This is a genomic window from Streptomyces sp. NPDC015144, assembly GCF_043079735.1.
Classification (GTDB): domain Bacteria; phylum Actinomycetota; class Actinomycetes; order Streptomycetales; family Streptomycetaceae; genus Streptomyces.
Genome location: NZ_JBIBUU010000005.1, coordinates 28321 through 83974 on the forward strand (window position 1 = coordinate 28321; position 55654 = coordinate 83974).

General features: G+C 72.2%; 58 protein-coding genes (1 of these 58 cut by a window edge). 39 read left to right on the plus strand and 19 right to left on the minus strand.

Annotated elements, in window-relative coordinates:
- The first annotated feature begins 177 nt into the window (after positions 1–177).
- From map to truA, 8 genes are all read left to right on the plus strand, one after another.
- Positions 178–1014 carry a type I methionyl aminopeptidase gene (gene map, locus ACF08W_RS10905; protein ID WP_392279078.1) on the plus strand — a complete coding sequence of 279 codons (837 nt, stop codon included), beginning with the start codon at positions 178–180 and terminating at the stop codon, positions 1012–1014.
- 196 nt (positions 1015–1210) lie between these two features.
- Entirely contained in the window at positions 1211–1432 is a 222-nt protein-coding gene (gene infA / locus ACF08W_RS10910) for a translation initiation factor IF-1 (RefSeq protein WP_003956442.1), read from the plus strand.
- A gap of 60 nt (positions 1433–1492) precedes the next feature.
- Positions 1493–1606: a 50S ribosomal protein L36 gene (gene rpmJ, locus ACF08W_RS10915; RefSeq protein ID WP_003956441.1), complete on the plus strand. Its 114-nt coding sequence runs from the start codon at positions 1493–1495 to the stop codon at positions 1604–1606.
- Between the two features lie 194 nt (positions 1607–1800).
- A complete protein-coding gene (gene rpsM, locus ACF08W_RS10920) occupies positions 1801–2181 on the plus strand; it encodes a 30S ribosomal protein S13 (protein ID WP_148838713.1) in 381 nt (126 codons plus the stop codon).
- 104 nt (positions 2182–2285) lie between these two features.
- Positions 2286–2690 (plus strand): 30S ribosomal protein S11, encoded by a 405-nt coding sequence (gene rpsK, locus ACF08W_RS10925; protein WP_003956432.1) that lies wholly within the window; start codon positions 2286–2288, stop codon positions 2688–2690.
- A 139-nt stretch (positions 2691–2829) separates the two neighbouring features.
- Positions 2830–3852 (plus strand): DNA-directed RNA polymerase subunit alpha, encoded by a 1023-nt coding sequence (locus ACF08W_RS10930; protein WP_024755423.1) that lies wholly within the window; start codon positions 2830–2832, stop codon positions 3850–3852.
- A 120-nt stretch (positions 3853–3972) separates the two neighbouring features.
- A complete protein-coding gene (rplQ, locus tag ACF08W_RS10935) occupies positions 3973–4473 on the plus strand; it encodes a 50S ribosomal protein L17 (RefSeq protein WP_352281028.1) in 501 nt (166 codons plus the stop codon).
- Positions 4474–4588: 115 nt separating this feature from the next.
- Positions 4589–5443 carry a tRNA pseudouridine(38-40) synthase TruA gene (truA, locus tag ACF08W_RS10940; RefSeq protein ID WP_392279079.1) on the plus strand — a complete coding sequence of 285 codons (855 nt, stop codon included), beginning with the start codon at positions 4589–4591 and terminating at the stop codon, positions 5441–5443.
- A gap of 25 nt (positions 5444–5468) precedes the next feature.
- Here truA and ACF08W_RS10945 read toward each other — a convergent pair whose 3' ends face one another.
- A complete protein-coding gene (locus ACF08W_RS10945) occupies positions 5469–6329 on the minus strand; it encodes a hypothetical protein (RefSeq protein ID WP_392279080.1) in 861 nt (286 codons plus the stop codon).
- A 229-nt stretch (positions 6330–6558) separates the two neighbouring features.
- Between ACF08W_RS10945 and ACF08W_RS10950 the strand changes: the two genes are divergently transcribed.
- From ACF08W_RS10950 to glmM, 4 genes are all read left to right on the plus strand, one after another.
- Positions 6559–8178, plus strand: a complete 1620-nt coding sequence (locus tag ACF08W_RS10950; RefSeq protein WP_392279081.1) for an ABC-F family ATP-binding cassette domain-containing protein — start codon at positions 6559–6561, stop codon at positions 8176–8178.
- 231 nt (positions 8179–8409) lie between these two features.
- Positions 8410–8853 (plus strand): 50S ribosomal protein L13, encoded by a 444-nt coding sequence (gene rplM / locus ACF08W_RS10955; protein ID WP_352281036.1) that lies wholly within the window; start codon positions 8410–8412, stop codon positions 8851–8853.
- Between the two features lie 44 nt (positions 8854–8897).
- Positions 8898–9425: a 30S ribosomal protein S9 gene (gene rpsI, locus ACF08W_RS10960; RefSeq protein WP_352281038.1), complete on the plus strand. Its 528-nt coding sequence runs from the start codon at positions 8898–8900 to the stop codon at positions 9423–9425.
- A gap of 246 nt (positions 9426–9671) precedes the next feature.
- Positions 9672–11030, plus strand: coding sequence for a phosphoglucosamine mutase (glmM, locus tag ACF08W_RS10965; RefSeq protein ID WP_385208267.1), 1359 nt, complete (start codon positions 9672–9674; stop codon positions 11028–11030).
- A gap of 43 nt (positions 11031–11073) precedes the next feature.
- On the opposite strand, the gene coaA is transcribed toward glmM, so the two are convergent.
- The 4 genes from coaA to ACF08W_RS10985 all read right to left on the minus strand — a co-directional run bounded on the left by coaA (position 11074) and on the right by ACF08W_RS10985 (position 14448).
- Positions 11074–12069 (minus strand): type I pantothenate kinase, encoded by a 996-nt coding sequence (gene coaA / locus ACF08W_RS10970; protein ID WP_385208271.1) that lies wholly within the window; start codon positions 12067–12069, stop codon positions 11074–11076.
- A 74-nt stretch (positions 12070–12143) separates the two neighbouring features.
- Complete coding sequence (locus ACF08W_RS10975) at positions 12144–12611, minus strand: hypothetical protein (RefSeq protein ID WP_392279082.1); 468 nt, start codon at positions 12609–12611, stop codon at positions 12144–12146.
- Positions 12612–12877: 266 nt separating this feature from the next.
- Positions 12878–13861 carry a CU044_5270 family protein gene (locus ACF08W_RS10980; protein WP_392279083.1) on the minus strand — a complete coding sequence of 328 codons (984 nt, stop codon included), beginning with the start codon at positions 13859–13861 and terminating at the stop codon, positions 12878–12880.
- Positions 13849–14448, minus strand: a complete 600-nt coding sequence (locus tag ACF08W_RS10985; protein WP_385208281.1) for an RNA polymerase sigma factor — start codon at positions 14446–14448, stop codon at positions 13849–13851. The genes ACF08W_RS10980 and ACF08W_RS10985 overlap by 13 nt, the downstream gene beginning before the upstream one ends.
- A 151-nt stretch (positions 14449–14599) precedes the next feature.
- On the opposite strand from ACF08W_RS10985, the gene glmS reads away from it, so the two are divergent.
- The 8 genes from glmS (at position 14600) to ACF08W_RS11025 (ending at position 22170) form a co-directional block, all read left to right on the plus strand.
- On the plus strand, positions 14600–16447 hold the full coding sequence (gene glmS, locus ACF08W_RS10990) for a glutamine--fructose-6-phosphate transaminase (isomerizing) (protein WP_392279084.1): 1848 nt from the start codon (positions 14600–14602) through the stop codon (positions 16445–16447).
- 46 nt (positions 16448–16493) lie between these two features.
- Entirely contained in the window at positions 16494–16862 is a 369-nt protein-coding gene (locus tag ACF08W_RS10995) for a holo-ACP synthase (RefSeq protein WP_352281050.1), read from the plus strand.
- Between the two features lie 4 nt (positions 16863–16866).
- Positions 16867–18324: an NAD(P)H-hydrate dehydratase gene (locus ACF08W_RS11000; RefSeq protein ID WP_352281051.1), complete on the plus strand. Its 1458-nt coding sequence runs from the start codon at positions 16867–16869 to the stop codon at positions 18322–18324.
- A gap of 41 nt (positions 18325–18365) precedes the next feature.
- Positions 18366–18752, plus strand: coding sequence for a DUF488 family protein (locus ACF08W_RS11005; protein WP_352281053.1), 387 nt, complete (start codon positions 18366–18368; stop codon positions 18750–18752).
- A 37-nt stretch (positions 18753–18789) separates the two neighbouring features.
- Positions 18790–19935, plus strand: coding sequence for an alanine racemase (alr, locus tag ACF08W_RS11010; protein WP_352281055.1), 1146 nt, complete (start codon positions 18790–18792; stop codon positions 19933–19935).
- Positions 19936–20054: 119 nt separating this feature from the next.
- Positions 20055–21308, plus strand: coding sequence for an alpha/beta fold hydrolase (locus ACF08W_RS11015; RefSeq protein WP_392279085.1), 1254 nt, complete (start codon positions 20055–20057; stop codon positions 21306–21308).
- Complete coding sequence (gene tsaE, locus ACF08W_RS11020) at positions 21268–21807, plus strand: tRNA (adenosine(37)-N6)-threonylcarbamoyltransferase complex ATPase subunit type 1 TsaE (RefSeq protein WP_385208291.1); 540 nt, start codon at positions 21268–21270, stop codon at positions 21805–21807. The genes ACF08W_RS11015 and tsaE overlap by 41 nt, the downstream gene beginning before the upstream one ends.
- Before the next feature lie 138 nt (positions 21808–21945).
- On the plus strand, positions 21946–22170 hold the full coding sequence (locus tag ACF08W_RS11025) for a hypothetical protein (RefSeq protein ID WP_385208294.1): 225 nt from the start codon (positions 21946–21948) through the stop codon (positions 22168–22170).
- Positions 22171–22249: 79 nt separating this feature from the next.
- Here ACF08W_RS11025 and ACF08W_RS11030 read toward each other — a convergent pair whose 3' ends face one another.
- A complete protein-coding gene (locus ACF08W_RS11030) occupies positions 22250–22816 on the minus strand; it encodes a L,D-transpeptidase (protein ID WP_385208297.1) in 567 nt (188 codons plus the stop codon).
- A gap of 151 nt (positions 22817–22967) precedes the next feature.
- On the opposite strand from ACF08W_RS11030, the gene tsaB reads away from it, so the two are divergent.
- From tsaB to ACF08W_RS11070, 8 genes are all read left to right on the plus strand, one after another.
- Positions 22968–23630, plus strand: coding sequence for a tRNA (adenosine(37)-N6)-threonylcarbamoyltransferase complex dimerization subunit type 1 TsaB (gene tsaB / locus ACF08W_RS11035; RefSeq protein ID WP_385208300.1), 663 nt, complete (start codon positions 22968–22970; stop codon positions 23628–23630).
- The gene (rimI, locus tag ACF08W_RS11040; protein WP_352273614.1) at positions 23627–24118 is read left to right on the plus strand and encodes a ribosomal protein S18-alanine N-acetyltransferase; all 492 of its coding nucleotides are present in this window, start codon (positions 23627–23629) and stop codon (positions 24116–24118) included. The genes tsaB and rimI overlap by 4 nt, the downstream gene beginning before the upstream one ends.
- The gene (tsaD, locus tag ACF08W_RS11045) at positions 24118–25224 is read left to right on the plus strand and encodes a tRNA (adenosine(37)-N6)-threonylcarbamoyltransferase complex transferase subunit TsaD (protein WP_385208304.1); all 1107 of its coding nucleotides are present in this window, start codon (positions 24118–24120) and stop codon (positions 25222–25224) included. Before rimI ends, tsaD begins: the two co-directional genes overlap by 1 nt.
- A complete protein-coding gene (locus ACF08W_RS11050; RefSeq protein ID WP_385208307.1) occupies positions 25221–25499 on the plus strand; it encodes a hypothetical protein in 279 nt (92 codons plus the stop codon). Before tsaD ends, ACF08W_RS11050 begins: the two co-directional genes overlap by 4 nt.
- 164 nt (positions 25500–25663) lie before the next feature.
- Positions 25664–26032, plus strand: coding sequence for a YciI family protein (locus tag ACF08W_RS11055; protein ID WP_392279086.1), 369 nt, complete (start codon positions 25664–25666; stop codon positions 26030–26032).
- Positions 26033–26080: 48 nt separating this feature from the next.
- Positions 26081–27340 carry an RNA polymerase sigma factor gene (locus ACF08W_RS11060; protein WP_392279087.1) on the plus strand — a complete coding sequence of 420 codons (1260 nt, stop codon included), beginning with the start codon at positions 26081–26083 and terminating at the stop codon, positions 27338–27340.
- 96 nt (positions 27341–27436) lie between these two features.
- Positions 27437–28102 (plus strand): hypothetical protein, encoded by a 666-nt coding sequence (locus ACF08W_RS11065; protein WP_392279230.1) that lies wholly within the window; start codon positions 27437–27439, stop codon positions 28100–28102.
- A gap of 50 nt (positions 28103–28152) precedes the next feature.
- Complete coding sequence (locus ACF08W_RS11070; protein ID WP_352273608.1) at positions 28153–28518, plus strand: hypothetical protein; 366 nt, start codon at positions 28153–28155, stop codon at positions 28516–28518.
- Positions 28519–28542: 24 nt separating this feature from the next.
- On the opposite strand, the gene ACF08W_RS11075 is transcribed toward ACF08W_RS11070, so the two are convergent.
- Positions 28543–29796: a methyltransferase domain-containing protein gene (locus tag ACF08W_RS11075; RefSeq protein WP_392279088.1), complete on the minus strand. Its 1254-nt coding sequence runs from the start codon at positions 29794–29796 to the stop codon at positions 28543–28545.
- A gap of 82 nt (positions 29797–29878) precedes the next feature.
- Between ACF08W_RS11075 and ACF08W_RS11080 the strand changes: the two genes are divergently transcribed.
- Positions 29879–30904, plus strand: a complete 1026-nt coding sequence (locus tag ACF08W_RS11080; RefSeq protein ID WP_392279089.1) for a polysaccharide deacetylase family protein — start codon at positions 29879–29881, stop codon at positions 30902–30904.
- A gap of 21 nt (positions 30905–30925) precedes the next feature.
- On the opposite strand, the gene ACF08W_RS11085 is transcribed toward ACF08W_RS11080, so the two are convergent.
- Positions 30926–31408: a DUF6234 family protein gene (locus tag ACF08W_RS11085; protein WP_392279090.1), complete on the minus strand. Its 483-nt coding sequence runs from the start codon at positions 31406–31408 to the stop codon at positions 30926–30928.
- A 327-nt stretch (positions 31409–31735) separates the two neighbouring features.
- Here ACF08W_RS11085 and groES point away from each other — a divergent pair, with 327 nt between their 5' ends.
- Complete coding sequence (gene groES / locus ACF08W_RS11090) at positions 31736–32044, plus strand: co-chaperone GroES (protein WP_148838741.1); 309 nt, start codon at positions 31736–31738, stop codon at positions 32042–32044.
- Between the two features lie 92 nt (positions 32045–32136).
- A complete protein-coding gene (gene groL, locus ACF08W_RS11095; protein ID WP_352273604.1) occupies positions 32137–33762 on the plus strand; it encodes a chaperonin GroEL in 1626 nt (541 codons plus the stop codon).
- 102 nt (positions 33763–33864) lie between these two features.
- Here the strand turns inward: groL and ACF08W_RS11100 are convergent, their stop codons facing one another.
- The 5 genes from ACF08W_RS11100 to ACF08W_RS11120 all read right to left on the minus strand — a co-directional run bounded on the left by ACF08W_RS11100 (position 33865) and on the right by ACF08W_RS11120 (position 39292).
- On the minus strand, positions 33865–34893 hold the full coding sequence (locus ACF08W_RS11100) for a hydroxyacid dehydrogenase (RefSeq protein ID WP_392279091.1): 1029 nt from the start codon (positions 34891–34893) through the stop codon (positions 33865–33867).
- 35 nt (positions 34894–34928) lie between these two features.
- Positions 34929–35783 carry a carbohydrate ABC transporter permease gene (locus ACF08W_RS11105; RefSeq protein WP_352273602.1) on the minus strand — a complete coding sequence of 285 codons (855 nt, stop codon included), beginning with the start codon at positions 35781–35783 and terminating at the stop codon, positions 34929–34931.
- A complete protein-coding gene (locus tag ACF08W_RS11110; RefSeq protein ID WP_352273601.1) occupies positions 35780–36673 on the minus strand; it encodes a sugar ABC transporter permease in 894 nt (297 codons plus the stop codon). The genes ACF08W_RS11105 and ACF08W_RS11110 overlap by 4 nt, the downstream gene beginning before the upstream one ends.
- On the minus strand, positions 36673–38001 hold the full coding sequence (locus ACF08W_RS11115; protein ID WP_385208335.1) for an ABC transporter substrate-binding protein: 1329 nt from the start codon (positions 37999–38001) through the stop codon (positions 36673–36675). Before ACF08W_RS11115 ends, ACF08W_RS11110 begins: the two co-directional genes overlap by 1 nt.
- Before the next feature lie 187 nt (positions 38002–38188).
- Complete coding sequence (locus tag ACF08W_RS11120) at positions 38189–39292, minus strand: substrate-binding domain-containing protein (RefSeq protein ID WP_392279092.1); 1104 nt, start codon at positions 39290–39292, stop codon at positions 38189–38191.
- Positions 39293–39540: 248 nt separating this feature from the next.
- Here ACF08W_RS11120 and ACF08W_RS11125 point away from each other — a divergent pair, with 248 nt between their 5' ends.
- A complete protein-coding gene (locus ACF08W_RS11125; protein ID WP_392279093.1) occupies positions 39541–41070 on the plus strand; it encodes a right-handed parallel beta-helix repeat-containing protein in 1530 nt (509 codons plus the stop codon).
- A 117-nt stretch (positions 41071–41187) separates the two neighbouring features.
- Here the strand turns inward: ACF08W_RS11125 and ACF08W_RS11130 are convergent, their stop codons facing one another.
- Complete coding sequence (locus ACF08W_RS11130) at positions 41188–41961, minus strand: SDR family oxidoreductase (protein WP_352273597.1); 774 nt, start codon at positions 41959–41961, stop codon at positions 41188–41190.
- A 92-nt stretch (positions 41962–42053) separates the two neighbouring features.
- Positions 42054–42752, minus strand: coding sequence for an MOSC domain-containing protein (locus tag ACF08W_RS11135; RefSeq protein ID WP_392279094.1), 699 nt, complete (start codon positions 42750–42752; stop codon positions 42054–42056).
- An 82-nt stretch (positions 42753–42834) separates the two neighbouring features.
- Between ACF08W_RS11135 and ACF08W_RS11140 the strand changes: the two genes are divergently transcribed.
- Positions 42835–43725 (plus strand): LysR family transcriptional regulator, encoded by an 891-nt coding sequence (locus ACF08W_RS11140; protein ID WP_392279095.1) that lies wholly within the window; start codon positions 42835–42837, stop codon positions 43723–43725.
- Between the two features lie 93 nt (positions 43726–43818).
- Here the strand turns inward: ACF08W_RS11140 and ACF08W_RS11145 are convergent, their stop codons facing one another.
- The gene (locus tag ACF08W_RS11145; protein WP_352273594.1) at positions 43819–44154 is read right to left on the minus strand and encodes a WhiB family transcriptional regulator; all 336 of its coding nucleotides are present in this window, start codon (positions 44152–44154) and stop codon (positions 43819–43821) included.
- A gap of 411 nt (positions 44155–44565) precedes the next feature.
- On the opposite strand from ACF08W_RS11145, the gene ACF08W_RS11150 reads away from it, so the two are divergent.
- From ACF08W_RS11150 to ACF08W_RS11165, 4 genes are all read left to right on the plus strand, one after another.
- Positions 44566–45177 carry a response regulator transcription factor gene (locus tag ACF08W_RS11150; RefSeq protein ID WP_003948568.1) on the plus strand — a complete coding sequence of 204 codons (612 nt, stop codon included), beginning with the start codon at positions 44566–44568 and terminating at the stop codon, positions 45175–45177.
- A gap of 297 nt (positions 45178–45474) precedes the next feature.
- Positions 45475–46050 (plus strand): sigma-70 family RNA polymerase sigma factor, encoded by a 576-nt coding sequence (locus ACF08W_RS11155; protein WP_072486721.1) that lies wholly within the window; start codon positions 45475–45477, stop codon positions 46048–46050.
- A 172-nt stretch (positions 46051–46222) separates the two neighbouring features.
- Positions 46223–47725: an IMP dehydrogenase gene (gene guaB, locus ACF08W_RS11160; protein ID WP_352273593.1), complete on the plus strand. Its 1503-nt coding sequence runs from the start codon at positions 46223–46225 to the stop codon at positions 47723–47725.
- Between the two features lie 106 nt (positions 47726–47831).
- A complete protein-coding gene (locus ACF08W_RS11165; RefSeq protein WP_352273592.1) occupies positions 47832–48956 on the plus strand; it encodes a GuaB3 family IMP dehydrogenase-related protein in 1125 nt (374 codons plus the stop codon).
- A gap of 72 nt (positions 48957–49028) precedes the next feature.
- Here ACF08W_RS11165 and ACF08W_RS11170 read toward each other — a convergent pair whose 3' ends face one another.
- Together ACF08W_RS11170 and ACF08W_RS11175 are read right to left on the minus strand one after the other, a co-directional pair.
- Entirely contained in the window at positions 49029–49616 is a 588-nt protein-coding gene (locus ACF08W_RS11170) for a hypothetical protein (protein WP_392279096.1), read from the minus strand.
- Between the two features lie 104 nt (positions 49617–49720).
- Positions 49721–50983 carry a nucleotide sugar dehydrogenase gene (locus ACF08W_RS11175; RefSeq protein ID WP_352273590.1) on the minus strand — a complete coding sequence of 421 codons (1263 nt, stop codon included), beginning with the start codon at positions 50981–50983 and terminating at the stop codon, positions 49721–49723.
- Between the two features lie 256 nt (positions 50984–51239).
- On the opposite strand from ACF08W_RS11175, the gene ACF08W_RS11180 reads away from it, so the two are divergent.
- Positions 51240–52946, plus strand: coding sequence for a glycerol-3-phosphate dehydrogenase/oxidase (locus ACF08W_RS11180; RefSeq protein ID WP_352273589.1), 1707 nt, complete (start codon positions 51240–51242; stop codon positions 52944–52946).
- Here ACF08W_RS11180 and ACF08W_RS11185 read toward each other — a convergent pair.
- Positions 52943–54061, minus strand: a complete 1119-nt coding sequence (locus ACF08W_RS11185; protein ID WP_392279097.1) for a serine hydrolase domain-containing protein — start codon at positions 54059–54061, stop codon at positions 52943–52945. The genes ACF08W_RS11180 and ACF08W_RS11185 overlap by 4 nt on opposite strands.
- Positions 54062–54181: 120 nt before the next feature.
- Between ACF08W_RS11185 and ACF08W_RS11190 the strand changes: the two genes are divergently transcribed.
- Positions 54182–55654, plus strand: partial view of a serine/threonine-protein kinase gene (locus tag ACF08W_RS11190; protein ID WP_392279098.1) — the 5' portion only. The gene runs 489 nt beyond the window's last position; only the first 1473 of its 1962 coding nucleotides appear in the window; the start codon lies at positions 54182–54184; the stop codon falls past the right edge of the window.

The window sequence follows — 55654 nt, forward strand, 5'->3', positions numbered from 1 at the left end:
GGTTGGGTGGCTTTTAGGGCGGGTAAGCAGCCCCCCCCCCCCCCCCCCGCGGGCCGGGGGGGGGGGGCGCCCCCCGCCCCCCGCCCCCGACTGCGTGCGCCGTATCGTGGAACGGGTACGCCGCAGACATCCCCGTTCGACATGGATCGACGGGCCGACGCAGAGAGGCGCCGCGTAATGGTGCAGATCAAGACCCCCGAGCAGATCGCCAAGATGCGTGAGGCGGGGCTGGTGGTCGCTGCCATTCACGCGGCCACCCGCGAGGCGGCGGTGCCCGGCGCCACCACGCACGACCTCGACCAGGTCGCCCGCAAGGTGATCGCCGACCACGGCGCGAAGTCGAACTTCCTCGGCTACGGCGGCTTCCCCGCGACGATCTGCACCTCGGTCAACGAGGTCGTCGTCCACGGGATCCCGGACGAGAAGACCGTCCTCAAGGACGGCGACATCATCTCCATCGACGCCGGCGCGATCGTCGACGGCTGGCACGGCGACGCCGCGTACACCGCCTTCGTGGGCACCGGACACGCTCCGGAGCTGATCGAGCTCTCCCGGGTGACCGAGGAGTCGATGTGGGCCGGGATCGCCGCGATGAAGGTCAACAACCGCCTCGTCGACATCTCGAAGGCGATCGAGTCCTACATCCGCCGCCAGCCCCGCCCCGCCACCGGCAAGTACGGGATCATCGAGGACTACGGCGGCCACGGCATCGGCACCGAGATGCACATGGACCCGCACCTGCTGAACTACGTCGCCCGCAAGCGCGGCAAGGGCATCAAGCTGGTCCCGGGCGTCTGCCTCGCCATCGAGCCGATGGTCTCGCTCGGCACGGCGCGGACCGAGGTCCTCCAGGACGACTGGACCGTGATCACGACCGACGGCACCTGGTCCTCCCACTGGGAGCACTCGATCGCCCTCACCGAGCAGGGCCCCCTGGTCCTCACCGCCCCCGACTGCGGCCGCGCGAAGCTGGCCCAGTACGGGATCGAGGCGGCGCCGGACCCGCTGGGCTGACCGGCGCGGCGGAACCCGGTACAGCGGGCCGAAGCCGGGGCTTTACCGAGGTCTAAGGATCTCTCCGGCTGGGCAAACTTGACGGATTCGTCTTTTGGGGTCCGCTGACGTAGACTGACTCGTCGGCTGTCGTGCATCGGTATGTCCGCATGCGATGCCGAGAGTCGATCAAGGTAGCCGATTCGAAAGGCGAAGCGTGGCCAAGAAGCAAGGTGCCATCGAAATCGAGGGCACCGTGATCGAGTCCCTCCCGAACGCCATGTTCAAGGTGGAACTCCAGAACGGTCACAAGGTCCTCGCGCACATCAGCGGCAAGATGCGGATGCACTACATCCGAATCCTTCCGGATGACCGGGTCGTCGTGGAGCTCTCTCCGTACGACCTGACGCGTGGCCGGATCGTCTACCGCTACAAGTAGATCTTGCCTCTGCCTCGCATTCGCGAGGCGACGGCACTGACCCGGAGAACCTGACATCCCATGAAGGTCAAGCCGAGCGTCAAGAAGATCTGCGACAAGTGCAAGGTGATCCGCCGTCACGGTCGGGTCATGGTCATCTGCGACAACCTGCGCCACAAGCAGCGCCAGGGCTGACGCACGACCACCTGCATCTCGCAGTACTTCGCGCGACGCACGTAATACGTACATACGCAGAGTCCGTCCACGCTTCGGCTGACGACACCTCCGGCGGGGGCCGGGGACCTGGGCGTACCACCTCTCCTCCCGAGAGGTCGGCGATCAGGAGCGGCACTGTGGAAGACCCCCGAACGAACAACTGGAGCCATTGAATGGCACGCGTTTCAGGTGTTGACATCCCGCGCGAAAAGCGCGTGGAGGTCGCCCTCACCTACGTCTTCGGCATCGGGCGCACCCGGTCCAAGGAGATCCTCGCCGCCACCGACGTGAACCCGAACACCCGCGTTCGCGACCTGGCCGAAGAGGACCTGGTCAAGATCCGCGAGTACGTGGACGCCAACCTCCGTACCGAGGGTGACCTCCGCCGCGAGATCCAGGCCGACATCCGCCGCAAGGTCGAGATCGGCTGCTACCAGGGTCTGCGTCACCGCCGCGGTCTGCCGGTTCACGGCCAGCGCACCAGCACGAACGCTCGTACCCGCAAGGGCCCGCGTCGCGCGATCGCCGGTAAGAAGAAGCCGGGCAAGAAGTAGTCCTCAGCGGACGCACTGCGGTCGTCCGGTCACCGGGCATCCGCAGCAACCAGCGGTCTTCGCTGTAGGACCGATCACCTCCCCTCTCCATCTGGAGTCAAGACATGCCCCCCAAGGGTCGTCAGGGCGCAGCCAAGAAGGTGCGTCGCAAGGAAAAGAAGAACGTCGCTCACGGCCACGCGCACATCAAGAGCACGTTCAACAACACCATCGTCTCGATCACGGACCCCTCGGGCAACGTGATCTCCTGGGCCTCCGCCGGCCACGTCGGCTTCAAGGGCTCGCGCAAGTCCACCCCCTTCGCCGCGCAGATGGCCGCCGAGTCGGCCGCCCGCCGCGCGCAGGAGCACGGCATGCGCAAGGTCGACGTCTTCGTGAAGGGTCCGGGCTCCGGCCGCGAGACCGCGATCCGTTCGCTCCAGGCCACCGGCCTGGAGGTCGGTTCGATCCAGGACGTCACCCCGACGCCGCACAACGGCTGCCGTCCGCCGAAGCGCCGTCGCGTCTGATCCGTCACGGCCGGTGACGGCCGTGCGTCCATGACGCGGATGCGGGCGGTATGTCCCTTCCGGGGGCATGCCGCCCGTATCCTTGTTTCATCTGTCGGGCATCAAATAGTGGGTGCCCACGACTGAAGAGGATCTCCTCATGCTTATCGCTCAGCGTCCTTCGCTGACCGAAGAGGTCGTCGACGAGTTCCGCTCCCGGTTCGTCATCGAGCCGCTGGAGCCGGGCTTCGGCTACACCCTCGGCAACTCCCTGCGCCGCACGCTCCTCTCCTCGATCCCCGGTGCCGCTGTCACCAGCATCCGGATCGACGGTGTCCTGCACGAGTTCACCACCGTGCCGGGCGTCAAGGAGGACGTGACCGACCTCATCCTCAACATCAAGCAGCTGGTCGTCTCCTCGGAGCACGACGAGCCGGTCGTGATGTACCTGCGCAAGCAGGGCCCCGGCCTGGTCACCGCCGCGGACATCGCGCCGCCGGCCGGTGTCGAGGTGCACAACCCGGACCTGGTCCTCGCCACGCTCAACGGCAAGGGCAAGCTGGAGATGGAGCTGACCGTCGAGCGCGGTCGCGGCTACGTCTCCGCCGTCCAGAACAAGCAGGCGGGCCAGGAGATCGGCCGTATTCCGGTCGACTCCATCTACTCGCCGGTGCTCAAGGTCACCTACAAGGTCGAGGCGACCCGTGTCGAGCAGCGCACCGACTTCGACAAGCTGATCGTCGACGTCGAGACCAAGCAGGCCATGCGTCCCCGTGACGCCATGGCGTCGGCCGGCAAGACCCTGGTCGAGCTGTTCGGCCTGGCGCGCGAGCTCAACATCGACGCCGAGGGCATCGACATGGGCCCGTCGCCGACGGACGCCGCGCTCGCCGCCGATCTGGCGCTGCCGATCGAGGAGCTGGAGCTCACGGTCCGCTCGTACAACTGCCTCAAGCGCGAGGGCATCCACTCCGTGGGTGAGCTCGTGGCCCGTTCCGAGGCCGACCTGCTCGACATCCGCAACTTCGGTGCGAAGTCGATCGACGAGGTCAAGGCGAAGCTGGCCGGTATGGGCCTGGCGCTGAAGGACTCGCCTCCCGGCTTCGACCCGACCGCCGCCGCCGACGCCTTCGGCGCCGACGACGACGCGGACGCCGGTTTCGTGGAGACCGAGCAGTACTGATCCACCTCCCCGGCCGGGCCTTCCGCCCGGCCGGGGCCATGGTCTTCCGCGCGGCGTCCGCCGCGCGGGAACTGACACCGGTACCTGACACGGCCGGTGCAGCACACAAGGAGAAACACCATGCCGAAGCCCGCCAAGGGTGCCCGTCTGGGCGGCAGCGCCGCGCACGAGAAGCTTCTTCTCAACAACCTCGCGAAGTCGCTGTTCGAGCACGGCCGCATCACCACGACCGAGGCCAAGGCCCGTCGCCTGCGTCCGGTCGCCGAGCGTTTCATCACCAAGGCGAAGAAGGGCGACATCCACAACCGTCGCCTGGTGCTGCAGTCGATCACGGACAAGGGCGTCGTCCACACGCTCTTCACCGAGATCGCCCCGCGGTACGAGAACCGCCCCGGTGGCTACACCCGTATCACCAAGATCGGCAACCGTCGTGGCGACAACGCCCCGATGGCGGTCATCGAGCTGGTCGAGGCGCTGACCGTGGCCCAGGAGGCCACCGGTGAGGCCGAGGCCGCCACGAAGCGCGCGGTCAAGGAGGACGCCCTCAAGAAGGACGCCGCCGAGACCGAGGCCGTCGAGGACGCCAAGCCGGCCGACGACGCCGAGTCCAAGGACGCCTGAGCGTTCTGAGACCGCAGGACGGGCCCGCACTACCCTTCGGGGCGGTGCGGGCCCGTTCCGTATGCACCTGACGCATCTGATGCACCTGCACGTACCGGTAGTAAAGGACCCTGGGGTGAGTGACGAAGTGGAGCCCGGCCACGTACGGGTTCGGCTGGACCTGGCGTACGACGGCAAGGACTTCTCGGGCTGGGCGAAGCAGACCTCCCGGCGGACCGTCCAGGGGGAGATCGAGGACGCGCTGCGGACCGTGACCCGGTCCGCGCGGGCGTACGACCTGACCGTGGCCGGGCGGACCGACGCCGGGGTGCACGCCCGGGGCCAGGTCGCCCATGTCGACCTGCCGGACGAGGTGTGGGCGGAGCACGGGGACAAGCTGCTGCGGCGGATGGCCGGACGGATGGCGCCCGACGTCCGCATCCGGCGGATCGCGCCGGCGCCCGCCGGGTTCAACGCGCGGTTCTCCGCGCTGTGGCGCCGGTACGCGTACCGGGTCTGCGACGCGCCCGGCGGGGTGGACCCGCTGGTGCGGGGTCATGTGCTGTGGCACGACCGGCCGTTGGACGTCGACGCGATGAACGCGGCGGCCGTCCGGATGACCGGGGAGCACGACTTCGCCGCGTACTGCAAGAAGCGCGAGGGCGCGACGACGATCCGGACGCTCCAGAAGCTGAGCTGGGAGCGGGACCCGGCGACCGGGATCATGACGGCGACCGTGCAGGCGGACGCGTTCTGCCACAACATGGTGCGCGCGCTGATCGGGGCAGCGCTGTTCGTGGGCGACGGGCGCCGGCCGGCCGAATGGCCCGCCCAGGTGCTCGCCGCGCGGGTGCGCGACCCCGGGGTCCACGTGGTGCGGCCGCACGGGCTGACGCTGGAGGAAGTGGCCTACCCGGCCGACGCGCTGCTGGCCGCCCGCGCCGAGGAGGCGCGCAATGTGCGCACCCTCCCCGGCGCGGGCTGCTGCTGATCCGCCGTCAGGACCACCGGGACCGTCAGTCGGAACCGGCCTGGGCGGTGGCCGCCGCCGACGCCTGGAGCTCGCCTCGGTGACGGATCTGACGGAACGTGAAGTTCGTCAGGTCGTCACCGGTGGCGTAGACGTTCTTGTCGGCCGTGGTGACGCTCTTGCCGTTGGTGAAGCCGCTGATCGCGAAGTAGGCGTAGCGGCCGTAGGAGTTGGCGGTGCGTCGGCAGACCGACCCGGCCGGGCAGAAGGCCGGCACGCCCGCGCCGGGCAGGGTGGCGACGCTGCCGCTCGACTGCTGGGCCGCCTTCTTGGCCTGCGCCTCCGTACGGAACACCGCGAGGCCGACGGTGACGGCGACGCCGTCCTTGCTGTACGTGGCCCGGATCACCTGCTCGCAGCCGTTGTTCACCAGGATCGGGCCCAGCGCTCCCTTCGTCGTCGCGGCGCAGTTCTTCGTCTGCTGCGTCGCCCCCTTGGTGTAGACGCGGTCGCCCATGGTGAGCCCCTTGCCGGGGAAGAACGCGTCGACGGTGATCGGCGCCCGGTCCTTCTTCGCGTCGGACACGTAGTCCTTCGGGTCCGGCGGGGGCGGCGGGGCCACCGAGGAGAAGGACGGCTCGGGCTGGGCCGTCTCCTCCGGCAGATCGCTCGGTGCGGGAAGCTGGCTCGCGTTCTTGCCCGAGCCATGGGTGGTGTCGTTGTTGTTCGTCGAGATGACCGCCGCGGCCACGGCCGCGCCGATCGCCGCGGTGGCGAGTACGCCGCCACCGATCAGCAGCCACTTCTTGCGCCGGTTGCGCGCGGCGGACGCGTCGGCCATCGCCGCCCAGTCGGGAGTGTGCGAACCCCCTGGCCCCCCGAAGGGCCCCCCTTGCCCATAGCTCATGGGGCGAATCCTAGGGCCTCTTGTTTGGATCATGCCGGGTTCGCGTGCCCCGGTGCGCACGCTCGCCGCGTTGTCGTCGGTCGCCGACGCTCCGCGTCGTTTCCCTCCTCCGCCTTGCGATCGCACGCACCGGACCCCGCTCACTGATCCGGCCTGATCCAAACGAAAGACCCTGGGCGAGACGTAAACCGGTTGGGCCAGGGCTTCTCGGCCCGTGACAATGATGCGTATGGGACATCTCGAAGCGGGCCATCTGGAGTACTACCTGCCGGACGGGCGGGTGCTGCTGGGCGACGTGTCGTTCCGGGTGGCGGACGGTGCGGTGGTCGCGCTGGTCGGGGCCAACGGAGCGGGCAAGACCACGCTGCTCAGGCTGCTCTCCGGGGACCTCCAGCCGCAGGGCGGCTCCGTCTCGGTGAGCGGTGGGCTCGGGGTGATGCCGCAGTTCGTCGGCTCCGTACGGGACGGGCGGACCGTGCGGGACCTGCTGGTCTCCGTGGCCCCGCCGCGCATCAGGGAGGCGGCCCTGGCGGTCGACCGGGCCGAGGAGCTGATCCTCACCGTCGACGACGAGGCCGCGCAGATGGCGTACGCGCAGGCCCTGAGCGACTGGGCGGAGGCGCGGGGCTACGAGTCCGAGACCGTCTGGGACATCTGCACCATGGCCGCGCTCGGCATCCCGTACGAGAAGGCGCAGTGGCGCGAGGTGCGCACGCTCTCCGGCGGTGAGCAGAAGCGGCTCGTGCTGGAGGCGCTGCTGCGCGGGCCCGACGAGGTGCTGCTCCTGGACGAGCCGGACAACTATCTCGACGTGCCGGGGAAGCGGTGGCTGGAGGAGAGGCTGAAGGAGACCCGCAAGACGGTCCTCTTCGTCTCCCACGACCGCGAACTGCTCTCCCGGGCCGCAGAGAAGATCGTCAGCGTGGAGCCGAGCCCGGCCGGCAGCGACGTCTGGGTGCACGGCGGCGGCTTCGACACGTACCACCAGGCGCGCAAGGACCGGTTCGCCCGGTTCGAGGAGCTGCTGCGGCGCTGGGAGGAGGAGCACGCCCGGCTGAAGGCCCTCGTCCTGCGGCTGCGGCAGCAGGCGGCGAACAGCCCCGACATGGCCTCCCGCTACCGGGCGATGCAGACCCGCTTCAAGAAGTTCGAGGACGCGGGGCCGCCCCCGGAGCCGCCGCGCGAGCAGGAGATCACCATGCGGCTGCGCGGCGGCCGTACCGGCGTACGGGCCGTGACCTGCGAGAACCTTGAGCTGACCGGGCTGATGAAGCCGTTCGACCTGGAGATCTACTACGGGGAACGGGTCGCCGTCCTCGGCTCCAACGGCTCCGGCAAGTCGCACTTCCTGCGCCTGCTGGCCGGTGAGGACGTGGCGCACACCGGCACCTGGAAGCTGGGCGCCCGGGTCGTGCCCGGTCATTTCGCGCAGACCCACGCCCACCCCGAGCTGCTGGGCCGCACGCTGGTCGAGATCCTGTGGAAGGAGCACGCCAGGGACCGCGGCGGCGCCATGTCCGTACTGCGCCGCTACGAGCTGGAGCGCCAGGGCGACCAGCCCTTCGAGAAGCTGTCCGGCGGGCAGCAGGCCCGGTTCCAGATCCTGCTCCTGGAGCTGGCCGGTACGACCGCGCTGCTCCTGGACGAGCCGACGGACAACCTGGACCTGGAGTCGGCCGAGGCGCTCCAGGAGGGGCTGGAGGCGTACGAGGGGACGGTGCTGGCGGTCACCCACGACCGCTGGTTCGCCCGGTCCTTCGACCGCTACCTGGTCTTCGGCTCGGACGGGGTCGTGCGCGAGACGCGGGAGCCGGTCTGGGACGAGCGCCGGGTGGAGCGGGCCCGGTAGGGGTGGGGCGGCGCGTTTTGACCCGTGCGGGGCGGGGCGGGTAGTGTCGACGGTTGTTATGCGTATGGGCTGCGTGTTCTCACGCGAAGAGCCCTTGCGCTAGTTCTCTGGAGCAGTTACCAGTGGCTCGCATACGGGCGGTGTTCCCGGCATTGTGGGCCCCAGCTGCATGATCGCTTCAGAGGTGTCGTGTGTATGGACCCCATCCACTGAAGAAGCGAAGGCTACGAAGTGCGTACGTACAGCCCCAAGCCCGGCGATGTCACTCGCCAGTGGCACATCATTGACGCGCGGGACGTCGTCCTCGGCCGTCTGGCCAGCACGGCGGCGAACCTCCTCCGCGGCAAGCACAAGGCGATCTACGCCCCCCACATGGACATGGGCGACTTCGTCATCATCATCAACGCCGACAAGGTCCACCTGTCCGGCAACAAGAAGACCCAGAAGATGGCGTACCGCCACTCCGGGTTCCCGGGTGGTCTCCGCTCCGTCCGCTACGACGAGCTGCTCGACAAGAACCCCGAGAAGGCTGTCGAGAAGGCCATCAAGGGCATGATCCCCAAGAACAGCCTGGGCCGTCAGGTGATCTCGAAGCTCAAGGTCTACGCGGGCGACCAGCACCCGCACGCTGCTCAGCAGCCGGTCCCGTTCGAGATCACCCAGGTCGCGCAGTAGTTCCGGCCTCCCCCTAAGACCAAAAGAAAGATCTGAGGAGCATCGTGGCCGAGACCACTGTTGAGAACCCCGTCGAGGGCACCGAGGGCGAGGAGATCTTCGCCGAGGTGACCACCTTCGAGTCCGAGGTTCCCGTCGAGGGCGAGTACACCAGCGAGTCGCTGGCCTCCCGCTTCGGCGACCCGCAGCCCGCCGCCGGCCTGGGCCGTCGGAAGAACGCCATCGCCCGCGTCCGGATCGTTCCGGGCTCCGGCAAGTGGAAGATCAACGGTCGCACCCTTGAGGACTACTTCCCCAACAAGGTGCACCAGCAGGAAGTCAACGAGCCCTTCAAGGTGCTCGAGCTCGACGACCGCTACGACGTCATCGCCCGCATCTCGGGTGGCGGCGTCTCGGGTCAGGCCGGTGCCCTGCGCCTCGGCGTCGCCCGTGCGCTGAACGAGGCCGACGTGGACAACAACCGTCCCGCGCTCAAGAAGGCCGGCTTCCTCTCCCGCGACGACCGTGCGGTCGAGCGCAAGAAGGCCGGTCTCAAGAAGGCCCGCAAGGCCCCGCAGTACAGCAAGCGCTAATCCGCCTGCTCACCTGCTGTTCACGTTCGCCCCGGCGGCACGCCTCGTGCCCGCCGGGGCGTTCGTTTATCGGCACCCCCGGGCGTATAACGGCATAAGCCGTTCATAGGCTTCTTTGTGCGGCGTTGCGTCGATCACGTGGCGTCGTGCGAACCGGCGGCGGGTGCGCGGTGTTGTGCGCGCCGTGTGCCGTGCCGCTTTGGTTGATTTGGTTGTGCGGTTTCGGAGCATCTTCGGAGGACACCAGTGGGACGACTCTTCGGCACGGACGGTGTGCGCGGTGTCGCCAATGCGGATCTGACGGCCGAGCTGGCGCTCGGTCTCTCGGTCGCTGCGGCGCATGTGCTCGCCGAGCACGGCACCCATGACGGGGCCCGGCCGACCGCCGTGGTGGGCCGTGACCCACGCGCCTCCGGGGAGTTCCTGGAGGCCGCGGTGGTGGCCGGGCTCGCCAGCGCGGGCGTGGACGTCCTGCGGGTCGGTGTGCTGCCCACCCCGGCGGTGGCGTATCTCACCGGGGCGCTGGGCGCCGACCTCGGCGTGATGCTCTCGGCGAGCCACAACTCCATGCCGGACAACGGTGTCAAGTTCATCGCCCGAGGCGGTCACAAGCTCTCCGACGAGCTGGAGGACCGGATCGAGACGCTGTACCGGCAGCACCGGAGCGGTGAGCCGTGGGCGCGTCCGACCGGCGCCGGCGTGGGGCGGGTCACCGAGTACACGGAGGGCTTCGACCGCTACGTGGCCCACCTGGTCGCGGTCCTGCCGAACCGGCTCGACGGGCTGAAGGTGGTGCTCGACGAGGCGCACGGCGCGGCCGCCCGGGTCTCGCCGGAAGCCTTCGCCCGGGCCGGCGCCGAGGTGATCACCATCGGGGCCGACCCGAACGGCCTGAACATCAACGACGGCTGCGGCTCCACCCACCTGGAGCCGCTGAAGGCCGCCGTCGTCGAGCACGGCGCCGACTTCGGCATCGCGCACGACGGCGACGCCGACCGCTGCCTGGCCGTGGACGCCTCGGGCGAGGAGGTCGACGGCGACCAGATCCTCGCGGTCCTGGCCCTCGCCATGCGCGAGAACGGGCAGCTGCGCAAGGACACCGTGGTCGGCACCGTGATGTCCAACCTCGGCTTCAAGATCGCGATGGAGCGGGAGGGCATCCAGCTCGTCCAGACCGCCGTCGGCGACCGCTACGTACTGGAGTCGATGAAGGCCGAGGGCTACGCGCTCGGCGGCGAGCAGTCCGGCCACGTCATCGTGCTGGACCACGCCACCACCGGCGACGGCACGCTGACCGGGCTCCTGCTCGCGGCCCGGGTCGCCGCCACCGGCCGTACGCTCGCCGATCTGGCCGGGGTCATGCAGCGGCTGCCGCAGCTGCTGATCAACGTCCGGGACGTCGACAAGTCCCGGGTCGGCAGCTCCCCGGAGATCGCTGCCGCCGTCGCCGAGGCCGAGGCCGAGCTGGGCTCCACCGGCCGGGTGCTGCTGCGCCAGTCGGGCACGGAGCCGCTGGTACGCGTCATGGTCGAGGCCGCCGACATCGAGCAGGCCCGCGCGGTCGCCGAGCGGCTGGCCGACGTGGTGAAGTCCGCGCTGGGCTGAGCGCCGTGCTTCCGCCGGGCGGTCCGCCCGGCGGAAGCACCGGTCAGAGCTTGCGCAGGGAGAGCCGCTGGACCTTGTGGTCGGGGCCCTTGCGGAGCACCAGGGTGGCGCGGCCCCGGGTGGGGGCGACGTTCTCCACCAGGTTGGGCCGGTTGACGGTCCGCCACATCGTCGCCGCGTACTCCATGGCCTCCCGCTCGGAGACCTGGGTGTACCTGCGGAAGTACGACGACGGGTCCTGGAACGCGGTGTCGCGCAGCTTGCGGAAGCGGTCGAGGTACCAGCTCTCGATGTCCTCGGTGCGGGCGTCCACGTACACGCTGAAGTCGAAGTAGTCGGCGAGGCCGACCCTGGTGCGGCCGTCCTTGCCGGGCAGCGCGGGCTGGAGGACGTTGAGCCCCTCGACGATCAGGATGTCGGGGCGGCGCACGCTGAGCCGCTCGTCCGGCACGATGTCGTAGATCAGGTGGGAGTAGACGGGCGCCGTCACCTCGTCCTTGCCGGCCTTGATGTCGGCGACGAAGCGGGTCAGGGCGCGCCGGTCGTACGACTCGGGGAAGCCCTTGCGGGACATCAGGCCGCGGGCCTTCAGCTCCTTCATCGGCAGCAGGAAGCCGTCGGTGGTCACCAGCTCGACGCGGGGGTGCTCGGGCCAGCGGGCCAGCAGCGCCTGGAGGATGCGCGCGGTGGTGGACTTGCCGACCGCGACACTGCCCGCGACGCCTATGACGAACGGGGTGCCGCTCTGGGCGCCGTGGCCGTTGCCCGCGTCGCCGAGGAAGGTGTTCAGCGCGCCGCGCAGCCCCGAGGTGGCCTGGACGTAGAGGTTGAGGAGCCGGGAGAGCGGCAGGTAGACGTCCCGTACCTCGTCGAGGTCGATGACGTCGCCGAGGCCGCGCAGCCGCTCGACCTCCTCGGCGGTCAGCGGCAGCGGCGTCTTGTCCCGCAGGGCGCTCCACTCGGCGCGGGACAGGTCGACGTACGGCGTCGTCGCGTGCTCGGCGCGTCGGTGGGTGCTCCGTGGCGGCGAAGTGATCACGGGTTCATTGTCGCGGGAGTTCGCACACGGTGGGGGGTGGGCTCGGTCACGTGGGGTACACCGGGCGTCGCCGTTCAGTCCGCCTTCTTCAGCACGCAGAGCTTCCCGTCGTCGGGGTCGCCGACGTACGTCCACAGGACGGGGACGCCGTCGCTCCTGGCGTCGTAGAAGCCGCTGATCTCCCCGTCGCCGTACGTGAAGCCGAGGTCGACGGAGGTGGCCCCCTCCTCGGTGGTCGAATCGCCGGCGTCCCACTTCCCCGACGCGGAGAGCCTGGACGGGAAGTCGAAGCCGGCGTGGAGGTTGTTGTCGAAGTCGACGTAGTCGCCGCAGACCTCGGTGGAGCTGAAGGTGCCGTCCGCGGCGAGGACGAGAATTCCGCCCCGGTCGTCCTGCCAGGTGCCGGTCAGTTCGTCCGCGGTCAGGGTGACCGGTGCACCGTCCGGTTCCGGGGGGACGTTGAGGTAGCGCAGGGTGAAGAGCCCGACGAACAGGGCCAACGGGACGACCACCACCAGGACCGCGCCGATGGCCACGCCCATCAGGACGCCGCCCCAGATCGGTATCCGGAATCTCCGCGGGGGAGGTGGCGGGGCGGGGTGCGGCGGGAGGGACCTGAGGTCCCAGGCCGGCCGCTGCGGCGCGGTCTCCGGTTGCTCTTCCCCGGTGCCGGACATGCGCATACCCCCCAGGTGCTCGGACGGCGGACGCGTACGGACGTCGCCGTGCCGTCATGATGCACCCGTGGGCACCGGCCGTCGGCTGCGGGGTGGTGTCCACACCCCCGTGGCGGACACCACCCGCCGGATCAGGGCTTCCGGCCCTTGCGGTCCACGACGGCGCCGGTGACGCGGGCCTCGCTGAGGGTGATCTGCCCCGCCTCGAACGCCATCGGCGGCGGCTTCTGCCCCTTCTTGCCGGGGAACACGAACGTGTAGTCCTCGGCCACCACGAAGCGCTCGCCGAGGTAGTCGAAGCTCCGCGGGTCGAGCAGGATCTCCCGCTGGTCGTGGCCGACGTCCTCCTTCCGGGTGATGGCGATGGCCTCGCGTCCGGCGGCGTCCTTCACCAGGTGGTCGGTGACGCGGACGCCGGGGATGGTGGCCATGGCCCGGTAGACCCGGGCGAGGGCGGCCGGGGAGATCGGGTACGTCCCGGCGACCAGGCTGATCGCGCGGAAGCTGTGCTGCGCCCTGCCCTCGGGCGGGTTCTCCGCGGTGTGACCGGTCGGGTAGAGGCGGCGGATCCCCTCCAGCAGCCGGGCCGGGTCGTCGGGCAGCGCGTTCGCGGCGCGGTAGACCTGGCGGGCCGTGCGGTAGTCGGTGTCCTTGCCGTGCTCGGCCGCGGCGGAGTTGTCGTACGGGACCCAGGAGTCGGAGGTGTCCGAGTCGGTGCCCGGGGTGCCGTCCGGCCCGTTCGTGGCGCTCACCGTCGTCGTCCTGGTGTAGATCCACTGGTGGTCGAGCGGCTCCGGCGGTACGGGCAGCCTCTCCAGGGCGTCGGCGGCCCGGTTCAGCACCTCGGCCGCGCTCGTCAGCCGTAGCGGCTTTGCGGTCGAGGCGGGCCCCGAGCGGTCCGGCGCGGTGTCCCAGAGCCGGGTGCCGAGCACCGCCGCCACGGTGAGCGCCGCGGCCGCCACGACGGCGACGGTCCGCCGCCGGGCCCACGGGTGCCGGGGGCGGCGGCCCGACGCGGCGGCCTCGACGAGCCGTCGGCGGCCCGGGGCGAGCGCCGGGCGGTCGGGAGCGGGCGCGTCGGCGCGGAACTCGCGCAGTCGGGTCATTTCGTCCATGACGAGGTCAGCTCCATGGCGTCGGGCGTGAACGTGGGGTCCGCGCCGAGGGCCTCGCGGACCTTGCGGCGGGCGCGGTTGAGCCGGGACCGTACGGTGCCGAGCGGGATGCCCAGGGCCTCGGCGACCTCCTGGTACCCGAGGTCGGCCCAGGCGACGAGCAGCAGCACATGGCGGTCGCCCGGGGAGAGCCGGGCGAGCGCGGCGGCCAGGGGCGCCCGGGCGGCGATCCGCTCCTCCACGTGCTCGCTCCAGGAGTCGGCCACCGGGTCGCGGCCGGTTCGGGCCAGGGCCCGCAGCGCGCGTTCCTCGCCGCGCCGGTGCTTGCCGATGAGGTTGGCGGCGATGCCGTACAGCCAGGGGCGGGCGCTGCGGCGGGCGGTGTCGTAGCGGTGCCGGGCCCGGAAGGCGGCGAGGAAGGTCTCCGCCGTGATGTCGTCCGCCGCGCCCTCCCCGAGACGGCGGGCGGCATAGCGGTGGATCTCCGGCGCGTGGCGGTCGTAGAGGCCGGCGAACGCCTCGGGCTCCTCGATCGACCGCGCGACGAGTTCGGCGTCGTCGTGCGGGCCCGTCGGTGGTCCGGTCACATCGGCTCCTGGGGTGGGGCGGGAGAGCGTGTCATCCCCTGTTCCCCGCCGGGCGCGGAAAGGTTCACGGGGCGCCGTCCTCCCCGACGTCCGGCGGGTCTTCTGCGACGATGCGAAGGAAAAGAGGCGGATTGGTGGAGAAGAGGCTGTTATGTGCGGGATCGTCGGTTACGTGGGCGGGCAGTCGGCGCAGGACATCGTCCTCGCGGGCCTGAGGCGTCTGGAGTACCGGGGCTACGACTCGGCGGGGCTCGCCGTGCTCGCGGACGGCGGGCTGGCCGCCGCGAAGAAGGCCGGAAAGCTCGTCAACCTGGAGAAGGCGCTGAACGAGGCCCCGCTCCCGGCCGGCACCACCGGCATCGGGCACACCCGCTGGGCCACCCACGGCGCCCCCACCGACGTCAACGCCCATCCCCACCTGGACAACGCGGGCCGGGTCGCCGTCGTGCACAACGGGATCATCGAGAACTTCGCCGCCCTGCGCGCCGAACTCGCCGGTCGCGGCCATGAACTGGCCTCCGAGACCGACACCGAGGTCGTCGCCCATCTGCTGGCCGAGGCCCACTCCGTCTGCGCCGATCCGGCGGAGGCGATGCGCCTGGTCTGCCGCCGGCTCGACGGCGCCTTCACGCTCGTCGCCGTCTTCGCGGACGTGCCGGACACGGTGGTCGGGGCGCGGCGCAACTCGCCGCTGGTGGTGGGGGTGGGGGAGGGCGAGGCGTTCCTGGCCTCCGACGTCGCCGCGTTCATCGCGCACACCCGCTCCGCGATCGAACTGGGCCAGGACCAGGTGGTCGAGCTGCGCCGGGAGGGGATCACCGTCACCGGCTTCGACGGACGGCCCGCCGAGGTCCGCGCGTACCACGTCGACTGGGACGTCTCCGCCGCCGAGAAGGGCGGCCACGACTCCTTCATGGACAAGGAGATCGCCGAGCAGCCCCGGGCCGTCGCCGACACCCTGCTCGGCCGGACCGACGGCGAGGGCTCGCTCCGCCTCGACGAGGTCCACATCCCGCCGCACGAGCTGCGCGAGGTCGACAAGATCGTCATCGTGGCCTGCGGGACCGCCTTCCACGCCGGGATGATCGCCAAGTACGCCATCGAGCACTGGACCCGCGTGCCCTGCGAGACCGAGCTGGCCAGCGAGTTCCGCTACCGCGACCCGATCCTCGACCACCGCACCCTGGTCGTCGCGATCTCGCAGTCCGGCGAGACGATGGACACCCTGATGGCGCTGCGCCACGCCCGCGAGCAGGGCGCCCGGGTCCTCGCGATCTGCAACACCAACGGCTCCACCATCCCCCGCGAGTCCGACGCGGTGCTCTACACGCACGCCGGGCCCGAGGTCGCCGTCGCCTCCACCAAGGCGTTCCTCACCCAGCTGGTCGCCTGCTACCTGGTCGCCCTCTACCTGGGCCAGGTCCGGGGCACGAAGTGGGGCGACGAGATCCGCACCGTGGTCCGCCAGCTCGCCACGATCCCCGGCGCCGTCGAACGGGTCCTGGCGGACATGGGGCCGGTACGGGACCTGGCCCGCTCCCTCGCGGACCGGGGCACCGTCCTCTTCCTGGGCCGCCACGTCGGCTACCCGGTGGCCCTGGAGGGCGCGCTGAAGCTCAAGGAGCTGGCGTACATGCACGCCGAGGGGTTCGCCGCCGGGGAGCTCAAGCACGGGCCGATCGCCCTCGTCGAGGAGGGGCTGCCGGTCGTCGTGGTGGTGCCCGCGCCGCGCGGCCGGTCGGTGCTGCACGACAAGATCGTCTCGAACATCCAGGAGATCCGGGCACGCGGCGCCCGCACCATCGTCATCGCCGAGGAGGGCGACGAGACGGTCGTCCCGTACGCCGACCATCTGATCCGGCTCCCCGTTACGCCTACGCTTCTTCAGCCGCTGGTCTCGACCGTGCCGCTCCAGGTCTTCGCCTGCGAGCTGGCCAGGGCCCGCGGCAACGACGTGGACCAGCCGCGCAATCTGGCGAAGTCCGTGACCGTGGAGTAGCCCGGTGCGCCGGTGGGCGGGCCGGCGAGGGACGAGGGGAAGACGCGTGATCATCGGGGTCGGGATCGACGTGGCCGAGATCGAACGGTTCGACGCGGCGCTGGAGCGTACGCCCCAGCTGGCCGACCGGCTCTTCGTGGAACGGGAGCTGAAGCTGCCCAGCGGCGAGCGGCGCGGGATCGCCTCGCTCGCCGCCCGGTTCGCCGCCAAGGAGGCCCTGGCGAAGGCGCTCGGCGCCCCCGCCGGGCTGCTGTGGACCGACGCCGAGGTGTACGTCGAGGAGAGCGGGCAGCCCCGGCTGCGGGTCCGCGGCACGGTCGCCGCCCGCGCCGCCGAGCTGGGCGTACGGCACTGGCACGTCTCGCTGAGCCACGACGCGGGAGTGGCGTCGGCGGTGGTTGTCGCGGAGGGTTGAGCACATGCGTACCGCCTACAGCGTCGAGACCGTACGGGCCGCCGAGCGGGCCCTCATGGAACGGCTCCCCGAAGGCACCCTGATGCGGAGGGCGGCGGCCGGGCTCGCCGCCGTCTGCGCCGATGTGCTGCGGCGGCACGGCCGGGTGTACGGGGCCCGGGTCGTCCTCCTGGTCGGCAGCGGCGACAACGGTGGGGACGCGCTGTACGCGGGCGCGCTCCTCGCCCGCCGGGGCGCCGGCGTGCGCGCCGTGCTCATCGCGCCGGACCGCGCCCACCCCGGCGGCCTGGCGGCGCTCCGCGCGGCCGGCGGAGCCACCGCGACCACCGCCGAACCGGAACCGTGGGGCGGCCGCGTCGACCTGGTGGTGGACGGGATCACCGGCATCGGCGGCCGGGGCGGGCTGCGCCCCGAGGCCGCCGGGGCGGTCCGGGCGCTGGCGGCGACCGGCGCGCCCCTGGTCGCCGTGGACCTGCCCAGCGGGGTCGAGGCCGGGACCGGGGAGGTGCGCGGCGAGGCGGTCCGCGCCGATGTCACGGTCACCTTCGGCACGTACAAGCCGGGCCTGCTCGTCGATCCGGCCGCCGAGCGGACCGGGGCGCTGCGCCTCGTCGACATCGGGCTCGGCCCCGAGCTGCCCGCCGTGCCCGAGCTGGAGGCGCTCCAGTACGCGGACGTCGCGGCCCTGCTGCCGGTGCCGGCCGCCGAGAGCGACAAGTACCGGCGCGGGGTCGTCGGGGTCGTCGCCGGGTCGGCCCGCTACCCGGGCGCGGCGGTGCTGGCCGTCTCCGGGGCGCTGCGGGGCGGGGCCGGGGCGGTGCGGTACGTCGGTCCGGGCGCGGACGCGGTGATCGCCCGGCATCCGGAGACCCTGGTGCACGCCGGGCCGCCGTCCGGGGCGGGGCGGGTGCAGTCCTGGGTCGTCGGCCCCGGGATCGGCGACGGCCCGCAGGCGGAGGGCGCGGTCCGGGACGTGCTGGCCGCCGAGGTCCCGGTGCTGGTGGACGCGGACGGGCTGCGGCTGCTGGACGTCGCCGCGGTCCGGGCGCGCACCGCCCCGACCGTGCTCACCCCGCACGCCGGGGAGGCCGCGGCCCTGCTCGGCGCCGCCCGCGAGGAGGTCGAGGCGGGGCGGCTCACCGCCGTACGGGAGCTGGCCGCCCGCTACCGGGCCACCGTCCTGCTCAAGGGCTCGACGACGCTGGTCGCCGCCCCGGACCCGGACGCCCCGGTGCGGGTCAACCCGACCGGCACGTCCTGGCTCGCCACGGCGGGCAGCGGCGACGTGCTCTCCGGGCTGACCGGCTCCCTGCTGGCCGCCGGGCTCGGCCCGCGCGACGCCGCGTCCGTCGCCGCCCACCTGCACGGGCTCGCCGCCCGCCACGCCTCGGACGGCGGCCCGGTCGCCGCCCAGGACGTCGCCGAGGCGATCCCGGCGGCATGGCGGGACGTACGGGCCTGAGCGATCCTGGCCGCAGACCCCGAGACGGCGGGAGGCCCACCGTGACCAGCAGCGACGTACGCGTACGCAGGGTGTACGAGCCGAAGGAGGACGCCGACGGGACCCGCGTCCTGATCGACCGGCTCTGGCCGCGCGGCGAGTCCAAGGAGCGGGCCGCGATCGACAAGTGGCTCAAGGACGTGACCCCCTCGTCCGAGCTCCGCTCCTGGTACCACGCGGACCACAGCGGCACCCGCTACGACGAGTTCGCCGAGCGCTACCGCACCGAACTGACCGATCCGGTCCACGAGGCGGCCGTCCGGGAACTGGTCGAACTCGTCGAGAAGGGCGGCCCGGTGACCCTGGTCACCGCGGTCAAGGACGTGGCCCACAGCCACGTCCCGGTCCTCGTCGACCACCTGGAGCACGAGCTGCACCACCACCGCTGAGCGGGGCCCGCCGCCGCGCTCTGAGAGACTGGGCGCGATGAACGAGACAGCGTCCTTGAGAGCCCGGGCCGAGATCGACCTCGACGCACTGCGCGCCAACGTGCGCACGCTGCGCGCCCGGGCGGGGGGCGCGCAACTGATGGCCGTCGTCAAATCCGACGCGTACGGGCACGGAGCGGTGCCCTGCGCCCGCGCCGCCCTGGAGGCCGGGGCGACCTGGCTGGGCACCGCGACCCCGCACGAGGCGCTCGCGCTGCGCGCGGCCGGGCTCGGCGGCCGGGTGATGTGCTGGCTGTGGACGCCGGGCGGGCCCTGGCGCGAGGCGATCGAGGCCGACATCGACGTGTCGGTGAGCGGGATGTGGGCGCTGCGCGAGGTCGTCGCCGCGGCCACGGAGGCGGGCGTACCGGCCCGTGTCCAGCTCAAGGCCGACACGGGCCTGGGCCGCAACGGCTGCCAGCCCGCCGACTGGCCGGAGCTGGTCGGCGCCGCCCGCGCCGCCGAGCAGGCGGGCACCCTGAGGATCACCGGCCTGTGGTCCCACTTCGCCTGCGCCGACGAGCCCGGCCACCCCTCCATCCAGGCCCAGCTCACCGCCTTCCGGGAGATGGTGGCGTACGCCGAGAAGGCGGGCGTCCGGCCCGAGGTGCGCCACATGGCCAACTCCCCGGCGACGCTGACCCTCCCCGAGGCCCACTTCGACCTGGTGCGGACCGGGATCGCGATGTACGGCGTCTCGCCCGCCCCGGAGCTGGGCACCCCGGCCGAGCTGGGGCTGCGCCCGGTCATGCGGCTGGTCGCCTCGGTGGCCCTGGTCAAGCGGGTGCCGGCCGGTCACGGGATCAGCTACGGCCACCACTACACGACCGGTGCCGAGACCACCCTGGGCCTGGTCCCGGTCGGCTACGCGGACGGCATACCGCGCCACGCCTCCGGCCGGGGCCCGGTCCTGGTCGGCGGCGCCGTCCGGCGGGTCGCGGGCCGGGTCGCGATGGACCAGTTCGTCGTCGACCTCGGCGGTGACGTGGTCGAGGTCGGCAGCGAGGCGGTGCTCTTCGGCGCGGGCGACCGGGGCGAGCCCACCGCCGAGGACTGGGCGGTGGCGGCCGACACGATCGCGTACGAGATCGTCACCCGGATCGGCACCCGCGTACCGAGGGTGCATCTGCACGCCACCGCCTGAGAGCCTGTCGGGTGACCTTCGATCGATGGGGTGGGCGGACGCGGCAGCCCGGTCGGGGGTCGCCCGACGGGCTCTGAGACACGGGCCCGGCCCGACGGAGACGACAAGGAGCACGGCAGGTGGGCGAGAGCGCTGCGGGGGACGCGTCCGCGACGGCGGCGGCCGCGGTCGGCTGGCGCCGGGCGGGCATCGCCGGTGCCGCCATAGGCGTGCTCGCGGCCGGGGCCGCCGCCGGGGTCGCCGTCGAGCGGCTCACCGTCGGCCGGAGCATGCGGAAGCGGGCCAGGCTGACGCTGGACGCCACCGGCCCGTACGGCTCGCTGCGCGGGCTGCCGGGCCGCGCCACCGCCGACGACGGCACCGAGCTGTACTACGAGGTCGACGAGGTCGCCCCGGACGGCGCCCCGGAGCCCCCCGGCGGGGCCGCCGCCCCGGGCACCCGCCGCCGCAGGCTCTTCGGGGGGAAGGCCCCCGCCCCGGTCACGGTGGTCTTCAGCCACGGCTACTGCCTCAACCAGGACTCCTGGCACTTCCAGCGGGCCGCGCTGCGCGGACTGGTCCGGACCGTCCACTGGGACCAGCGCAGCCACGGCCGCTCCGAGCGGGGCCGGGCCCAGGCGGACGGCGTCCCCCTCGGCATCGACCAGCTGGGCCGGGACCTGAGGGCGGTCATCGACGCGGCGGCCCCCGAGGGCAGGCTGGTGCTGGTCGGGCACTCGATGGGCGGCATGACGATGATGGCGCTCGCCGCCCGGTACCCCGAGCTGATCCGGGACCGGGTCGCCGCGGTCGCCTTCGTCGGCACGTCCAGCGGGCGGCTCGGCGAGGTCACCTACGGGCTGCCGGTCGCGGGCGTGAACGCGGTGCGGCGGGTGCTGCCCGGGGTGCTCCGGGCGCTGGGGTCGCAGACGGAGCTGGTGGAGCGGGGCCGCCGGGCCACCGCCGACCTCTTCGCCGGGCTGATCAAGCGGTACTCGTTCGGTTCGCGGGACGTCGACCCGGCGGTGGAACGGTTCGCCGAGCGGCTCATCGAGTCCACCCCGATCGACGTGGTCGCCGAGTTCTACCCCGCCTTCACCGAGCACGACGAGAGCGCCGCGCTGCCCGCCTTCCGGTCCGTCCCGGTGCTGATCCTGGCGGGCGACAAGGATCTGATCACCCCCAGCTCGCACAGCGAGGCCATCGCGGACCAGCTCCCGGACGCGGAGCTGGTCATCGTGCCGGACGCCGGTCATCTGGTGATGCTGGAGCACCCCGAGACCGTGACGGACCGGCTGGCGGACCTGCTGGTACGCGTCGGAGCGGTACCGGCAGCGACTAACGTGGGTGCGCATGGAAGCACCGCACATCAGCACGGAGACCGGGACGACTGAGCCGGGCGGCCCCGCCGCTCCGGACGCCGTCACCGTGGACCTGGCCGTCGAGTCACCCGAACAGATGCGTGAACTGGGCCGCCGCATCGCCGCGGTCCTGCGCCCCGGCGACCTCGTGATGCTCAGCGGCGAGCTGGGTGCCGGGAAGACGACGCTGACCCGGGGGCTCGGCGAGGGGCTGGGCGTGCGCGGCGCGGTGACCTCCCCGACCTTCGTGATCGCCCGGGTCCACCCGTCGCTGACCGGCGGACCGGCCCTGGTCCATGTCGACGCCTACCGCCTGGGCGGCGGGCTCGACGAGATGGAGGACCTGGACCTGGACGTGTCGCTGCCGGACTCGGTGGTGGTCGTGGAGTGGGGCGACGGCAAGGTGGAGGAGTTGTCCGAGGACCGCCTGCGGGTGGTCATCGAACGCGCGGTCGGCGACACGGACGACGAGCGGCGCGCGGTGACCCTGATCGGGATCGGCGCCCGCTGGGCGGGACTGCGCGAGGTCTGAGGCCGACGCGCGGTACCGGATTCCGACAGGGTGTCGGCATATTGTTGCGCGCGGCGGGGCGGGCGTGGTCACATGGATGACGAGAGCGTAGTTAGGTCTGCCTAACCGCGCCTTCCGCCGGAGCCTCAGGAGGCATCCATGACGACGTCCGCAGAACGTGAAGTGCCGCCGCCGCCATCGATGAAGGACCTGCTGGCGGCCTGTGCCGCGGCCACGGCGGTCTCCACGCCGCCGTCCGGGGACGGGCCGGAGGAGACCCCGGCCGCCGAGTCCGCGTCCGAGTCCGAGCCGGAGTCCGGATCCGGCGCCGCACCTGCCCCCGCGCCCCGTTCGCCGGGGCCGGGCCTGGAGCGCGCTTCCTGAGAGGCGCCCCGGCGGGACGCGCGCGGGGCCTGCTCAGAAGAGGCGGCCAGGGGCGTACATCAGTGATGCTCAGGGGTGCTCAGGGGGTGACGACCACCTTCGTGCCCCCTATGGCGAAGTCCCACAGGGCGTCGCCGTCCTCGCGGGACATCCGGACGCCGCCCGTCCGCAGCGTCGGGTCCGGGCTCTCCATCGTCCCGTCCACCGCCGCGCTGAACCCGACGGACACGTTCTCCACCAGCGCGAACCGCACCACGTGCTCGATCATCACGCCGTCCGAGCCCTTGGTCGGGGGGCCCTGGCGGGTGCCCACCTGGTACGAACCCGGCTTCGGACTCAGCGCGCTCGGCATCACCGGGAAGGTCCGCAGCACCTTCCCGGCCCCGTCGACGAGCCAGACCCGCCGCTTCTCCAGGGCGTAGACGACCCGCTGCCCGGTGCCGGAGTCCTCGGGGAGCGCGGCCGGGCGCGGCTTCTTCTCCTTGGGCTTGGCGTCGTCGGTGGCCGCGACGGAGCCGGACGCGGAGGGCTGGGGCGCCGCGAGGTCGTCGGGGACGTTGGCCGACGCCTGGAAGGCCAGGAACCCGACCGCGGCCAGTGCCGCCGCGGTGAGCCCGGCCACGATTCCCGAGCTGCCCTTGGACACCGTGCGTGCCCCTTTCGCTTCCGTAAGTCGTACGAGCGTTTAGCGTTTACGTCGTACCCGTGTGCACGGTGACGGTAGCAGCAGGGAACGGCCCCACCGGGACGCCGGACGGGGCACCGTGCCCGCGTCGACGGAGCCGTACGCTGTTCGTGTGCTCTTGCTCGCCGTGGATACCGCAACCCCCGCCGTCACCGTCGCCCTGCACGACGGCACCGCCGTCGTCGCCGAATCCGGCCAGGTCGACGCCCGCAGACACGGGGAGCTCCTGCTGCCCACCGTCGACCGGGTGCTCGCCGAGGCCGGTGTGAAACTCGACGCGGTGACGGGCCTGGTCGTCGGCGTGGGACCCGGGCCGTACACCGGGCTGCGGGTCGGGCTGGCCACCGCGGCGGCCTTCGGCTCCGCCCTCTCCGTACCCGTGCACGGCCTGTGCACCCTGGACGGGCTGGCGTACGCGGCGGGCCTGGCCGGGCTGACCGGCCCGTTCGCCGTCGCGACGGACGCCCGCCGCAAGGAGGTCTACTGGGCGCGGTACGAGGACGCCCGCACCCGGACCGCCGGGCCCGCCGTGGACCGGCCCGCCGACATCGCCGAGCAGCTGGCCGGGCTGCCCGTGGTCGGCGCGGGCGCCGTGCTCTACCCCGAGGCGTTCCCGGACGCCCGGACGCCCGAGCACGTCAGCGCCGGGGCACTGGCCGCGCTGGCCGCCGAGCGGCTCGCCGCTGGCGCCGAACTGCTGGCGCCGCTCCCGCTCTACCTGCGCAGGCCCGACGCCCAGGTGCCGAAGAACTACAAGGTGGTCACCCCGAAGTGACGACCACGACCGCCGTGCTGCGCGAGATGCGCTGGTGGGACATCGAACCGGTGCTGGAGCTGGAGCACGAGCTGTTCCCGGACGACGCCTGGTCGGCCGGCATGTTCTGGTCGGAGCTGGCCCACTCCCGGGGCCCCGGGGCCACCCGCCGCTACGTCGTCGCCGAGGACCCCGCCACCGGCCGGATCGTCGGCTACGCGGGCCTCGCCGCCGCCGGCGACCTGGCCGACGTGCAGACCATCGGGGTCACCCGCGACCACTGGGGCGGCGGCCTGGGAGCCGCGCTCCTCACCGACCTGCTGAAGCACGCGACGGCCTTCGAGTGCGCCGAGGTGCTCCTGGAGGTCCGCGTCGACAACACCCGCGCCCAGAAGCTCTACGAGCGCTTCGGCTTCGAACCGATCGGCTTCCGCCGCGGCTACTACCAGCCGGGCAATGTCGACGCGCTCGTCATGCGCCTCCACGTACAAGGAACAGAGACCGACTGATGGCTGACGAACCCCTCGTACTCGGCATCGAGACCTCCTGCGACGAGACCGGCGTCGGCATCGTCCGGGGCACGACCCTGCTCGCCGACGCCGTCGCCTCCAGCGTCGACACCCACGCCCGCTTCGGCGGCGTCGTCCCGGAGATCGCCTCCCGCGCCCACCTGGAGTCCATGGTCCCCACCATCGAGCGCGCCCTGAAGGAAGCCGGGGTCTCCGCCCGCGACCTCGACGGCATCGCCGTCACCGCGGGCCCCGGCCTGGCCGGAGCGCTGCTGGTCGGCGTCTCGGCGGCGAAGGCGTACGCCTACGCGCTGAACAAGCCGCTCTACGGGGTCAACCACCTCGCCTCGCACATCTGCGTCGACCAGCTGGAGCACGGCCCGCTGCCCGAGCCCACGATGGCTCTGCTGGTCAGCGGCGGCCACTCCTCGCTGCTCCTCGCGCCGGACATCACCGCCGACGTGCGGCCGCTCGGCGCGACCATCGACGACGCGGCGGGCGAGGCGTTCGACAAGATCGCCCGGGTGCTGGACCTGGGCTTCCCCGGCGGCCCGGTCATCGACCGGCTGGCCCGGGAGGGCGACCCGGCGGCCATCGCCTTCCCGCGCGGACTGACCGGCTCGCGCGACCCCGCGTACGACTTCTCCTTCTCCGGGCTGAAGACCTCGGTGGCCCGCTGGATCGAGGCCAAACGCGCGGCGGGCGAGGAGGTGCCGGTACGGGACGTGGCGGCGTCCTTCCAGGAGGCCGTGGTGGACGTGCTCACCCGCAAGGCCGTCCGGGCCTGCAAGGACGAGGGCGTCGACCACCTGATGATCGGCGGCGGCGTCGCGGCCAACTCGCGGCTGCGGGCCCTGGCCGAGGAGCGGTGCGAGCGCGCCGGGATCCGGCTGCGGGTGCCCCGCCCCGGGCTGTGCACCGACAACGGCGCGATGGTCGCCGCGCTGGGCGCCGAGATGGTCGCCCGCAACCGCCCGGCCTCGGACCTGGAGCTGTCCGCGGACTCCTCGCTGCCGGTGACCGACCCGCACGTACCGGGCGCCCACACCCACACCCACGACCACGACCACGTCCACGAGATCAGCAAGGACAACCTCTACTCATGACCGTCGCCCTCATGTGGGAGGCCCGCGCCACGGCCGGCCGGGGCGGGGAGCTGCTGGAGTGGGCGCGGGCCCGCGCGGCGGAGCTGGCCGTCGAACCGCTCCGCCGCGAGCTGCTGCGCGCCCCGCAGGACCGGGTCCTGGTGATCACCTGGTGGCCGGGCGGCCCCGACGCCGAGCTGCCCGAGCTGCCCGAGCCGGACGCCGCGCTGGTCACCCGCCCGGTGCACCGCTGGCGCTTCGAATCCGTCGAGACCACCGGGGCTCCGGCCGGCTGAGGCACCGGGCGGCTGAGGCGCCGCCCCGCTCCGGTGGCCGGTCGCGGACTTCCCCGAAAGAATTTCCCGAAGTATTCCGCGGGAGCTGTCGATCCGGCCGGGTCCCGTTCGACGCAGGGGTGAGAGGCGGGGAAGAGCCCCGCCGCACGGAACCGGGAGCCACCATGCCGCGCTTCATGACGCTGATCCGCATCGACGAGGAGAACCTGCCGAAGGAGGCCCCGGACCCCGACTTCGAGAAGCGGATGGGCGCCCTCTTCGAGGAGATCACCAAGGCCGGGGTCATGCTGGAGACGGCCGGGCTCCACCCGACCTCCCAGGGCGCCCGGGTCACCTGGTCCGGCGGGAGGCTCACCCAGACCGACGGGCCCTTCACCGAGACCAAGGAGGTCGTCGGCGGGTACGCCGTCCTCCAGGCCAAGGACATGGCGGAGGCCCTGGAGTGGACCCGGCGCTTCCTCAGCGCCCACCCGGAGAACTGGACGGTGACCTCCGAGGTCCGGCAGATCGACGAGGCCACCCTGGGGTCCTGACCCGGTCCGGCTTGCCCCGTCCCGGCCCGACTGCTGGGATGGGGCACCGTGACAGCGACAACCGAAGCGGTCGAGGCGGTCTTCCGGATCGAGTCCCCGCGGATCGTCGCGGCCGTCACCCGTATCGTGCGGGACCTCGGCATCGCCGAGGAACTCGCCCAGGACGCCCTGGTCGCCGCGTTGGAGCAGTGGCCGGAGTCGGGCGTCCCCGACCGGCCGGGCGCCTGGCTCACCACCACCGCCCGGAACCGCGCGATCGACCTCGTACGCCGCCGGGAGACCTACGCGCGCAAGCTCGCCGAGGTCGGCCGGTCGCTCGCGGACGTGGAGCCGCCCGAGCCCGCCGAGCCGGATGCCATCGACGACGACCTGCTCCGGCTGATCTTCACCGCCTGCCATCCGGTGCTCTCCGCCGAGGCCCGGATCGCCCTCACCCTGCGCCTCCTCGGCGGCCTCACCACCGAGGAGATCGCCCGCGCCTTCCTGGCCCCGGAACCGACCGTCGCCCAGCGCATCGTCCGGGCCAAGCGGACCCTGGGCCGCGAGGGCGTCGCCTTCGAGGTGCCGTCCGGGCCCGACCGGGCCGCCCGCCTCGGCTCCGTCCTCGAAGTGATCTACCTGGTCTTCAACGAGGGCTACGCGGCGACCGCCGGCGACGACCTGGTGCGCCCGGCGCTCTGCGAGGACGCACTCCGGCTGGCCCGGGTGCTCGCCGGGCTGATGGAGCACGAACCCGAGGTCCACGGGCTGGCCGCGCTGCTGGAGCTCCAGGCGTCCCGCACCGCGGCCCGCACCGGCCCGGACGGCGCGGCGGTGCTGCTCGCCGACCAGAACCGGGCGCGCTGGGACCGGCTGCTGATCCGGCGCGGGGTCGCCGCCCTGGAGCGGGCCGTCGCCGCGACCGGCGAGGGCGCGGGACTCGGCCCGTACACCGTGCAGGCCGCGATCGCCGCCTGCCACGCGCGGGCGGCGACGTACCAGGACACCGACTGGGACACCATCACCGCCCTCTACGACCGGCTCGCCGCGATCGCCCCCTCCCCGGTCGTCGCCCTGAACCGGGCCGTGGCCGTCTCCATGGCCCGCGGCCCCGAGGCCGCTCTCGCCCTGGTCGACGCCCTCGCCGCCGATCCGGCGCTGGACGGCTACCACCTGCTGCCCAGCGTGCGCGGCGATCTGCTGGCCCGGACCGGGCGCACCGGTGAGGCGCGCGCCGAGTTCGTCCGGGCGGCCGGGCTGACCCGCAACGCCCGGGAGCGGGCCATGCTCCTGGACCGCGCGGAGCACCCGGCCCGCGGGATCCGGTGAGTCCCGGCCCCCGGCCGCGGCACCGCGCGCCATGGGCGCGGCCCAATCCCCAGGGGCCGCGCACCGTCCCGGCCACCGGACCGTAAGGTCATGCCCATGTCTTCCCGCGCCCAACTGCCGCCCCCGCCCCCACCCGTTGAGCTCCGTTCCTGGCCCGACCGGGAGGCGCTGCTCACCGACCGGGCGGCGGTCCTCGGCGGGCTGGTGCGGGCCCATGTCGGCCCGGGGCGGCTGGTGGTGCTCTGGCTGTGGGGCCTGCTCGGCGCGTTCGGCTGGCTGTTGGTGGGCTCGGCGCTGGTCGCCTTCGAGGAGTCCTACGACCCGATCGGCGCCCTGGCGGGGCTGACCATGCTGGTGCTGGGCATCGGCTGCCTGGTCCCCGCCGTCCTGCTCGTCGTCGTCGGGGTGCGCCGCGACCGCCGGGTCCGCGCACTGCTGCACGCCTGGGGCACCCTGGACCGCGATCCGGCGCGGGACGCGGCGCTGCGGATGCCGGGCGCGTCCAGTGCCTGGCTGGTGCTCTCCTTCGTGCTCTGCGCGGTCGGCCTCGGCACCTGCCTCGCCGTCCCGGCGAACGCCGCGCCGGACGGGTACGGCTGGAGCCTGGTCGCCCTCGCCATGGGGCTCGGGATGATCGCCTGGCTCGTCGGACTGATCGGTCTCGTCAAGGCGTTCGCCCACCGGCGCTGGGTACTGCGGGTCCTGGCCGGGGCGCCCGCCCCGGCGCCACGCCTGGCCGCCCGCGACGGTGCCCACCGCTGACCCCGGACCTATCCTGACGGGGCACGGACGTCCAACAGGGGGAGAACGACATGCAGTGGTACTGGTGGGTGCTCATCGTCTTCTGGATGGGCGGCTTCGGATGGGTCGTCGACAACGTCCGTACGGCGTTGCGCAACCGGCACGAGCGCAAGCTCGAACTGCTGGAAACGGCCCGCCAGGAGCGGCTGGCCGTCGAGGCGGCGAGCAAGCCGCCGGAGCCGGTCTGCGGCTGCACGCACCACCTCGCCAAGCACGACAAGCAGGGCCGCTGCCACGAGCGGGTCGAGGTGCCGACCGCCTGGGACGAGAACAAGAAGCCGGTCCGCTTCGAGTCCGGCCAGTGCAACTGCCAGCAGTACGTGGGCCCGCAGCCGCTCTCCCAGGTCTACGCGGACGACCTGACCGATCTCGCCTGACCGGCCTCGGGACGTCCGTCCTGCTCAGCCGGTGGGGCCGGTCAGCGGGTGGCCGACGAGCATCGTCGGCGCCCCGGCCACCCGGGTCAGGAAGACGGTCGCGGAGTTCGGCCCCTGGAGCTTCATCCGGCGCCGCAGCTCCTCCGGTTCGACCGCCGAACCGCGCTTCTTGACGGTCAGCACGCCCACCTTCCGCTCCCGCAGCAGCGCCTTCAGCTTCTTCATGTTGAACGGCAGCCGGTCGGTGATCTCGTACCCGGTCGTGTACGGGGAGGCGTACGGCCGGTCGGCGGTGATGTACGCGATGGTCTCGTCGATCAGCCGGCCCTCGCACCGCGCGACCAGGTCGGCGACCAGATGGGCGCGGATCACGGCGCCGTCCGGCTCGTACAGGTAGCGGCCGACCGGGCCGACCGGCGGGGCGGGCAGCGGGGCCCCGGACCACAGGGTGGCGGCCGCCGGGAGCAGCGTGGCGCGGTGGGCGCCGGACGTGAACCCCTCGCCGAACCAGAGGACCGCCTCCTTCACGTCGCCGCCGTCCGAGATCCACTCGGCCTCGGCCTGCTCGGGGATCGCCTCGTGCGGGATGCCGGGGGCGATCTTCAGGGCGGCGCGGGGGGCCGCGAGGGCGGCGCCGACCGCCCAGGACAGCGGCGGCGAGTACGCCTCGGGGTCGAAGATCCGGCCCCGCCCGCCGCGCCGGGCCGGGTCCACGAAGACCGCGTCGCAGGACGAGGTGTCGACGGCGGCGACATCGGCGCACCGCACCTCGATCAGACCGTCCAGCCCCAGCGCGGCGGCGTTGGCGCGGGCCACGTCGGCGGTCAGCGGGTCGCGGTCCACGGCGAGTACGGAGATGCCCGCGCGGGCCAGCTCGATGGCGTCGCCGCCGATGCCGCAGCAGAGGTCGGCGACGCGGCGCACCCCGCCCGCCGCGAACCGTCCGGCGCGGTGGGCGGCCACCGAGGTGCGGGTCGCCTGCTCGACACCGTTCGGCGTGAAGTACATCCGGTACGCGTCCTCGGCGCCGAACTTGGCCACCGCCCGCTGCCGGAGCCGGGCCTGCCCGAGCGCGGCCGACACCAGGGCGGCGGGGTGGGTGCGGCGCAGCCGGGTGGCGGTGGCGAGCTCCTGGGCGGGGTCGTGGTCCCGCAGTTCGGCGAGGAGCGCGGCGCCCTCGGGGGTGCGCAGGGCCCGGAAGCCGGCGAGGGGGTCGGGGGCGTCGGACCGGCCGGTGCCGGACGGGTCGTTCGGGGCGAGAGCGTTCACCCGTCCCATTGTGAGCCAGCCGGGTAGACCGGCGGTCCGGGCCGCGGTGTCGGGCCGGACCGCCGGTCGACGGCTGGCAGGATGCGGCGCCATGCAACTTGTACGACAAAACGAAAAAAGCACCGCAAAACCACCCAGATCATCCGGGTCCCCGGGTCGACGGCGCGGACGCCCGTGCCACCCCACGGCCGCCGTACTGGCCGCGCTCCTGGTCGCGGCGGTCGGCTCGGGCTGCGCCTCCGAGTCCGGCGGAACCGGGCGGGGGAGCGGGCCCCTCGCCGGGAACCCGGGCCCGGCGGCGGGCCCGAACCCCGCCGCCGGGCTCCCGGGCGTCCCCGCGCTCCGCCGCGGCCTGGCCCGCCTGCCCGGCGAGCGCTACGGGAACGCGCGGCTCGCCCCGGCCGTCCGGGCCAGGATCGCGAAGAAGTGGGGGCTCGACCGGCCGCCGCTGATCGCCCCGCTGCCGCCCCTGGTCAAGCCGCGCGTCACCACCCGCGAGGGCTTCGAGGTGACCGGCGGCGACGACACGCTCCCGCCGGTCTTCACCACCGTCCCGACCACGGACCGGGTCGTCTTCCTGACCATCGACGACGGCGCGGAGAAGGACCCCGAGCTGCTCCAGATGATGGACGAGCTGGACATCCCGTACAGCGCGTTCCTCAGCGACGACGAGGTGAAGGACAACTACGGCTACTTCGGCGAGGCCCAGCGGCTGGGCACCGTCCTCGGCAACCACACGCTCCACCACCCCTACCTCCCCGGCCTCTCCTCCGACGAGCAGCGGCGCGAGATCTGCGGCCAGCAGGACCTCATGGCGGAGCGGTACGGGAAGCGGCCCCGCCTCTTCCGCCCGCCGTACGGCAACTACGACGCCGACACCCTGCGCATCGCGCGGTCCTGCGGGATCAGGGCCGTGCCGCTGTGGAACGCCGAGGCGTTCCCGGACCGTATGGAGTGGCGCGAGGACGACCAGGAGCTGCGTCCGGGCGACATCATCCTCACCCACTTCCGCGGCCGGGCGGCCTGGGGCGGCAGCATGGCCGACCTGGTCCGGACGGTCCTGAGAACCGTCACCGAACAGGGCTACGCGGTGGCCCGCCTGGAGGACTACGTCTGACGGCCCGGCTCCGGCAGGCTCTCAGCCGCCGGAGTCCAGGCACTCCCGGTTGTCCCCGCCACTGCGGCACGGATGGCCGGAGTGCCCCGGATCCTCCGTGTGCGACGGCGCGGGGGCGGGCGGGTGCGCGCGGCCGTGCTCCCCGACGCCGGTCAGTACCGCCGCCACGCACAGCACCACCCCGGCCACCAGTTGCCCTCCGCCCGCCCACGGCCGGCCGCCGCGCATCAGGACGAGGGCGAACAGCAGGGCCACCGCGGCGAAGCCGCCGAGGGCGAGGGGCGGGCCCCAGTCCGTCGGCGGCGGGCCCACCGGCTCCGGCGGCGCCCCCTTCTCCGGCCCCGGGGCGCCGAGGCCGCCGTGGGAGAGGGCCAGTTGAAGGGCGACGGCCGCGCCGATCACCCCCTCCAGGAGCAGCAGCGACAGCCCGAGCAGCGCGTCGAGGCAGCCGTTCACCGCGGCCGCCCGGCGCCGTCCGTCCGGCGGGGGAAGGGATCGGGTCATGCCCCCACCGTCGTACGGAACGCTCCGGTCCGTCCGTACGTTGCCCGCATGGTGTCCGGACCGTTGTCCGGACCAACCCCTTCCGGCGGCTCGAAGCTCCCGGCGCCCTGAAGCTCCTGGCGGCTCGAAGACGACGCCACGACCGCGCGAATTGGCACTCCGCTTGACCGAGTGCTAATCGCGGTCATAGTCTCGGTGCTGGCACTCACCACTGGAGAGTGCCAAACCACTGCGCGACTGGCAGGTCCGGCACCCGCGACGACGGATCGACCTGGTCGCCACCCAAGACTGTTACCCCGTGAGATCTCCGAAGGGGGAGACCGGATCGTGTCGACCGCCAGCTCCAAGGTTGCGATCAAGCCGCTCGAGGACCGCATTGTGGTCCAGCCGCTCGACGCCGAGCAGACCACGGCCTCCGGCCTGGTCATTCCGGACACCGCCAAGGAGAAGCCCCAGGAGGGCGTCGTCCTGGCCGTGGGTCCGGGCCGCTTCGAGAACGGCGAGCGCCTTCCGCTCGACGTCAAGACCGGCGACGTCGTGCTCTACAGCAAGTACGGCGGCACCGAGGTGAAGTACAGCGGCGAGGAGTACCTCGTCCTCTCGGCTCGCGACGTGCTCGCGATCGTCGAGAAGTAATTCACCCACGTTTTCTGTTCCGCGCCCCTGGCCCCCTGCGATAACCAGCCGGGTCGGGGGCGCGGTTCGTTCGAGAGGAAAGCTCAGCTCCCATGGCGAAGATCCTGAAGTTCGACGAGGACGCCCGTCGCGCCCTCGAGCGCGGCGTCAACAAGCTTGCCGACACGGTCAAGGTGACGATCGGCCCCAAGGGCCGCAACGTCGTCATCGACAAGAAGTTCGGTGCCCCCACCATCACCAACGACGGTGTCACCATCGCGCGCGAGGTCGAGCTCGACGACCCGTACGAGAACCTCGGTGCCCAGCTGGTGAAGGAGGTCGCCACCAAGACCAACGACATCGCGGGTGACGGCACCACCACCGCCACCGTGCTCGCCCAGGCGCTCGTCCGCGAGGGTCTGCGCAACGTCGCCGCCGGTGCCTCCCCGGCCGCCCTGAAGAAGGGCATCGACGCCGCGGTCAAGGCCGTGTCCGAGGAGCTCCTCGCGACCGCCCGCCCGATCGAGGACAAGACCGACATCGCCGCCGTGGCCGCGCTCTCCGCGCAGGACCCGCAGGTCGGCGAGCTCATCGCGGACGCGATGGACAAGGTCGGCAAGGACGGCGTCATCACCGTCGAGGAGTCCAACACCTTCGGTCTGGACCTCGACTTCACCGAGGGCATGGCCTTCGACAAGGGCTACCTGTCCCCGTACATGGTGACCGACCAGGAGCGTATGGAGGCCGTCCTCGACGACCCGTACATCCTCGTCCACCAGGGCAAGATCGGCTCCATCCAGGAGCTGCTCCCGCTGCTGGAGAAGGTCATCCAGGCCGGTGGCTCCAAGCCGCTGCTGATCATCGCCGAGGACGTCGAGGGCGAGGCGCTGTCGACCCTCGTCGTCAACAAGATCCGTGGCACCTTCAACGCCGTCGCCGTGAAGGCCCCCGGCTTCGGTGACCGCCGCAAGGCCATGCTCGGCGACATCGCCACCCTCACCGGTGCGACCGTCATCGCCGAGGAGGTCGGCCTCAAGCTCGACCAGGCCGGTCTGGATGTGCTGGGCACCGCCCGCCGCGTCACCGTCTCCAAGGACGACACCACGATCGTGGACGGCGGCGGCGAGCCCGGCGACGTCAAGGGCCGGGTCAACCAGATCAAGGCCGAGATCGAGTCCACGGACTCCGACTGGGACCGTGAGAAGCTCCAGGAGCGCCTCGCGAAGCTGGCCGGCGGCGTCTGCGTGATCCGCGTCGGTGCCGCCACCGAGGTGGAGCTCAAGGAGAAGAAGCACCGTCTGGAGGACGCCATCTCCGCGACCCGCGCCGCGGTCGAGGAGGGCATCGTCTCCGGTGGTGGCTCCGCCATCGTCCACGCCGTCAAGGTCCTGGACGGCGACCTCGGCAAGTCCGGCGACGAGGCCACCGGTGTCGCGGTCGTGCGCCGCGCCGCGGTCGAGCCGCTGCGCTGGATCGCCGAGAACGCCGGCCTGGAGGGCTACGTCATCACCTCCAAGGTCGCCGAGCTGGAGAAGGGCCAGGGCTTCAACGCCGCCACCGGCGAGTACGGCGACCTGGTGAAGGCCGGCGTCATCGACCCGGTCAAGGTCACCCGCTCCGCCCTGGAGAACGCCGCGTCCATCGCGTCGCTGCTGCTCACGACCGAGACCCTGGTCGTCGAGAAGCCGGCCGAGGAAGAGGCCGAGGCCGGCCACGGCGGTCACGGCCACTCCCACTGACGCACCGCCGTCGGGCAGGCGCACAGCCGCGGAAGGCCCCCTGTCCCACCGTTTCGACGGTGGGACAGGGGGCCTTTCGGTGTTCGTTTCGGGCCGGTGGCCTCAGGCCGAGCGGCCGAGGCTGCCGGAGTGCACCGGGTCCGCGAAGGGCAGCCCGGCAGCGAAGCGCTCCAGCTCGTCCAGTGCCTGATCGGCCATCCGGTGCAGCTCGCCGCCGAGCGAGCCCGCGACATGCGGGGTCAGCAGCACGTTCGGCAGCTCGTACAACGGCGAGTCGGGGGCGGGAAGTTCGGGGTCGGTCACATCCAGCACCGCCCGCAGCCGCCCGGCCGTCAGCTCCGCCAGCAGTGCCTCCTCGTCGACCAGCGAACCCCGGGAGGTGTTGATCAGGGTCGCCCCGGTCGCCATGGCGGCCAGCTGCGCCGCGCCGATCAGGTGATGGGTCTCCGGGAGCTGCGGGGCGTGCACCGAGACCACGGAGCTGCGCGCGCACAGCTCGTCCAGCGGGACGGGCCGCACCCCGAGCCGCGCCGCCTCAGCGCCGTCCACGAACGGGTCGTACAGCAGGACGTCCAGGTCGAAGGGGCGCAGCAGCTCGATCACCCGGCGGCCGATGCGGGAGGCGCCGACGATGCCGACGGTGCGGCGGTAGTTCCCGGCGCCGTCGAGCTCCGCGAGCCAGTCGTGGCCGGTGCGCAGCTCGCGGTAGCGGCGCGCGGTGTGCAGGACGCGTTTTCCGGCGAAGAGGATCGCGGCGAGGGTGAACTCGGCGACGGGGAGGGCGTTGGCCCCGGCCGCCGAGGTGACGGCGATGCCGCGTTCCCAGCAGGCGTCCGTGATGTGGTGCTTCACGGATCCGGCGGCGTGCACGACGGCGCGCAGCCTGGGTGCGGCGGCCAGTACCCCGGGGGTGAGCGGGGTCGCGCCCCAGCAGGTGAGGAGCACCTCGGCCTCGGCGAGCGCGGCGGCCACCGCGGGCGTCGGCGCGGCCAGGTCGTGGGCGACGAGGTACGGGTCGGTGCGGGTGAGCGTGGCCAGCCGGGCGCGGTGCCGGTCGGTGAGGAGGCGGTCGGCGATGCCGGGCCCCATCGCGAGCAGGGCCGTCGGCCGGTTGTCAGTGGCGTGGGGCATGGTGGAACACGTACTCCTCGGGGCTCGCGACGGGGTCACTTGACGCTGCCGGCGGTCAGTCCGGCCTTCCAGTGCCGCTGGAGCGAGACGAAGGCGACGATCAGGGGGACGACGGCGAGGAGGGAGCCGGTGACGACGAGCGGGTAGAAGCTCGGCTCGCCGTGGGTGTTGGTGTTCCAGGAGTACAGGCCGAGGCTCAGCGGGAAGAGCTTGCGGTCCGAGAGCATCACCAGGGGGAGGAAGAAGTTGTTCCAGATCGCGGTGAACTGGAAGAGGAAGACCGTCACGAAGCCCGGCATGACCATGCGCAGCCCGATCGACCAGAAGACGCGCAGCTCGCCGGCCCCGTCGATACGGGCGGCCTCCAGGGCCTCGTTCGGTATGTAGCCGGTGCTGAAGACCCGGGCGAGATAGACGCCGAAGGGGTTGACCAGCACGGGTATCAGCACGGACCAGTAGGTGTTGACCAGGCCGGTCTTGGAGGCCAGCAGGTACATCGGCAGGGCGAGCGCCGTGGTGGGCACCAGCACCCCCATCAGCACCAGTCCGAACAGCTTCTCCTTGCCCCGGAACTCGTACTTGTCGAAGGCGTACCCGGCGGCGACGCAGATCAGCGAGCAGACGAGCGCCCCGCCGCCCGCGTACAGGAGGCTGTTGAGGTACCAGCGGAAGTAGATGCCGTCGCCGTAGGAGGCCAGGTTCGACAGGTTCTCGCCGAGGTTGAAGCCCTCGAAGGAGAACGCGTTGCCCGCGAGCAGCCCGCCGGTGTCCTTGGTGGCGGCCGTGACCAGCCAGACGAGCGGGAAGAGCATGTAGACGACGGCGAGCAGAAGGAAGCCGTTGACGGCGGTCTTCGACATCCAGCGGCCGCGGGAGGCGGGGGAGTTCATGCTTTCTTGCCCTTCCGGCCGGTGAAGCGGGTGACGACGAAGGACAGCAGCGCGGCCGTGAGCGCCAGCAGGATGGAGGCGGCCGCGGCGAGGCCGTAGTCGTTGCGCTCGAAGGCCGCGGTGTACGCGTACATGTTCGGCGTCCAGGTGGAGGAGACGGCCGAGCCGGTCCCCTTGTTGAGGATCAGCGGCTCGGTGAACAGCTGGAGCGAGCCGATGACCGTGAACAGCGCGACCATCACCAGGGAGGAGCGGATCAGCGGGACCTTGATGGAGAGCGCGGTGCGCCAGGCGCCGGCCCCGTCGACGGTGGCCGCTTCGAGCACCGAGCGGTCGATGGCCTGCAACGCGGCGTAGAAGATCACCATGTTGTAGCCGAGCCACTCCCACAGGGCGATGTTGACGATGGAGGGGAGGGCGCCGTCGGGGGAGAAGAAGTCGAAGCCGATCCCGCCGGACTCCATGGCGCTCACCACCGGGCTGAGCTGCGGGGTGTAGAGGTACACCCAGATCAGCGCGGCGATGATGCCGGGCACGGCGTGCGGCAGGAAGAGCGCGAGCTGGAAGAAGCGGCGGGCGCGGGCCAGCGTGGAGTCCAGCAGCAGGGCCAGGGCGAGGGCTCCGACGAGCAGCAGCGGAATGTAGAACAGGCAGTATCCGAGGAGTACGCCGAAGCCTTCGCGGAACGCCCGGTCGCCCAGAGCCGCCGCGTAGTTGTCGAGTCCGCTGAAGACGGTCTCGGTGCCGCCGAAGCCCAGGCCGGACTGCTTCTCGGTGAACAGGCTGAGCCAGACCGCGTATCCGATCGGCACCACCATGCACGCGGTGAACAGTACGAAGAAGGGCCCCAGCAGGATGGCGGCGGCTCTGGTCGTCCGGGCGCGCTTCATCAGCCTGCGTCCTCGACCTTCAGCCCGCGCTTCTTCAGCTCGTCGACCGTGGCGTCGTGCCCGGCCTTCACGGCGTCCTTGATGGTGGTCCCGCCGCTGGCGACCTTGCCGAACTGGTCCTTGATGACGGTGTTCGACGTGCCGGTCGCCGGGCCCCAGGCCCAGTTCTGGCCGATCGACGTGGCGGCGCCCTCGAACACCTGGTAGATGTCCTCGCCGCCGTAGAAACCGGCGTCGAAGGACTTCTTGGCGACCGGGCGCAGCGACGCGGCGGCCGGGAAGGCGCTGGAGGTGCCGGACTCGATGCGGGCCTTGATGCCTTCCTCGGTGGTCGACATCCAGGTGGCGAACTCGACCGCGGCCTTCGCCTTCTTGCTCGTCTTGGTCACCGCGAAGGTGGAGCCGCCGAGCATTCCGCTGGCGGGCTTCCCGTCCCAGCTCGGCATGGGGGCCACGGCCCACTTGCCGCTCTGCTCGGGCAGCGTGCCCTTGAGGACACCGGCGCCCCAGGCGGCGCCCAGGTAGCCGACGGTGCCGCCGCTCTTGAGGGAGTTGGTCCACTCGGGGCTGAACGAGGCGTTGGAGCGGATCAGGTCGTCGTCGAGGAGGCCCTGCCAGTAGTCGGCGACCTTGTTGGTGGCCGCGTCGGCGGTGGTGATCTTCCAGGTGTCGCCCTCGGGCTTGTACCACTGGGCGCCGGCCTGCCAGGCCATCGCCTGGAAGGTGGTCGGGTCGTCGGGGAAGAAGGTGCCGATCCGGGCCTTCTTGTCGGCCTTCTTGATCTTCTCGGCGGCCTTGCGGAACTCGTCCCAGGTCTTGGGGACCTCGACGCCGTACTTCTCGAACAGGTCCTTGCGGTAGTAGAAGGACTGCGGCGAGGCGTCGAACGGGACGGCCCAGTTCTTGCCGCCGAGGGTGGTCAGCTCGACCGCCTGCGGGAGCAGCTTCTTGCGGATGTCCTCGGTGAAGTACGCGCCGATGTCCTGGAGCGCGCCCTGGCTGACGTACTCGGGAAGCTGCGGGTACTCGATGGAGACCAGGTCGGGGGCGTTGCCGGCCTTCACCGCGTTGGAGATCTTGGCGTAGCCGCCCGCGTTGCCGGACGGGATCTCCTCGTACACCACCTTGATGTTCTTGTGCGAGGCGTTGAAGGCGTCGACGACCTCCTTGGACCCCTTGGCCCAGCCCCAGAAGGTGATGCTGACGGGCTTGCCGTCGCTTCCGGCGGCTGCGTCGTCGTCCCCGCTGCCGCCACAGGCCGTGAGAAGGGCGAGGGCGGTGGCGGTGCCGACGACGGCGAGGGACGTTCTGCTCGTACTGCGGCTCACAGCGAGGCTCCTGAACTGGCGGCAACATTGGCGTTGGCGGTGATCCTTGGACCAGCCGTGACCGAAGTCAAGAGCGAAAGATCGATTGATCGAAAAAAGATCAGACAAGTTACGTACGGATAGGGTGCGGAATACCCTGCGGAGCCGGGAATCGGCACCCGGGTCCGCATGGGGTCCGCTCGTACGGTTACGGGTGGTTGCGCGCCCCGCAGGAGTCCCGCACCCGTAGCTGCGGCAGCAGCGTCAGATGGCGCCGGGGCGCGCCCGCGCCCTGGCCCAGCCGCTCCACCAGCAGCTCCGTCGCATGGCGGCCCACGTCGCGCTTGGGCGGCGCCACCGCAGTCAGCGGGGTGTCCGCCAGCGCGGCCACCTCGTCGTCGTAGGCGATCAGCGCCAGGTCGTCCGGGACCCGTACGCCCAGCTCGGCCAGGCGCTGCACCACCTGGATCGCGTCCACGTCGTTGTGGACCAGCGCGGCCGTCGCCACCCCGGAGAGCACCGCCTCGCGCAGCGCCCGTACGGCCCGCTCGAAGGCGTCCGGGAAGAGCTCGGACGGCACGGAGTCGATCACGGCCTGCGGGGCGCGCAGCCCGTGCGCCGCCAGGGCCTCCGCGTACCCGGAACGCACCGCGACGGCGGTCGGGGAGTCCGCGCGGGCCATCAGGAGCGGCGCCCCGTGCCCGAGCCGGACGAGATGGCGCACCGCCAGCAGCACCCCGTACGCGTGGTCCGAGCAGACCCGGTCCAGGCCGTCCAGCGGGGAGCCCGCGGCGGGCCGGCGCTCCAGCAGCACCGTCGGCGCGGGCAGCGAGGCGATCCAGTCGCCGAACGCGGCGGGGTCGCCCGGGTCCTGCCAGCCGGGCGCCACCAGCAGCCCCTCGGCGCCCGCCGAGAGCAGCCCCTCGGTGCGCGCCTGGTCCTCCTGCGGCCGGTAGTCGGAGATCCGCAGGACGAGCCGGGCGCCGGCCCGCGCGGCGGCCTCGTGGGCGCCCCGGATGACCTCGGCGAAGTAGTACGTCGAGGAGGGCGCGAGCATGCCGAGGACCGGGCCGCCGCCCGCCGGGCCGGAGCCCGCGCCCGGTCCGGTCGCCGGACCCGCGGCGTCCTGCGGCCAGGAGACCGATCCGTGCACCCGGTCCAGGAGGCCCCGGCCGGCCAGCTCCTCGACGTCCCGCCGCGCGGTGACCGGAGAGACGCCCAGCAGGGTGGCCAGGTCCGAGACCCGGGCCGAGCCCCGCTCCCGTACGAGTCCGAGCAGGCGGTCATGACGTTCGGCAGCACTTTCGCGCACGGCAGCAGTCCCCTCGCAGTTGTGGCCCGTCGCAGGTGGGGCCCGGTCCGAGGGGGTGCCCGACACCCCCGGGGTCCCGGCCGGGGCCGGTGTCCGACCCTAAACCAAGAATGATCGAACGACGGGAGTTTCGATCATTCGGGCGAGATGTATTGACGTTCGATCAAACCGAGTTCAGGATTCCGGCGGTACGGGCCGGCCCCCGCCATCGACTGTTCACTCCCCCCGCCCCTTCGTACGGAGGAATTGTGAGACATCGCATCACCGCCGCCGCGCTCGCGGCCCTGACCACCGCCGGAGCACTGACCGCCGCGGGCCAGACCGCGGCGCAGGCGGCGCCCGCCGCCCGCACCTTCCACGTCGACTGCGTCGCCGACCCGGCCGGCGCCACCGGCAGTGCGAAGCACCCCTGGACCTCGCTCGCCGAGGCCAACGCCCACCCCTACGGACCGGGGGACCGGCTGCTCTTCAAGCGCGGCAGCACCTGCGAAGGCACCCTCGCCCCGACCGGCGGCGGCTCCGCCCGCGCCCCCTTCACCATCGCCGACTACGGCCCCGGCCCGGCCCGCGCCCGGCTCGACGGCAAGGGCGCCCACGACGTCGTCCTGCTCGCCAACACGCAGTACGTGCACCTCAAGGCGCTGGAGATCACCAACGCCGACAACCCCGGCAGCGAGCGCAACGGCGTCCGCCTCCGCCTCACCGACTACGGCGTCGCGCGCGGCTTCGACCTCTCCGGCCTCTACATCCACGACGTGCGCGGCGGCGACTCCAAGACGCTCTCCGGCTCCAGCGCGATCCACATCGCCGTCGAGGGCACCGCCAGGGCGAGCTGGTACGACGGCCTGGACATCGGCCACAACCGCATCGAGGACGTCGACCGCGAGGGCATCTACTTCAAGTCGACCTTCTCCAAGCGCGACCTGGTCGGCGACCAGCAGGACCCGAAGGCGTACCCGGGGGAGTGGACGCCGAGCACCCGGGTCCGCGTCCACCACAACACGCTGAAGTCGCTGGCCGGCGACGGCATGAAGCTGGACACCACCAGTGGCGCCCGTGTCGACCACAACCGGGTCGACGGCTTCCAGCTCCGCTCGCCCTCCGCCAACGCGGGCATCTGGACCTTCAACACCGACGACACCACCGTCGAGCACAACGAGGTCTCCGGCGGCGGCAACACCCACGACGGGATGTCCTTCGACGCCGACGGCGCCTCCCGCAACACCGTCTTCCAGTACAACTACAGCCACGACAACAAGGGCGGCTTCCTGCTGATCTGCCCGTACAGCGGCGCGAAGACCATCGGCACGGTCGCCCGCTACAACGTCAGCCGCGACGACGGCGCCCGCCTCATCCAGAACTGCTGGGGCCCGATCCTCGACACCCGGATCTACAACAACACCTTCCACAACAAGGAGCAGATCCCCGGCTACCTCGTCCAGGACGACGCGGGCAGCCCCGGGACCACCCAGCACGAACTGGCCGTCCGCAACAACGTCTTCGTGAGCGAGGGAACCGGCGGCTACGCCTTCAAGAACCCGACCGCCGGACTCACCTTCGACCACAACGTCTTCCACGGCATCGCGATGACCCGCCCGAACCCCGGCGGCGTCACCGCCGACCCGAAGCTCCTGGGCGACTTCCGGCTCGGCGCCGGCTCGCCCGCCCTCGCCGCCGGAGCCGTCATCGAGGACAACGGCGGCAAGGACTACTTCGGCAACCCGCTGAAGCCCGGAGCCCCCAACATCGGCGCCTACGGGGGACGCGGCGTGCGCTGAGGAAGAACCGGGCGCCACGGAGCCGACGAGCACCACGGAGCCGACGAGTGCCCGCCGGGAAGCGGGTGAGCACTCACCCGGAAGCGGGTGGGTGCTCACCGGCGCGTGGGCGAGCACTCACTGCGGACCGTACTTGCGGCCCGTCCTGGAGGTGACGCCTCCGAGCAGGCCGCGGGGCGTCACCTTCACCAGCCCCATCAGCGCCTTGTAGCGCGGGTCCGGGACCGAGAGCGACTTCCCGCGCGCCAGGTCCGTCAGCGCCGCGTCCACCAGCTTGTCCGCGTCGAGCCACATCCAGCCCGGGATGTTGCCGGTGCCCATTCCGGCCCGCTCGTGGAACTCCGTCCGCACGAACCCCGGGCACAGCGCCATCAGCCGCACCCCCGAACCGGCCAGGTCCTTGGCCGCGCCCTGGGTGAACTGCACGACCCACGCCTTGGACGCGCCGTACGTCCCGCGCGGTACGAAGGCCGCCACCGAGGCCACGTTGACCACCCCGCCGCGCCGGCGCTCGCGCATCGTGGCCGCCGCCGCCGAGGTCAGCCGCAGCACCGCCTCGCAGTGCACCTTCAGCATCTTCAGCTCGTCGGCCATGGGCACGTCCAGATACTGGCCCTTGTTGCCGAACCCGGCGTTGTTGACCAACAGATCCACCGGGTGCCGACGGTCCGTCAGCCGCTCCTCGACCGAGGCGATCCCGTCGTCCTCGGAGAGATCGGCCCGCAGGACGTCGGCCTCGATGCCGTGCCGGTCGTGCAGCTCGGTCGCCTGCTCGCGCAGCCGGTCCTTGTCGCGCGCCACCAGCACCAGGTTGTGCCCGTCGGCCGCGAGCCGCCGCGCGAAGGCGGCACCGATCCCCGCGGTCGCTCCCGTAATCAGTGCAGTCGTCATACGCGGCACGTTAACGCCTGTCCGGTACGCGACGACCGGCTGTCCACGGGCGGCCGCCGCGCACGACGGGGGCGGCCGCCCGTACGAGGCGGTCAGGCGCCCGCCGGGTTCGCGGCAACGTACTCCCGCGCCGCCCGCGCCGCCTCGGGGTGCAGCGCCTCCCCGGCCGCGAGCAGTCCCGGCAGCAGCTCCCGCCGGGTGGTCGAGGCCAGGAACTCCCGCTCCACGGTGACGTCGTGGTCCGGACGGTGCACGATCTCGACCGGGTCACCGGCCCGGACCGCACCCGGTGCTATCACCCGGAGGTAGGCCCCCGGCGCCGCCGCCCGGGTGAACCGCTTGACCCAGCGCGGCTCGTCGAGATGGCCCGCGAACGTACGGCACGGAATCCGACCCGACGTCACCTCCAGCACCAGGTCCGGGCCGATCCGCCAGCGTTCGCCGATCAGCGCGCGGCTCACCTCCACCCCACGGGTCGTCAGGTTCTCGCCGAAGGCGCCGTTGGCCAGCGGCCGGCCCAGCTCCCGGTCCCAGACGTCCAGCTCCTCCCGGGCGAAGGCGTACACCGCCTGGTCGGAGCCGCCGTGATGGCGTAGGTCGCACACCGCGTCCCCGGCCACCCCGCTGCCGCCGGTGCCCTTGGGCCCCGGATCACTGATGTGCACCGGCCCGTCGACGGGCCGCTTGTCCATACCCGTCAGACCGCCGGGGGCATCGCTGTACGGAACGGCCGTCGGCCGTCCCGCGTTCACGGTCAGCAGCGTCGGCCGGGTGGGTTCCATGGATGTCATGCCGGGCACGCTAGCCGCCACGCCCTCAAAGGCGCACCCCGATATCGACGAGGAAGCCCCAAGCGTCGCTTATGGTTGAAGGGTGATCGAAGCCCGTCATCTCCGTGTCCTGCGCGCCGTGGCCGCCACCGGATCGTTCTCCGCCGCCGCCCGTGAGCTGGGCTGCACCCAGCCCGCGGTCAGTCAGCAGATGAAGGCCCTGGAGGGCTCCACGGGCACCCCGCTGCTGATCCGTACCGGCCGCGAGATGCGGCTCACCCAGGCGGGCGAGGCGCTCGTCCGGCACGCCTCCGGCATCCTCGCCGGGCTCACCGCGGCCGAGGAGGAGGTCGCCGCCATCGCCGGGCTGCGGGCCGGCCGGGTCCGGCTCGTCTCGTTCCCCAGCGGCAGCTCCACCCTGGTGCCCGGCGCGCTCGCCGCGCTGCGCGAGGCACACCCCGGCACCCGGGTCTCCCTCGTGGAGGCCGAGCCGCCGCGCTCGGTCGAGATGCTGCGCGAGGGCGACTGCGACATCGCGCTCGCCTTCCGCTACGGCGCGAGCTGCGGCGAATGGGGCGACCTGGTGGTCCGCCCGCTCCTCGTCGACCGGCTGATCGGCCTGGTCCCCGAGGGGCACCGGCTGGCGGACAAGGACGCGGTGGGCATCGCCGAGCTGGCCGACGAGTCGTGGATCGCGGGCTGCCCGCGCTGTCGCCGCCAGCTCGTGGAGGTCTGCGAGGCGTCCGGCTTCACCCCCCGGATCGACTTCGCCACCGACGACTACCCGGCGGTGGTCGGCCTGGTCGGCGCCGGGCTCGGCGTGGCCGTGCTGCCGGAGCTGGCGATCGAGTCGGTACGCCCCAAGGGGGCGCGCACCGTGGCGGTGGAGCCCGCCATCGAACGGGAGATCGTCGCGCTGACCCTGCCCGACCTGGCCCAGGTCCCGGCGGTGGCGGCCACCCTCGACCGGCTGGCCCTGGCCGCCGCCCGCTGAGCGGCGCGCCGGCACAGCGTGGTCCGGTCCCGGTCCGAGCGGGCCGGGACTGTGTGAGGAAACGTTTCTGTGTGCGGGTGGCCGGTGCCGGGATCAGCCGTGCGCCGACGGGGACGGTACGCCCGAGGAGGCCGCCGCCGGGACCAGGCGGCTGCGGGCCCGGCCCATGAGTTCTTCGCGTTCGTCCTCGGTCAGGCCGCCCCACACGCCGTAGGGCTCGCGTACCGCCAGGGCGTGGGCCGCGCACTCGGCGCGCACCGGGCACCGCATGCAGACCTCCTTCGCCGAGTTCTCGCGGGCGCTGCGGGCCGCCCCGCGTTCGCCCTCGGGATGGAAGAAGAGTGAGCTGTCGACCCCGCGGCAGGCCGCCAGCAGCTGCCAGTCCCACAGATCGGCGTTGGGTCCGGGAAGGCGGGAGAAATCTGCCATTGCTTGTCCCCTCGAAACCGTGCTGAGTCGGAAACGTCGTTGTGGTCCGTCGTCGACTGTGCCCACGACCGTACATCTACGGTGTAAGTAGATGTAAATATGACTGATTGCGAATCTATCCACAGACACCAGCAAAAGGGAAGAAAACCCGCTAAATGGGGCATACCTAGCCATGAAGTTTCGGTTGCGGGTTGAATGAACCGCGTCGCTCTCCTCCGTGTACGCGCCCTCACGTAGAGTGCCGAACTCGGTTGCCCACCCCGTAACTCTTTCGAGTGACCGTCGTTGAGAAGGCTGAGGCGGTTGACGGAAAAGCGATCGGGCAGGTGTCCGAGAGTGTCGACCGCACAGGTGACGACTTGTTACAGCCTGGAGGCTCAAGGTGACGCGCATCAGCTGCGGAGGACGGTCATGACATCCGTCCTCGTCTGCGACGACTCCCCGCTTGCCCGAGAAGCGCTCCGTCGCGCGGTCGCGACCGTGCCCGGGGTCGAGCGGGTCACGACGGCGGCCAACGGCGAGGAAGTCCTCCGCCGCTGGGGCGCCGACCGTTCGGATCTGATTCTGATGGACGTACGCATGCCCGGTCTCGGGGGTGTGGAGACGGTGCGGCGGCTGCTCTCCGCCGACCCCGGCGCCAGGATCATCATGCTGACCGTCGCCGAGGACCTGGACGGGGTCGCGCTCGCGGTCGCCGCCGGTGCCCGCGGCTATCTGCACAAGGACGCCTCCCGGGCGGAGCTGCGTGCCACGGTCACCCAGGCGCTGGCCGATCCGACGTGGCGGCTCGCCCCGCGCCGGCTGCGGTCGGCCGAGATGGGTGCCGCGCCCACGCTCACCGCGCGGGAGATCCAGGTGCTCGAAGGCATGAGCCACGGCCGCTCCAACGCGGAGATCGGCCGCGAGCTGTTCCTCTCGGAGGACACGGTGAAGACGCATGCCAGGCGGCTGTTCAAGAAGCTCGGCGCCTCGGACCGGGCGCACGCGGTGGCCCTCGGCTTCCGCTGGGGCCTGGTCCGCTGAGGTCCGGCCGCGGCCGGCGGCCGGCCGTGTCCCCGTCCGCGTACCGGCGGGCGGGGCGACGCGACCGGTCGGCGCCGCACGGGTTCCGCGCCGGCCGCGGAGCCCGTCGCGCCGCCGGTATGTGACGCTTCCCGGCCGATGCCGCATCCTTGAGACGTGGAGTTCCTCGGGAACGATTCGGTCGAGCGGAAGGGGAGGGCGCAGGACATGACTTCCGGCGCACCCGCTCATAACGCTTCGGTGCACAACTCCGGACGCGGCGGCACGGACGACGCGGCTCCGAGGCACCATGGTCCGATGCGCGACGACGAGACGACGGGGATCGGCGCCCTGGTGCACCGCGCCGTCGAGGGCGACGCGCAGGCCACGCACGACCTGCTGGCCCATGTCCACCCGCTCGCGCTGCGCTACTGCCGGTCGCGGCTGAACCGGCTGCCCGGTGACGCCCGCCACTTCGTCGAGGACCTGGCGCAGGAGGTCTGCGTGGCGGTGCTGATGGCGCTGCCCCGCTACAAGGACACCGGCAGGCCCTTCGAGGCGTTCGTGTTCGCCATCGCGGGCCACAAGGTCGCCGACCTCCAACGGGCCGCCATGCGGCACCCGGGGTCGACGGCCGTGCCGTCCGACGAGATGCCCGAGCGGCCGGACGACTCGCTCGGGCCCGAGGAGCGCGCCCTGCTCAGCAGCGACGCGGCCTGGGCCAAGAAGCTCCTCGCCAACCTTCCGGACAACCAGCGCGAGCTGCTCGTCCTCCGGGTCGCCGTGGGGCTGACCGCCGAGGAGACCGGGCAGATGCTGGGCATGTCCCCGGGCGCGGTCCGGGTCGCCCAGCACCGGGCCCTGAGCAGACTGCGGGCCCTCGCCGAGCAGTAACGGAAGCGGCCGAGCCGGGTCCGGGGCCGCTACGGGGGTTCGCGCGGCGGGGCCGTGCCGACCCCGTACGAAGCTACAGAACCTCCAGGTGATCTTGTTCGTGGAATGAGACGCGTCCGAAGGCCGTTAGCATGGACATCCGCACCGATCAAGGCCATTTGGGGAAGGTGTCATGACTGCAAACGTCGACGGAGTGCCCGAGAAATTCGCGACGCTCGGGCTGACATACGACGACGTGCTGCTGCTGCCCGGCGCATCCGAAGTGCTGCCCAACGCGGTCGACACCTCGTCCCGGATCTCCCGCAACGTGCGCGTGAACATCCCGCTGCTCTCGGCGGCGATGGACAAGGTCACCGAGTCCCGCATGGCGATTGCCATGGCGCGGCAGGGCGGCGTCGGCGTGCTGCACCGCAACCTGTCCATCGAGGACCAGGTCAACCAGGTCGACCTCGTGAAGCGCTCCGAGTCCGGCATGGTGACCGACCCGATCACCGTCCACCCGGACGCGACGCTGGCCGAGGCCGACGCGCTGTGCGCCAAGTTCCGCATCAGCGGCGTCCCGGTCACCGACCCCGCGGGCAAGCTGCTCGGCATCGTCACCAACCGCGACATGGCCTTCGAGACCGACCGCGGCCGCCAGGTGCGCGAGGTCATGACGCCGATGCCGCTGGTCACCGGCAAGGTGGGCATCTCCGGCGTGGACGCCATGGAGCTGCTGCGCCGCCACAAGATCGAGAAGCTTCCGCTGGTCGACGACACGGGCGTGCTCAAGGGCCTCATCACGGTCAAGGACTTCGTGAAGGCCGAGCAGTACCCGAACGCGGCCAAGGACTCCGAGGGCCGCCTCCTCGTCGGCGCGGCCGTCGGTGCCAGCCCCGAGGCCCTGGAGCGCGCCCAGGCGCTGGCCGGGGCGGGCGTCGACTTCCTCATCGTCGACACCTCGCACGGCCACAACAGCAACGCGCTGAACTGGATGGCGAAGATCAAGTCCAGCGTCGGCGTCGACGTCATCGGCGGCAACGTCGCGACGCGCGACGGCGCCCAGGCCCTGATCGACGCCGGTGTCGACGGCGTGAAGGTCGGCGTGGGCCCCGGCTCGATCTGCACCACCCGCGTGGTCGCCGGCATCGGCGTCCCGCAGGTCACCGCGATCTACGAGGCCGCCCTCGCCGCCCGCGCGGCCGGCGTCCCGGTCATCGGCGACGGCGGCCTGCAGTACTCCGGCGACATCGGCAAGGCGCTCGCCGCCGGTGCCGACACGGTCATGCTGGGCAGCCTCCTCGCGGGCTGCGAGGAGTCCCCGGGCGAGCTGCTCTTCATCAACGGCAAGCAGTTCAAGTCGTACCGGGGCATGGGCTCGCTCGGCGCGATGCAGAGCCGCGGCCAGGGCCGCTCGTACTCCAAGGACCGCTACTTCCAGGCCGACGTGGCCTCGGACGACAAGCTCGTGCCCGAGGGCATCGAGGGCCAGGTGCCCTACCGGGGTCCGCTCGCCAACGTGCTGCACCAGCTCGTCGGCGGTCTGCGCCAGACCATGGGCTACGTGGGCGCCGCCTCCGTCGACGAGATGGAGACCAAGGGCCGCTTCGTCCGGATCACGTCCGCGGGTCTCAAGGAGAGCCACCCGCACGACATCCAGATGACGGTCGAGGCGCCGAACTACAGCAGGAAGTAACGCGCCGACGCAGCCGAGGGGCGGCCGGGGTTCTCCCCGGACCGCCCCTCAGCCGTGTGTCGGGGATACTGGACAGCGCAGACGTAGAGGGAAAGGCCACACCATCGTGACTGAGATCGAGATCGGGCGCGGCAAGCGCGGCCGCCGGGCGTACGCATTCGACGACATCGCCGTCGTGCCGAGCCGTCGCACCCGCGACCCGAAGGAGGTCTCGATCGCCTGGCAGATCGACGCCTACCGCTTCGAGCTTCCGTTCCTGGCCGCTCCCATGGACTCGGTGGTCTCCCCGCAGACCGCGATCCGCATCGGCGAGATGGGCGGTCTCGGCGTCCTCAACCTGGAAGGGCTGTGGACCCGGCACGCCGACCCGCAGCCGCTGCTCGACGAGATCGCCGAGATGCCCGTCGAGTCGGCCACCCGCCGCCTCCAGGAGATCTACTCCGCGCCGATCCAGGAGGAGCTGATCGGGCAGCGCATCAAGGAGGTGCGCGACGCCGGTGTGGTCACCGCCGCCGCGCTCTCCCCGCAGCGCACCGCGCAGTTCTCCAAGGCCGTCGTCGACGCGGGCGTGGACATCTTCGTGATCCGCGGTACGACGGTCTCCGCCGAGCACGTCTCGGGCGCCGCCGAGCCGCTCAACCTGAAGCAGTTCATCTACGAGCTGGACGTCCCGGTGATCGTCGGCGGCTGCGCCACGTACACCGCGGCCCTGCACCTGATGCGGACCGGCGCGGCCGGGGTGCTCGTCGGCTTCGGCGGCGGCGCCGCGCACACCACGCGCAACGTCTTCGGCATCCAGGTCCCGATGGCGACCGCGGTCGCCGACGTGGCCGGTGCCCGCCGCGACTACATGGACGAGTCCGGCGGCCGGTACGTGCACGTGATCGCGGACGGCGGCGTCGGCTGGTCGGGCGACCTGCCCAAGGCCATCGCCTGCGGCGCGGACGCCGTGATGATGGGCTCCCCGCTGGCCCGTGCCACGGACGCGCCGGGCCGGGGCCGCCACTGGGGCATGGAGGCCGTCCACGAGGACGTGCCGCGCGGCAAGCTGGTGGACCTGGGCTCGGTCGGCACCACCGAGGAGGTCCTGACCGGCCCCTCGCACACCCCCGACGGCTCGATGAACATCTTCGGCGCGCTGCGCCGGGCGATGGCGACGACGGGCTACAGCGACCTCAAGGAGTTCCAGCGCGTCGAGGTCACGGTGGCGGACTCGCAGCACCGCCGCTGATTCCTTCACGTACGACGGGAGGGCCCGGACCGCGCACGACGTGCGGTCCGGGCCCTCCGTTCGTCTGTGCGGTCAGCCCGCGGCCTTCTTGCTGCCGGAGAACGCGGCGACGGCCGCGATGGCGAAGAAGACGTACGTCAGGAAGTTCGAGTCGGCCTTCCACGCCTCGTTCAGCAGGCTGAAGTGGTCGAAGAACAGCTCGGAGACGGTGACCGGGAGCTTCTTGGCGGCGATCGTCGCCTCGCCGAGGAGCTGGCCGAAGTAGACGGCGACCAGCGACAGCACGGCGCTGACGACCGGCAGGGCGGGGTTGCGCCCGCCGACCTTGCCGGAGGCGAAGCCGACGAGGAAGCCGACGCCCACGGCCGCGTAGCCGATCTCGCGCTCGATGGCGCCGATCAGGACGCCGTAGAGGGCACCGGCGACCACGGCCGCGACGACCGCGGCGGCCAGGCCGAGGCCGACGTTGTCGCGGACCGGGGCCGGCGGCGGGGCGTACGGGGCGCCGCCGAACGGGGCGCCCTGCTGGCCGCCCGCGAACGGGTTGCCGGACGGGGCGGCCGGCGGCTGACCCGGCTGGCCCTGCTGGCCGGCGAACGGGTTGCCGCCGCCGGGCTGGGCGTCGTGGGGCTGCTGAGGCGGCGGCACGGACTGGCTCATGGTGGGATCCCCCCTGGCTGAAACGCACCTGTGTGCGATGAGTGACGCCGCAGGCTAGCAGCCGTCTGTGACATCGCCCACCGAAATGGGGGGAGCGGGATCCCTCAGAGCCGGTGCGCCGCCCCCGCCGGGGTCGCGCCGCGGGTGTCCAGGAGGAGCTGGGCCTTCACCGCGAGCCCCTGGAGGTCGTAGGTCCGGTGGTGCTGGAGCAGCACCGTGAGGTCGGCGCCGGCCGCCGCCTCGTACAGCGAGTCGGCGCGCGGGACCGGCAGCTCGCGGACCCGCCAGTCGTGGACGTACGGGTCGTGGTAACCGATCTGGGCGCCCATGTCCATCAGCCGGTTCGCGATCTCCCGGGCCGGGGCGCCCTCCTGGTCGGCCAGGTCGGGCTTGTACGTGACCCCGAGCAGCAGCACCCGGGCGCCGCGCACGGACTTGCCGTGCTCGTTCAGCAGGGTGGCGCAGCGCTGGATCACGTACCGGGGCATCCGGTCGTTGATCTCCTGGGCCAGCGAGACCATCCGCAGCGGGTGACCGGGGGTGCGGGTGTGGTACGGGAGGTAGCCGGGGTCCACGGGGGCGCCGTGGCCGCCGACGCCGGGGCCGGGCCGGAAGGGCTGGAACCCGAAGGGCTTGGTCTCGGCGCACCGGATGACGTCCCACAGATCGACCCCGAGGTCGTGGCAGAGCACCGCCATCTCGTTGACCAGGGCGATGTTGACGTGCCGGAAGTTGGTCTCCAGGACCTTGGTCATCTCGGCCTCGCGCGGTCCGCGGGCGCGGACGACCTTGTCGGTGAGCCGGTTGTAGAAGGCGGCGGCCGATTCGGTGCAGGCGGGGGTGAGGCCGCCGATGACCTTGGGGGTGTTGGCGTAGCCGTGGGTCCGGCTGCCGGGGTCGAGGCGGCCGGGGGAGCAGGCGAGGTGGAAGTCGCGGCCGGCCCGCAGCCCGGAGCCCTCTTCGAGCAGCGGCCGCAGGTAGTCCTCGGTGGTGCCCGGCGGCACGGCCGACTCCAGCAGGACGGTGGTGTGCGGGCGCAGCCGGGCGGCGAGCGCGCGGGCCGCGTCGCCGACGGCGGTCAGGTCGAGGGAGTGGTCGGCGCCGAGCGGGGTGGGCGCGCAGATCACCGCGGTTCGGACCCGGCCCAGCTCGGCCGGGTCGGTGGTGGGCCGGAAGCCCCGTGAGAGCATCCGGCGGATCTCGGAGGCGGTGAGCGACCCCTCGACGGGGGTGCGGCCCGCGGCGAGTTCGGTGCAGGCGCGCGGGTCGATGTCGTAGCCGACCGTCTGCACGCCCGCGGTGACGGCGGCCTGGGCGAGCGGCAGGCCGAGGTGGCCGAGTCCGATGACTGCGAGGTCTGCGGGCATGAGGACGGCCGTCCTTCCCGGTCGGTCTATGACATGAGGGCAGAAAGCGCAACCGCTGTGGACAGCGCAATGTAACACTAGGCTTATATATGACCTATATGTCGCATTGTTGACCGCCTGTCGTCCTGGTGTTTTCCACAGGCGGTGGCCGAAGTCGGGGACGGCGGACAGAATCGAGAGGTGGGCACGGCGCGCAGACCGCCCGGTCGGCGGCTGCCCGCGTGCCGGACCACCCCGATCCACCCGGGAGGCAGCAGTGAGGACAGCGACACTGGGACCCGCGGAGCGTGCCGAGGCGCTGGCCGCGATGGCCGAGCGCGAACTGGACGTGCTGGTCGTGGGAGCGGGCGTGGTCGGCGCCGGCACGGCGTTGGACGCGGCGACGCGAGGGCTCGCCACGGGCCTGGTCGAGGCGCGGGACTGGGCCTCCGGCACGTCGAGCAGATCGAGCAAGCTGATCCACGGCGGGCTGCGCTATCTGGAGATGCTCGACTTCGCGCTGGTCCGGGAGGCGCTGAAGGAGCGCGGGCTGCTGCTGCAACGGCTGGCCCCGCACCTGGTGAAGCCGGTGCCCTTCCTGTACCCCTTGCAGCACAAGGGGTGGGAGCGGTTCTACGCGGGCTCCGGCGTGGCGCTCTACGACGCGATGTCGGTGTCGTCGGGCCATGGCCGCGGCCTTCCCGTCCACCGGCACCTCTCCCGCCGCCACGCGCTGCGGGTCGCCCCGGCGCTGCGGAAGGACGCGCTGGTCGGGGCCCTGCAGTACTACGACGCCCAGATGGACGACGCCCGTTACGTGGCCACCCTGGTGCGCACCGCCGCCGGGTACGGCGCGCGGGTGGCCAACCGGGCGCGGGTGATCGGCTTCCTCCGGGAGGGCGAGCGGGTGGTCGGTGCCCGGGTGCAGGACGTCGAGGCGGGCGGGGAGTACGAGGTCAGGGCCAAACAGGTGGTCAACGCCACCGGGGTCTGGACGGACGACACCCAGGCACTGATCGGCGAGCGCGGGCAGTTCCACGTCCGGGCCTCCAAGGGGATCCACCTGGTCGTTCCCAAGGACCGCATCCACTCCTCGTCGGGCCTGATCCTGCGCACCGAGAAGTCCGTCCTCTTCGTGATCCCGTGGGGGCGGCACTGGATCATCGGCACGACGGACACCGACTGGGACCTGGACAAGGCGCACCCGGCGGCGTCCAGCGCCGACATCGACTATCTCCTCGAACACGTCAACTCGGTCCTCGCCACGCCGCTGACCAGGGACGACGTGCAGGGGGTCTATGCCGGGCTGCGACCGCTGCTGGCCGGCGAGTCCGACGCCACGAGCAAGCTCTCCCGCGAGCACACGGTGGCCCATCCGCTGCCCGGCCTGGTGGTCGTGGCGGGCGGGAAGTACACCACGTACCGGGTGATGGCGAAGGACGCCGTGGACGAGGCGGTGCACGGGCTGGACCAGCGGGTGGCGGCCTGCGTCACCGAGGAGATCCCGCTGCTGGGCGCGGAGGGCTACCCGGCCCTGTGGAACGCCCGCGCCAGGATCGCGGCCCGCACCGGACTGCACGTCGCCCGGCTGGAGCATCTGCTCAACCGCTACGGCTCGATGACCGAGCAGGTCCTGGAGCTGATAGTCGCCGATCCGGAACTGGGCGAGCCGCTGCCCGCGGCGGACGACTACCTGAAGGCGGAGATCGTCTACGCCGCCTCGCACGAGGGCGCCCGCCACCTCGACGACGTGCTGACCCGCCGCACCCGGATCTCCATAGAGACCTTCGACCGGGGCACGCACAGCGCCAGACTCTGCGCGGAGCTGATGGCTCCGGTGCTGGGCTGGGACGCGGGCCAGATCGACCGCGAGGTCGAGCACTACGAGAAGCGGGTGGAGGCGGAACGGGAGTCGCAGCTCCAGCCCGACGACCTCACGGCCGACGCGGCCCGGCTCGGCGCTCCGGACATCGTCCCGATCTAGAGAGCCCCCGGCCGGGGGGTTCCCGGCCGGGGGGTTCCCGGCTCGGGGTTCTCCGGGCAGAACTCCGCGTCCAGCAGTGCGGGTTCGAGCGTGTCGGCGTCGGTGAGGGTGTCCGTGTCGATGCGGTAGGTCAGGGTGTGCCGTCCGTCCCGGGTGGTGGCGGTACGGACGTAACTGCCCGTGATGCGTCCGTTGTGCCCCCAGACGGTGATGCCGCAGGAGAGCTTCTCCGGGTAGAGGCCCAGGCCGTAGACGCCGTGCGTGGCCCGGGTGTCCGTCATCAGGGCGAGCTGGGCGGGGGCGAGGAGGCGGCCGCCCAGCAGGGCCGCGTAGAAGCGGTTCAGGTCGTCGAGCGTGGAGACGAGGGAGCCGGCCGCGCCCGCCGCGCGCGGGTCGAGCGTGGTGACGTCGCGGAGGGCGCCGTCGTCCGGGTCCCGGGTGTAGGCCCGGCCGTGCGGGGCGGGCAGTTCGGTGCGGGCGCCCGGGAAGGAGGTGCCGGTGAGGCGGAGCGGGGTGATGACGCGGTCGCGGACCTCGGCGGCGTAGTCGTGTCCGGTGACCCGTTGGACGACGAGTCCGAGGACCGCGTAGTCGGTGTTGGAGTAGGCGTAGCGGCCGGGCGCGCCCGTCGGAGGGTGGGCCAGGGCGGTGCGGACCGCCTCGGCGCCGGAGCGGGGGCGGGCCGAGGGGTCGGCGGTGTAGTCGTAGAGGCCGCTGGTGTGGTCGAGCAGTCGGCGCAGGGAGATCCGGCGGCCGTCGTTGCCGTGCCCGCGGATCAGCCCCGGCAGCAGCCGTTCCACCGGGTCCGACAGCCGCAGCCGGCCCTCCTGCACGAGCTGGAGCACGACGGTGGCGACGAAGGTCTTGGTGATGCTGCCCGCCCGGAACCGGTCCGCCGCCCGGATGTTGGGCCCCGTCGAGCGGTAGGTGCCGTACCGTGCGGGGGAGGAGCCGCGGGCCAGCAGCGCCGCGGTGGGCGCACCGCCCTCGGCGACGAGCCGGGGAAGGTGGGCGGCCGCGGGAGTGAGGTGTGGTTCGCTGGGCAGGCGTGTCGTCCCCAGGCCGAGGAGCGCCAGCGCCAGCGGGGCGGCGAGCAGCGCTCGGGGTATCGGCATGGCGGGGATTCCCTTTCTCCGGGCCCATCATGACGCGCCCGCGGACCCGGCACCACGACCGGCGCCGGGGTGAGGGACAATGAACGCTCTGCCAGGGCGGGTTGATCGCAGAGGGGACGCATGTCGGAGGCGGAGCAGGCACGGGAGCCCCAACGGGACAAGGAAGGACGTCTCCTCGCGGGGCGGTACCGGCTCGGGGAGGTGCTCGGCCGGGGCGGTATGGGCACGGTCTGGCGTGCCGTCGACGAGACGCTGGGCCGCACGGTCGCGGTCAAGGAACTGCGGTTTCCCTCGGCCATCGACGACGACGAGAAGCGACGGCTGATCACGCGCACGCTGCGTGAGGCGAAGGCGATCGCCCGGATCCGCAACAACGGCGCGGTGACGGTCTACGACGTGGTCGACGAGGACGACCGCCCGTGGATCGTGATGGAGCTCATCGAGGGCAAGTCCCTCGCCGAAGCGGTGCGCGAGGACGGCGTTCTGACGCCGCGACGGGCGGCCGAGGTCGGCCTCGCGATACTCGACGTGCTCAGATCGGCGCACCGCGAGGGCATCCTGCACCGCGATGTGAAGCCGTCCAACGTACTGATCGCCGAGGACGGCCGGGTCGTGCTGACCGACTTCGGCATCGCCCAGGTCGAGGGCGACCCCTCGGTCACCTCGACCGGCATGCTCGTCGGCGCCCCGTCGTACATCTCGCCCGAGCGCGCCCGGGGCCACAAGCCGGGGCCGCCCGCCGACCTCTGGTCGCTCGGCGGTCTGCTGTACGCGAGCGTCGAGGGCTCCCCGCCGTACGACAAGGGATCGGCCATCGCCACCCTGACCGCGGTGATGACCGAGCCGCTCGACCCGCCGAAGAACGCCGGTCCGCTGACGGACGTCATCTACGGGCTCCTCGCCAAGGACCCCGAGCAGCGGCTCGACGACGAGGGCGCCCGTGCCCTCCTCAACGACGTGATCCACGCGCCGGAGAAGTCGGAGCCGGCCCCGCCGCCGGCCGAGGCCACCCGGATCATGGCGCTGCCCACGGCCCCGCCCGAGTCCCGGCCCAAGGCCGCGCCGAACGCGGCGGAGCAGGGCGAGGGCACGCGGGACCGGCTGCGCGGCGCCCTCCGCTCGGTACGGAACGCGAAGCCGGCCGCGGCGGCCGGGACGGCGGCGACCACCGCCACGCCCTCGACGGCTCCCGCCCCGGCGGCGAAGGCCGGTAACGGGGCAGGCGCGGCCACCCCCGCCAAGCCCGCCGCCCCGCCCCGCCCGGCCCCGGCGTCGTCTGCGCCGCCGGCCCCGCCGCGCGCCTCCCTCACGGACGTGGTCCCGCGCCGCACCCTGGCGATCATCGCGGCGGTGATCGTGCTCGCCGTGATCGGTACCGTCGTCGCCCTCTCGTCCGGCGGGGACGACAAGAACGACGGAGCCAAGAGCGGGAGCGACGCGCCCGTCTCCACCGGTCCCTCGAAGACGGCCGACGGCGCCGCCGAGCCCGACAGCGGCACCGGCGGCGGCAAGGGCCAGGACCAGAAGGGCGACCAGGGCCGGGGCGGCAACGGCGGTCAGGACCAGAACCAGGGCCAGAAGGGCGACGGGAAC

What these genes read in the sequence shown, in the direction of transcription:
- map (WP_392279078.1), top strand. Translation starts at nt 178, where the DNA reads ATGGTGCAGATCAAGACCCCCGAGCAGATCGCCAAGATGCGTGAGGCG.
- rpmJ (WP_003956441.1), top strand. Translation starts at nt 1,493, where the DNA reads ATGAAGGTCAAGCCGAGCGTCAAGAAGATCTGCGACAAGTGCAAGGTG.
- rpsM (WP_148838713.1), top strand. Translation starts at nt 1,801, where the DNA reads ATGGCACGCGTTTCAGGTGTTGACATCCCGCGCGAAAAGCGCGTGGAG.
- rpsK (WP_003956432.1), top strand. Translation starts at nt 2,286, where the DNA reads ATGCCCCCCAAGGGTCGTCAGGGCGCAGCCAAGAAGGTGCGTCGCAAG.
- ACF08W_RS10930 (WP_024755423.1), top strand. Translation starts at nt 2,830, where the DNA reads ATGCTTATCGCTCAGCGTCCTTCGCTGACCGAAGAGGTCGTCGACGAG.
- rplQ (WP_352281028.1), top strand. Translation starts at nt 3,973, where the DNA reads ATGCCGAAGCCCGCCAAGGGTGCCCGTCTGGGCGGCAGCGCCGCGCAC.
- ACF08W_RS10945 (WP_392279080.1), bottom strand. Translation starts at nt 6,329, where the DNA reads ATGAGCTATGGGCAAGGGGGGCCCTTCGGGGGGCCAGGGGGTTCGCAC.
- ACF08W_RS10950 (WP_392279081.1), top strand. Translation starts at nt 6,559, where the DNA reads ATGGGACATCTCGAAGCGGGCCATCTGGAGTACTACCTGCCGGACGGG.
- ACF08W_RS10975 (WP_392279082.1), bottom strand. Translation starts at nt 12,611, where the DNA reads ATGGGCGTGGCCATCGGCGCGGTCCTGGTGGTGGTCGTCCCGTTGGCC.
- ACF08W_RS10980 (WP_392279083.1), bottom strand. Translation starts at nt 13,861, where the DNA reads ATGGACGAAATGACCCGACTGCGCGAGTTCCGCGCCGACGCGCCCGCT.
- glmS (WP_392279084.1), top strand. Translation starts at nt 14,600, where the DNA reads ATGTGCGGGATCGTCGGTTACGTGGGCGGGCAGTCGGCGCAGGACATC.
- ACF08W_RS11000 (WP_352281051.1), top strand. Translation starts at nt 16,867, where the DNA reads ATGCGTACCGCCTACAGCGTCGAGACCGTACGGGCCGCCGAGCGGGCC.
- alr (WP_352281055.1), top strand. Translation starts at nt 18,790, where the DNA reads ATGAACGAGACAGCGTCCTTGAGAGCCCGGGCCGAGATCGACCTCGAC.
- tsaE (WP_385208291.1), top strand. Translation starts at nt 21,268, where the DNA reads ATGGAAGCACCGCACATCAGCACGGAGACCGGGACGACTGAGCCGGGC.
- ACF08W_RS11025 (WP_385208294.1), top strand. Translation starts at nt 21,946, where the DNA reads ATGACGACGTCCGCAGAACGTGAAGTGCCGCCGCCGCCATCGATGAAG.
- tsaD (WP_385208304.1), top strand. Translation starts at nt 24,118, where the DNA reads ATGGCTGACGAACCCCTCGTACTCGGCATCGAGACCTCCTGCGACGAG.
- ACF08W_RS11050 (WP_385208307.1), top strand. Translation starts at nt 25,221, where the DNA reads ATGACCGTCGCCCTCATGTGGGAGGCCCGCGCCACGGCCGGCCGGGGC.
- ACF08W_RS11055 (WP_392279086.1), top strand. Translation starts at nt 25,664, where the DNA reads ATGCCGCGCTTCATGACGCTGATCCGCATCGACGAGGAGAACCTGCCG.
- ACF08W_RS11065 (WP_392279230.1), top strand. Translation starts at nt 27,437, where the DNA reads ATGTCTTCCCGCGCCCAACTGCCGCCCCCGCCCCCACCCGTTGAGCTC.
- ACF08W_RS11070 (WP_352273608.1), top strand. Translation starts at nt 28,153, where the DNA reads ATGCAGTGGTACTGGTGGGTGCTCATCGTCTTCTGGATGGGCGGCTTC.
- ACF08W_RS11075 (WP_392279088.1), bottom strand. Translation starts at nt 29,796, where the DNA reads ATGGGACGGGTGAACGCTCTCGCCCCGAACGACCCGTCCGGCACCGGC.
- ACF08W_RS11080 (WP_392279089.1), top strand. Translation starts at nt 29,879, where the DNA reads ATGCAACTTGTACGACAAAACGAAAAAAGCACCGCAAAACCACCCAGA.
- ACF08W_RS11085 (WP_392279090.1), bottom strand. Translation starts at nt 31,408, where the DNA reads ATGACCCGATCCCTTCCCCCGCCGGACGGACGGCGCCGGGCGGCCGCG.
- groL (WP_352273604.1), top strand. Translation starts at nt 32,137, where the DNA reads ATGGCGAAGATCCTGAAGTTCGACGAGGACGCCCGTCGCGCCCTCGAG.
- ACF08W_RS11100 (WP_392279091.1), bottom strand. Translation starts at nt 34,893, where the DNA reads ATGCCCCACGCCACTGACAACCGGCCGACGGCCCTGCTCGCGATGGGG.
- ACF08W_RS11105 (WP_352273602.1), bottom strand. Translation starts at nt 35,783, where the DNA reads ATGAACTCCCCCGCCTCCCGCGGCCGCTGGATGTCGAAGACCGCCGTC.
- ACF08W_RS11110 (WP_352273601.1), bottom strand. Translation starts at nt 36,673, where the DNA reads ATGAAGCGCGCCCGGACGACCAGAGCCGCCGCCATCCTGCTGGGGCCC.
- ACF08W_RS11130 (WP_352273597.1), bottom strand. Translation starts at nt 41,961, where the DNA reads ATGACGACTGCACTGATTACGGGAGCGACCGCGGGGATCGGTGCCGCC.
- ACF08W_RS11135 (WP_392279094.1), bottom strand. Translation starts at nt 42,752, where the DNA reads ATGACATCCATGGAACCCACCCGGCCGACGCTGCTGACCGTGAACGCG.
- ACF08W_RS11145 (WP_352273594.1), bottom strand. Translation starts at nt 44,154, where the DNA reads ATGGCAGATTTCTCCCGCCTTCCCGGACCCAACGCCGATCTGTGGGAC.
- ACF08W_RS11150 (WP_003948568.1), top strand. Translation starts at nt 44,566, where the DNA reads ATGACATCCGTCCTCGTCTGCGACGACTCCCCGCTTGCCCGAGAAGCG.
- ACF08W_RS11155 (WP_072486721.1), top strand. Translation starts at nt 45,475, where the DNA reads ATGCGCGACGACGAGACGACGGGGATCGGCGCCCTGGTGCACCGCGCC.
- guaB (WP_352273593.1), top strand. Translation starts at nt 46,223, where the DNA reads ATGACTGCAAACGTCGACGGAGTGCCCGAGAAATTCGCGACGCTCGGG.
- ACF08W_RS11170 (WP_392279096.1), bottom strand. Translation starts at nt 49,616, where the DNA reads ATGAGCCAGTCCGTGCCGCCGCCTCAGCAGCCCCACGACGCCCAGCCC.
- ACF08W_RS11175 (WP_352273590.1), bottom strand. Translation starts at nt 50,983, where the DNA reads ATGCCCGCAGACCTCGCAGTCATCGGACTCGGCCACCTCGGCCTGCCG.
- ACF08W_RS11185 (WP_392279097.1), bottom strand. Translation starts at nt 54,061, where the DNA reads ATGCCGATACCCCGAGCGCTGCTCGCCGCCCCGCTGGCGCTGGCGCTC.